The sequence below is a fragment of the Trabulsiella odontotermitis genome, from assembly GCF_001188485.1.
Classification (GTDB): domain Bacteria; phylum Pseudomonadota; class Gammaproteobacteria; order Enterobacterales; family Enterobacteriaceae; genus Trabulsiella; species Trabulsiella odontotermitis_A.
On the sequence record NZ_JNGH01000104.1, the window covers coordinates 1 to 56,812 of the forward strand.

A 56,812-nucleotide genomic window follows, 5' to 3' on the forward strand; every position below is an offset into this window, starting at 1 on the left:
TGCGGGCATACACGCGCGCGCCGGGCAAAATGCCTTCCACTTCTTCCAGCGGCATCAAAAACAGACGATGGCCGTTGAAGCCCACCACTTCGCTTTCCACTTCCTGCGTCTCATTGCCGTCCTGACGTTCAATGATGCAGGTCGCGCCGAGCGGTAATTGCAGACCCGTCGCTTCCAGCACCAGACCGGTGGCACGGGTCAGTCGACCGTAGCGACGCACCGCCGGAAGCTGGGCGATTTTGGCCTCGAAATTATCCAGTGTGTTCAGCCAGCGCGTGAGTCGTGCAGTCATTAGCAAGCTCCAGGGGCAGCAAGACGGCACAGTTCCTGCCAGCGCGTCGCCACACTGGCATCGAGATCGCCTTCGTCTGCCGAGACTTTGCAGCCGCCGTGGTGCAGCGTTGGATCGCCGCGCAGACGCCAGCCATGCAGGCTGAGCGTGGCGCCGAGCATCGCTTCCACGCGCTGTAAATCATCCGGGTGCACGCGCAATTGCGGTTTACCGCTGAACAACGGCTCCTGTTGCAGCAGCAACTGGATCTGTTTAATCAGCGCCGAGTTGTCGACAGTCGGTGTCTGGCCAATCACCTGACGCGCCGCCTCCAGCGCCATCTGCATCAGGCGAGAGGCGATGACGCTGTCGAGGGCGTCCAGCGTGTGCTGGAACTCGCTGACCAGCTGTTGCATGCGCGCGTGAATCGGCGCCTGTTGCTGCTGCGCCTGCTTCAGGCCTTCCTCAAGCCCTTTCGCCAGCCCTTCCTGATAGCCTTCTTCATGACCGGCGCTGCGGCCTTCTGTCAGACCAGCGGAATAGCCCTGCTCATGCGCCTGCATTTGCAGATGCGCCAGCTGTTGCTGGAGCTTCTGCTCTTCGCTTAATTCTTCTTCTTCGAATCCGTCGCTTTCCAGCTCCGGCTCATTCATCTCAGGGATGAACTCATGGAGCGGGGGAGCCAGATCGTCAGGCAGCCAGACCTTCCACGGCGTGGTATCAGACATAGGTATCGTCTCCGCTGCCGATCACCATCTCGCCGGTTTCCGCCAGACGGCGGACAATAAGCAGAATTGCTTTCTGTTCGTTCTCGACCTGAGACATACGGACCGGGCCACGGTTGGCCAGGTCGTCGCGCAGGATGTCGGCAGCACGCTGCGACATGTTGCGCAGGAATTTCTCGCGCAGTGGCTGTTCGGCGCCTTTGAGCGCGATAAGCAGCGATTCGGAATCCACTTCCTGCAGCAGGCGCTGGATGCTGCGGTCGTCGACATCGACCAGGTTTTCGAACAGGAACATCTCGTCGATGATTTTTTGCGCCAGCTCGCCGTCGAATTCGCGCACCGCGGTGATAACCGCTTCTTCCTGCTGCGTTTTCATCAGGTTGATAATTTCCGCCGCGGTTCTCACGCCGCCCATTTTGCTGCGCTTGAGGTTGGTGCCGTCGAGCAGGTTGTTGAGCACTTCGGTCAGCTCCGCCAGCGCCGCCGGCTGGACGCCGCCGAAGGTGGCGATACGCAGCATCACGTCATGACGCATACGCTCGTCGAACAGCGCCAGAATATCCGCCGCCTGCGCGCGTTTGAGGTGCACGAGAATGGTCGCGATAATCTGCGGGTGCTCGTCGCGAATAAGGTCCGCGGCACTCTGCGGCTCCATAAAGTTGAGCGTTTCGATGCCGCTGGTGGTTTCGCGGGTTTCGAGAATATCTTCCAGCAGGCTGGCGGCGCGCTCTTCGCCGAGCGCTTTCACCAGCACCGAACGCAGGTATTCGTTGGCGTTGACGTTCAGCGCCGCGAACTGTTCCGCTTCCTGCTCAAACTCCGCCAGCACTTCGGTGAGCTGTTTATTGGAAATCTGACGCACGTTGGCCATCGCCGAACTGAGCGTTTGTACTTCGCGGGTGGAGAGGTGCTTGAACACCTCCGCCGCGCGGTCTTCGCCAATGGTCATCAGCAGGATGACGCTTTTATCGATTCCTGTAAGGTTATTACTCATGGTCGTTATTCATCCACTGGCGAATGACCAGCGCCACAACGCGCGGATCGTTATCTGACATTTCGCGAATACGCTGGCTCATCACCTCAGCGCCCAGACGCTGGTTAGCGCGACGCTGCTGAACCACTTCGTCTTTGCTGAGGGTGACTTCCACCGCTTCAACCGTTTCCTGACGAATGCGGGCTTCTTCCTGCGCCAGTTTGATCTCTTCCTGACGGCGGAGGATTTGCGGACGGATGGCTTTACGCCACAGCAGCCACGTCACCAGCGCCACCAACAGCCAACGGCCTGCGGTCATCAACTGGTCAATAAACGCCTGCGTTTTCCAGAACGGCAGTTCGCCGCCGGTTTCATCCGTGCTATTGAACGGTGAGTTCACCACGTTCAGGGTATCGCCGCGTGTGTCGGTGAAGCCCATGGCTTCGCGGGTCAGATCTTCAATTTGTTTCAACTGGTCTGCGGTTAACGGCAGCGGTTTGCCGTCCGGCAGATTGCGGTAGTTCACCACCACGGCAACGGAGAGACGCTGGATATCGCCAATGTTCTTCCTGGTATGGCGGATTGTGCGGTCAACTTCGTAGTTGCTGGTTTCGTTACGCTGGGTATTGCGCGGACCGTTGGTGGTTTCCGTCCGCTGCGTGTTGTTTTGCGCGTTCTGCTGGTTAGCCGGTGGCGTAGATATCGGCGCGGTCGGTGCCGGAGCAGGGGAGTTGGAGAGCGCGCCCGGCACGCCGCCCGGATACGGGCTGCCAACTTGCTCGCTTTCATTCACCTGGCGTGAACGCAGAACCGCCTGGCTGGCATCGCCATTCGGGCGATACTGCTCTTCGGTCTGCTCTTTGTTATCGAAATCGATCTGTGCGGTGACCTGCGCATGCACGTTACCGTTACCGACCACCGGCGAGAGAATGGCTTCGATGCGGCGCTGAATACGGCTTTCCACATCGGCGGCGTATTTCAGCTGGGCGTCGTTAAGATCGCGATCCCCGGTGTTGGATTGCGTTAACAGATGACCACCCTGATCGACCAGCGTCACGTTACCCGGCGGTAACCCGGCGACCGCGCTGGAGACAAGGTGTACAACGGCCGCGATCTGGCCTTCATCCAAAGCACGCCCGGTTTCAAGATTCAGGGTGACGGAGGCGGAAGGGGACTTTTGTTCGCGGACAAACAGCGACGGTTTCGGCATGGCGAGGTGTACACGCGCGCCTTTCACCGGGCCGAGGGTTTCGATGGTGCGGGCCAGCTCCCCTTCCAGCGCTCGCTGGTAGTTCACCTGCTCGCTGAACTGGCTGATGCCAAATTTTTCCTGATCCAACAGTTCAAAACCGACCGCGCCGCCTTTCGGCAGTCCTTGTTGTGCGAGACGCAGACGCAGCTCATGCACTTTATCGGCCGGGACTTCAATCGCCCCGCCGCTGTCGGCGAAACGATAAGGGACGTTCATCTGCTGCAACTGGGTGACGATGGCACCGCCGTCCTGGTCAGACAGATTGGAGAACAGGGTGCGGTAGTCCGGGCTCTTTGCCCACAGTACCAGCGCGACGACAATAGCAACCGCAGCGGCACTCGCCACCATCAAAGGGATTCGGGGATTGGAACGCAGGCGATTGACCCACTCTGGAATTTTAGTATGTGGCGTGGTCGTTGCAGTCGCGCTCATTGCGCACCTCGTAAATCCTGGCCAGTGGCGAAAAAGAGATTCAGAAACAAAACAGACTCCCGGGTCGACAATCGCATAAAGAAAGCCATGTCATTATTTGATGCTTCAGGATTTTCTATGCGCCAAATAACCTGTTTTTTTATCGCTAATTAGCGCCTTTATCTTATTGACAAGCTGGTAATCTCATCACCAGAAAAATCTAACCAGGGGATTATCATGGCTGTTCAGGGTATCGAAGGCGTTCTGAATCAGATGCAGATGGCGGTGAGCGCCGCGAAAAATCAGGTGGAAGCGCCGCAGCAGAGCATCAGTTTCGCCGGACAACTGACCGCTGCACTGGATCGCATCAGCGATACGCAAAACGTCGCACGCGTGCAGGCGGAAAAATTTTCTATGGGCGAACCGGGCGTGGCGCTGAACGATGTGATGACCGATTTGCAAAAATCGTCGGTTTCACTGCAGATGGGCATTCAGGTGCGCAACAAACTGGTGTCGGCGTATCAAGAGATGATGTCGATGCAGGTGTAGGTTTTTGCGAACGTCGCGGCGACTCCTCCCTGAGTCGCACGTGGGTGTGAATTATTCCGCCAGCTCTGGCATCTGTTCCAGGGCAAACATCAGCACTTTTTCGCCATCCAGGGAAGCGAAGGGGTAGCTCTCAATAACGTAAATCGGACGTGAGTCCGCGATAATCGTATTCAGCTCTTCGAGTTTATATTGCACGTGGGGTGCAAGCAGAAAAGCATCATAGGCGGGGGCGACGCTGGCAAAATTCTCCAGCCCGACGGCGCTGATCAGAACCGGGTAACCCTGTTCATCCGCAACCTTTTGCATCTTTTTCGCCAGCGAGTTTGCTGTATTGCCGAACAGACAGCATATCAGTAACTTTTTCATGGGTAGGTCCTCCGGGAAATTCCCCCTACACTAGTCCCGCTTTTGCCTGGAAAATGAGCGTTATCTCAATATTTTTGTGAAAATTCTGAAAGATATGACGGCTGAAATCAAACTTGCGTAAGATTTTTCTGCACGGCGAAAGGGTGGCGGAGCGCACCCGTTAATGCCACAATATTTTTTTCTCCGTTTGCAGGATGAGTGATGAAGAAATTAGTGATGGCGAGCACGTTGCTGATGCTGGCGGGTTGTGTGCAGGTCGATAATTACAATGCGGTGGTGAAAGCCCCTGCGCCCGCAGCGCTGGCGGGTTTCTGGCAGTCGAAAGGGCCGCAAAGCGCGATGGTCAGCCCGGAAGCGATTGCCAGTCTGATTATTACCAAAGAGGGCGATACGCTCGATTGCCGTCAGTGGCAACGCGTCACGGCGGTGCGTGGCAAGCTGATGCAGCGCGGTGAGGATTACTACAACGTGGTCGCCAACAAAAAACTGGCGGCTTACAGTCTCGATCTTGATGACGGTGTGCTCGATTATGACCGTCTCGAGCTGCAGCGCGTCGATCGCCCTACGCAGGAGTGCGTGGAGGCGATGGCGAAAAACGGTTTAACCGAATAAGTCAGTGACCCCGGCGTGTAATGCCGCCGGGGAACGCCTCAGAGCACGTCTTCCATAACCCACACGCTGACGCTGCCGCCGTTGCAGGTAAAGTTAGCCGTGCCTTCGTCATCGGTTTCAACCACTTCTTCGCGGTTACCCAGAAAATCCACCCAGCGTTTTCCGCCGTAGTTTTCCCCGAGCGTGATCGTCTTCTCGCCGTCGTCGCCGTTGGAAAGCACCACCACGCAGCCGGGCGCTTCGTCAGTCCCGCTGCGGCTGAACGCGATGCAGTTGGGATGATCGAAATACAACGTCTGCACGCCGTGGGCGAAACGCTGGCGGGCGTCAATCAGCTCGTGGAGCTGTTCAATCACCGGCATCTCGATTTGATAGGTATTGCCATCGCCACCGGTGTCTTCGTAGCTGGCGCCAAACAGATCCGGGTAAAATACCGACGGCACGCCGTTCTCGCGCAGCAGGATCAACGCATAAGCCAGCGGTTTAAACCACGGCTCGACGGGGGCTTCCAGCGCCTGTAGCGGCTGAGTGTCATGGTTGGTCACCAGCGTTACGGCGTGGAACGGATCGGCTTCCACCAGCGTGCCGGTGAAAATCTGGCTCATATCGTAATCGCGACCCTGCAACGACGCTTCGTGAAACTTCATTTGTAGCGGGGCGTCAAACAGCATGGTCTGCCCGGCAACCTGATCGATGTACTGCTGGAGCTTATCCACTTCATGCGACCAGTATTCGGCGACGATAAACAGCGGCTGCGGCGCAACCTCCTGTACATGCTCGATCCACTCTTTATAAAACCAGGCCGGGATATGCTTCACGGCGTCAAGGCGAAACCCGTCGCAATGGGTCTCTTCCATCACCCAGCGCGCCCAGTATTTAATCTCTTCGGTGACGGCATGGTTGCGATAATCGATGTTTTCGCCCATCAAATAGTCAAAGTTACCCATTTCATCATCGACCTGATCGTTCCAGCCTTCACCGGTGTAGTCGTTAACGATTTTGAACAGGCCGTCCTCGTCCGGGTTTTCAATATGGTCGATGCCGCTGAAACATTTGTAATCCCAGATAAACTGCGAATATTTGCCCTGACGGCCAGGGAAGGTGTAGCGGGTCCAGGCCTCGCATTCGATGATCTCGTCGTCGATTTGCGTGCGATCCTGTTCGTTGACGCGCTGCACGCGCACCGGCTCTTTTTCGTCCGCGCCCATTTTGTGGTTCACCACCACATCAATCAGCACGGCAATGTCGTGACGTTGCAGGGCGTTGATGGCAGACAGCAGCTGGGCTTTATCGCCGTACTTGGTCGCCACGCTGCCTTTCTGGTCAAACTCGCCAATATCAAACAGATCGTAGGTGTCGTAGCCCACAGAATAACCGCCGGACGACCCTTTGCTGATGGGCGGTAACCAGATCATGTTAATGCCGATTTCATTCAGATTCGGGGCGAGGGCTTCCACTTCCTGCCACAACTGCCCGCCTGCGGGGTAATACCAGTGAAAACATTGTAATAAGGTAGGATTTATCATGCGCCGTGCTCCAGATGGCCAACAAACTGACCTCTGGAGTATGGCGTAACTTCCGCGAAGGGGAAAATCAGGGGTTATATTCGTTCGGGATAAGAATGTTGCCGGAAAGTTTTCCGTACGCTGTTGTCAACGATTTCTGCTTGCCGGTCTGGTCAATCAGGGTCTGCAGTTCTGACATTCGTACCTGCAATAGTCCTTTAAGCTCAGACTCGTTGCTCAGGATCTTCACCAGCAGGGCGCGTGCTTTTTCCTGTAGCTTTGCATTGCCCGCTGGCAAAGGGTTCAGAGCAATCTCTTCAACCAAAGAGACATACTTGACTTCATGATCAATCAGCTCATCCCACCTCCCGGCCTGGGCGAGGTTGAGCATAGTGTTACTTAAAGCAAATAGCGCGTGCCAGTTATGCAGGGATGAGATGAAGTCTGTCATCAGAACGAGTCCTGGGTTGATGGTGAGTTCGGGCCTATCTGTTTCCAGGCATCGGCAATGTTAGCCAGCAGTTTTTCGACTTCAGCAATTGCTTCGGCATCATTGCGCAGATTGGCATGCAACAGGCGTCGCACCATATAGTCATATAACGCTGACAGGTTATGCGGCAGTTCGCCCCCAACATCCATGTTAAGACCCGCTTTCAGGCCGTTCTCAATGATGTTGATCGCTTTAGAGAGCGCTTCGCCCTTGGCGGTGATATTGCCTTGCTCAAGAAACAGCCGCGCCCGTACCATAGAGCTCAACGCCCCATCGAATAACATCACGACGAGCTGATGGGGGCTGGCGCTGAGCACCGCGCTCTCCAGCCCCACTTTCTGGTATGCCTGCGCACCAGAATGGTTATACATATCCTTTCCTTAACTGCTCGAATTAAACTGCTGAGTCAGATAGTTAGACGTGTTCGTCAGCTTGCTCACCAGCGTACTGAGGTTGGTAAACTGCGTTTTATAACGCGCCATGGTGGCATCGATAGACGCCTGCATATCGTCGTAACGCTTATCCAGCGTTTTCAGGGTGCTGTTGATACCGTCTTTGGCATTCTGAACGATCCCTTCTTTGCCCGTGGTAGTGCTGAGCATGGTGGTCAGGGTGTTGTTCATCTGGGTGGCAAAACCGGTGGTTTTACCGTCGCCGATGAAATACTCCTGAATCGCGTCCGGGTTATCGGTTAATGCTTTGGTCAGCTTCGTATCGTCGATTTTCAGGTTACCGAGCGTGCCATCAGCGGCAATGGTCGGGTCCTGAGTAATGCCCAGCTGCGACATCAGTTTATAGGCGCCGCTGCCCTGAACTTCGGTCAGCAGGCCGCGCAGTTGAGACTGCACAGAACGCACCTGGCTGTCGCCAATCAGCGGACCGTTGCTGCTGGACTGCGTCGTGCCTGCATCAACCGCCACATATTTGGTCAGGCTGTTGATGGTGGACTGCAGCGAGTTATACGCGGTCACCCAGTCGGTAATCGCCTTTTTGTTGGCATCGGTGGCGCGCGACACTTCCAGCGTTTCCTCAGCCGTACTTTCGCTTTTCAGCGACAGCGTGATGCCTGGCAGTACGTCCGTAATGGTGTTCGACTGACGTTCAATATCAATATTGTTAACAGTCAGTTTGGCGTTTTGCGACGCGGACTGGATGTTCAGGGCACCGGTTTTGGTGGTTGAGTCGAAACCAATCGCATTCTGTAACGTATCGTCACCGGTAACGGTAACCGTCATATCGCCATCGGTACCGGTCGATTTCGACGTCAGCATCAGACGATAATCACCGTCGGTGGCTTTAATCACGCTGGCAGTGACGTTGCCGCCTGCTTTGTTGATCGCCTTGGCAATCCCGTTCAGCGAGGTATCAGAATCAGACAGCTCAACTTTGAGCGGGTCTTTGGTCCCTGGCTGAGTGATAGTAATGGTTCGTGTCCCGCCGGTTGTTTCACCCAGCTGAGTGGAGCCGCTGGCCATACTGGCCGTGGTCAACACCTGCGCTTTGGCGATTTTCGACACGTTAACCGTATAGGAACCTATCGGCGCCCCGCTGGTCGTTGTGGCGGTAAACGACGTGTTGGTGCTAGTGACAGAGGCCGAGTTCCAGGTATCCGTTTTCCCTAGCGCCGCCGTAGCGGTCTGAAGACTTTGCAGAGAGCTTTGCAGTTTACCCCACGCGCTCAGCTGGGCATTGTAAGTGCTTTGCTGGTTAGTGATGATAGTCAGCTTGCTCTGTTCCGCGGTTTCCAGTTGGGTGTAGAGCGTGTTCAGGTCCAGACTTGTTCCTGCACCGAGGTTGCTGATTGAAGCCATACAAATTTTCCTTGATGTCTATGGGCGTTTGAGACTCTTATCGGCGCAGTGTCAGGAAAGTTTACACATCAGATGAAAAAATAATCCCCGGAATAGCACGGGCGTTTGTCGGTTTATAACCCGATTGGTAAATCAAGGAAGGGGAGAGGGATTTTGCTTTAGATAATACCGGCTGCGATCGTGAGTAATTAATAAGGAAAAAAAACGGGCTGGTTAAAATTTGACTCAAATAAAAACTAAGACAAACTGAAGTTAAATAAATAACTTTATAATTCATTAAAAATCAAATGGTTAAGATTTTTTTAAATTTGATTCTAAAGTCTTTTTCACCAGCGCCGATACCCCTGTTGACGGTGAGAGACGCCGTGGGTGTTAGGCACCGACCCTAGAATCCAATATGAAGGAAAATGAATTATGTCAGTTATCAATACCAACCTGCTGTCCCTGACCACGCAGAACAACCTGAACAAATCTCAGTCTTCTCTGGGCACTGCTATTGAGCGTCTGTCCTCTGGTCTGCGTATCAACAGCGCGAAAGATGACGCTGCTGGCCAGGCAATTGCTAACCGCATGACTTCCCAGCTGAAAGGGATGACTCAGGCGGCGCGTAACGCGAACGACGGTATCTCTCTGGTTCAGACCGCTGAAGGTAACCTGAACGAAATCAACACCAACTTACAACGTATCCGTGAGCTGGCTGTTCAGGCGGCGAACGACACCAACGGCGACAGCGACCTGACTTCAATCAACACTGAAATCACGCAGCGTCTGGCTGAAATCGACCGTATCGCAGGTTCTGCGAACTTCAACGGCAAATCTCTGCTGGATGGTTCCGTAAGCACCGCGCTGAAAATTCAGGTTGGCGCAGGGACTTCTGCCAACGATACCATTTCTATCGACAGCACTGCGCTGATCAACGCCACTTCCGGTACTCTGGACGCTGCGCTGAGCACTGCAATTTCTGATAACGCCTCTGCACAGGCTGTTGTTTCTGCTGCTGATGCTGCAATCGCGCAGATCGATACCGCACGTTCTAACATGGGTGCGATTCAGAACCGTTTTGAATCTACCATCAACAACCTGAACAACTCTATCAACAACCTGTCTGCTGCTCAGTCCCGTATCCAGGACGCTGACTACGCAACTGAAGTTTCCAACATGTCTCGCGCGCAGATCCTGCAGCAGGCTGGTACTTCTGTGCTGTCTCAGGCTAACCAGGTTCCGCAGACCATGCTGTCCCTGCTGCGTTAATTTTTACGCAGAGTCACAAAAAGGTTGCTGGCAACAGCAGCCTTTTTTTATTGCTTTTTCAGGCCGCTAACCCTGTAAGCAATGTGCAAAATAAGCCGCTAATTGTGTTTTTTATCCCTCCATCACTCTGCCTTTGCGGATGGTAATTTATCAAAAACTAGCCTCACTTTGCCTGAACAAAAGCCTTCAGGTCGCGCAACTATTGAGCTGAACAGAATGACTAAATTTTCTCGCACGCGTGCCATGCACCAATATTACCGTGATGTTTTCACCCGTACGCTCGATCTGCCGGAAGCGGATGTGCTGCCTGCGCACGTGGTCGCCGAGATTTTGCATTACAGAAACAGCGATCTCGACACGATGAAGCCAACATTAATGGCCGCCGTGACCGGGCTTGAGGCGGATAAAGATGAGGCGATTAAAGCCTTAATGTGCGCCATTACGCTGGCGAACAACGCGTTTGACGTAAAAAAACAGGGCCAGCAACAGGCATTTCCCGCTGAGATGGCGGAAGCCGTGACCAACTATGTGGTCGCAGCGCTGCAAAAAGAGAAATCGCTTAATTTCGTTGTCGCAGCAGTACAAATACTGTTCCGTATTAATGAAATCGAATCCGCGCTGTTCCTGATTTCCAATAACCTTTCGCTGCTCAGCAACTCCGCGCCGGTACTGAAAATTCTGCTGCTGATCTGCCTGATGGAAGAGGATGACAACCAGGCGCAGATCGTGATTCAGCATCTGACGGCGGATTCCGCCTTACTCGGTGAAGATCCTTTCGCGTTGCTGATGATTGTCTGCGGCATTTACCGGCTGGGNCACCGTACTGGTGGCCTGCGATAAAAAATATTACCTCGAGCACGCCCGGGCGTTGGTGGCCTCGATTTATGACACCAACGGCACCGATTTAAACGTGCATCTGCATGTGTATAACTGCGACGACGATCTTCACGCGCAGGTTCGCGAACTGGCACAGCGTTTCCCTGGTCTGGCAATTTCACTCAGTGCAGAGGAGGTGCCTGCTGTTCACGGGATCAACGTCCATTACGCCTCCCGCCGCTTTATTTTCATGCGCTATGCCCTGGAACAGTTTGCCGCGCCGGTGCTACTGCTGGATGCCGACTGCCTGGTGCGCCAGCGCTGGCAGGAGACGCTGCGCACTTTCTACCCGAAAGGGCTGATCCTGACGCAGAACGACGCGGCGCCGCTGTGGGAGCGGGTGCAGGGCGGTTTCCTGTATGCCGATGCCGACGCGCTCGGGTTCAGCTATCTCGACACCGTCGCCCGTTTTATCGATCGCAATCTGGCAAGCGGCAATGCCGTCTGGTTCCTCGATCAGGTGGCGCTTTCTTTTGCGGTGGATGTCCTGCCTGCGGTCGATCAGATGCAGATTGGCCGGGAACCGGCATCACGTTTAATCGACATCAATCACCGAAACGAAGCGTTCAGTTGGGTTGTGACCACCCATAAAAACGGTGACGGCGAGTACCAGCAATACAAAAACGCCCTCTGCGAGAAATACCTCGCAGCGCATGAAGCTTACTGACGATAAAACGGATGCCGCCTGTGAATATGCAGTACCAGAACCGCCACATGACCCCTGTCGCTCTCCACGCCAGTGCCCTGCTGCATGGTATTGCGCTGGCTTCACCCGCCAGCGCGCGGATCCTTGAACTGGGGTGCGGCAGCGCTGACNTGGCCGCAGAGCGTCTGCATCGGTGTGGATATCGACGACAGCCTGATTGACCAGGCAAGGCAGCAAATCAGCGCGCTGACGCTCTCCAATATCGAACCGTTTGCCGCCGGGCTGGGTGATCTGCTGGCGGTGGATCCGGGGCAGTTTGATTACATCATCATTCACGGCGTTTATGCCTGCGCAGGCGTGGCAGAGCGTGACGCGCTGCTGCTGTGGTGCCGGGAACATCTCTCCGCCGACGGCATTATTTGCCTGCAACACAAGGTGTTGCCGGGCGCGAACGACGCACAACAGCTGCGCGACGCACTGGCGTTCCATTTGCGCCGTGGCGATGAGAACGCCGATCCGTTAACCAGCGCCCGGGGGATGCTGGGCTGGATGGCGATGACGCTGACGGACAGCGAGCTAAAAAACCGCGTGCTGGAGGCAGAAGCGCTGGATGATACCGCGCTGACCTTCGCTTATCTGATTGATTCCGCGCCTGCCACCTGGTACAGCGATTTTCACCAGCACATGACAACGCTCGGGTTATGCCCGGTGGGCGACGCGATCCCGCAGTCTGAACTGCCGGAGGGTTACAGCGAGGCGCTGCAACAGCTGCATGGCCTGATCACCGGCAATACCCCGCGCCCGATCGCGCAACAGTATCTGGATCTGGCAGTCAACCGCGCGGAGCGCGTGACGCTCCTCTCGGCGCAGGTTGAACAGGCGGCACAACTCAAACCCGATCTGCACTCGCTGGAGCAACTGCACTGGGCCGGGAATTTTACCCGCATACTGGCGGATGATGGCAAAATCACCAACGGTCACCGCAGCGCCAGCGGGCAGCCGGTGAGTACGTCAAACGAAGTGACGCTGCAAATTCTCGACCTGCTCGGCGGCGCGTGGCCGATGAGCCTCAGTTTCGAACAACTGGTTTTTAACACCCGTCTGCCGGAAAAACCTGGTGACACCCGCGATGCGGTGCGCGAATCATTACGCGACCTTTACCTGATCCGCCCGGACGGGCTGCACTGGAGCGCTTTTGCTGGCCCCTATAACGACGTGCAGGGCAGGGAACTGCAGCCGCTGTGTCTGTTGAGGGAAGAGACGACAACAACCACAAACCTGTGGGGTGGGGTTGTCGAGGTGACGGTACAGGAGCAGCGGTATCTCCGGTCAGGATTAACCGCCACCGACGATGACGCCTGGGACAGCTTTCTGTCTTTGCGGGCAAAGGGGATGCTGACGGGCTCGACGGACGCGTGGAAAACCGCGATCCAGCGTTTTTTACGCCAGGGCGATCCGGCGAAGCTGAAGCCACTTATTAGTACGCTGCTGTTACTCAGCGTCAGCGTGAAGCGAGGGGGGCTGCTGGCGGACGAGCGCTATCAGGAGCCTAAGGCCGCAGAAGATGAGCAGGCCGTAGAGGCCATTTATACTGAGGTCAACCGGTTAATTGGTCTGGGCAAAGCCAAAGAGGCGCGCGACTACACGCAGAGTCTGCTGGCGGAATCTCCGGATGATTTACATATTCTGCGCTGCTACTCCCGCGCCTGTATTCTCACCAGCGCCTGGCAGGACGCACTGTCCGCGCTCTGTAAGCTGATGGGGTATTACTTTTCCAGTCTCGATATTTACTTCGATCTGGCGACCGCGCTGCAGAAACTGGAACAGCGGTTTTATGCGCGGAAAATCATCCAGGGCTTGCTGCGTCTTGATGGTAAAAGTGCCGGATTCTGGCACTCGCTGGCGACGCTTTACCACGGGCAGGGCGATAACCCGATGGCGGAAAAATGCAGTCGTGAAGCGTTTCGCTATCAGCCGGAAAGTTCCCGTTATGTGGCAATGCTCGGGGTGATCCTCAGCGATAACCAGAAGCTGGATGAAGCCAGATATTTCCTCGAAAAATCCCTTGAGCTGTCCCCCGATTATTTCGACAGTTTCACCAGCCTGCTGTTTGTAGTGACTCACGACCACCGCCTGAGTGCGGCAGAACAGCTGGAGAAGCACAAAGAATATGGTCGCCGCATTGAGGCGTGGGCGCGACGCTGCGATTTTACCCCGCACCGTCGTATCAACACCGATCCACAGCGAAAACTGCGTCTCGGCTTTGTTTCCGGTGACCTGCGCCAGCATCCGGTGAGTAACTTCCTGCTGCCGTTTTGGGACAGTTTTAATCGCCAGCATTTCGAACTGGTGGGCTACAGCGCCTCGCCAGTGAAAGACAGCCTCACCGAACATCTGCAATCCGGGGCGGTGTTGTGGCGCGACGCGGAACTCATGAGCGACATTGAGCTGGCGAAACAGATCGATGCCGATGAGATTGATATCCTGATCGATCTTTCCGGCCATACCACGTTCACGCGCCTGCCGGTGTTTGCTTTGCGTCCGGCACCTGTGCAAATGACGTGGATTGGCTATCCGGGCACCTCCGGGCTTTCCGCGATGGATTACCGCATTCTCTCTACCGGCTGTATGAACCCGCCAGGGCTTGAGAAGCAGTTCCTCGAAAAAATCATTTATGCGCCGATGCCCAAACTGTTTGAACCGGATAAAAACAGCCCGGAGATTAATCTGCTGCCCGCGCTGACCAATGGTTATATCACCTTTGGCAGCTTTAACCGGCCGAAGAAAATTAACGAAGAGGTGCTGCGTCTGTGGGCTGAAATATTAGTGAAATATCCGCAGTCCCGGCTGTTACTTGGCTTTATGAGCGACGCGAACGTCATCCAGACCATTACGCGACAGCTCGCGGCGTTCGGTGTCAGTGAAGAGTGGCTTATTTTCCAGGGACGCATGCCATTATCGGAATATCTCGCCTGCCACCATCGCGTCGATATTTTGCTCGATACCTTCCCGTATACCGGCGGAACCACCACCAACCATGCTGCATGGATGGGCGTGCCCACACTGACGTTATGCGGCGATACGCTTGCCTGCCGTCAGGGCGTGGAAAATATGAACAGTTATGGGCTGAGTCAGTTTATTGCGATGGATAAAGACGACTACGTCAATAAAGCCCTGTACTGGCGTGACCATTTTGACGAACTTAATGCCATCCGCCTCGGAATGCGTAACCAAATACCTGTTGAAACGAAAGACGGTTTTAATGCCGCGGAGCATCTGGAATATGCGCTGCGTCATGCCTGGACACTCTATTGCCAGGGGCAAACGCCGCGCTCTTTTGTTATCGACGAAGCAGGTAACGCCACGCACTTATCGACAGACGGTGGTGGAACCGTTTAATAAAATTACGCTTCGCAGAGGTTTTGATGAAAGACATCTATGTCACCAGCCCGTTACTTCCACCGCTGGAAGAGTTTATTCCGTACCTGGAAAAAATCTGGGAGAAAAAATTCCTCACCAACGGCGGGGAATGGCACCAGCAACTGGAAAAAGAGCTGGCCGACTATCTGGGCGTGGAGCACCTGTGCCTGTTCGCCAACGGTACGCTGGCACTGCTCACCGCGTTACAGGCGTTGCGCATTACCGGGGAAGTCATTACCACGCCTTATTCGTTTGTCGCCACGTCTCATTCGCTGCTGTGGAACGGCTTAACACCGGTATTTGCCGATATCGACCCGGTCACCTGTAATATTGACCCGGACAAAATTGAAGCATTAATTACCCCCGCGACATCGGCGATTTTACCGGTGCATTGTTACGGTATTCCGTGTAACGTCGATAAAATTCAGACCATCGCCGATGCCTGGGGCTTAAAAGTCATTTATGACGCCGCCCATGCGTTTGGGGTGAAGAAAAATAACCACAGCATTCTGAACTGCGGCGATCTCTCAATTCTCAGTTTTCATGCCACCAAAGTATTTAATACCTTTGAGGGCGGGGCGATTATTTGCCCTGACGCCCGCATGAAGCAGCGTATCGATTATCTGAAAAACTTCGGCTTTGCCGGAGAAACCACGGTGGTGGCGCCGGGGATTAACGCCAAAATGAATGAAGTACAGGCGGCGTTTGGTCTGGTGCAGTTAGGGCATATTGATCATGCGCTGGCACGTCGCGCGGAAATCTATCATCGCTATTGCGAGTGGCTGCGTGATATTCCTGGGATCGGTACATTCTCAGTGACTGATGACGTGGAGTGGAACCACGCGTATTTCCCGATCCGTGTGGAAAGCACGTTCCCGGTCAGCCGCGACTGGTTATATGACGCACTGAAAGCGCAAAACATCTATTCGCGTCGCTATTTTTATCCGCTGATAAGCTCTTTCTCAATGTACCGGCATTTACCGTCGGCGTCGGCGGCAAGTCTGCCGGTGGCCAGTGATGTCGCCGAGAAAATATTGTGTTTACCGATTTATCCCGATTTGACACTTGAAGATCAGGCCCGTGTCGTGAATATTATTCGCGAACAGGTTGGGCTGACGCAGGTGGATAAGGTCGCATGAAATTAGGTATCTACGGAACAGGCGGGCAGGGACGCGAAACGCTGGTGCTTGCTCGCCAGATCAATCAGGTTGAGGCGCGGTGGAGCGACATCTTTTTTATCGATGACGTGACGGACGCGACGTCGGTCTCCGGCGTGCCGGTTTATCGCTACGAAGCGCTGGATTTTCACGACCTGGAAATTTTCATCGCCCTCGGCGAACCCGCGCACCGCCGGACGCTGGCGCAGAAAGTGCTGCAAAAAGCGAAACTGGCGACGCTGATTCACCCCGATGTGTTTGTTCCTGACGATACCCACATTGGCCGCGGCGTGCTGATCGGGCAAGGGGCGTTTATCTCCTGCAACGTGACGATTGACGATAATGCGCTGATCCAGCCCAACACTTACCTCAGCCATGACTGCCATATCGGCGCTCACAGCGTGATTTGCAGCCAGGTGTCGCTGGGCGGCAAAACGTCGATTGGCGAAGGGACGTTCCTCGGTATGAACTGTGTCGTCAAAGAGCTGTCGGTGATCGGCAATGATGTGGTGATCGGCATGGGCTCGGTGGTGACAAAGGATTTGGCGGATAATGCTGTCGCTTTTGGCAATCCAGCCAAAATTCAGCGTTCAAACAGTAATAAGCGCGTTTTTAAGTAACCTCCCCGGATACCGTGCAACCCGCGGTATCCATGCATTCCTCCCTCGCAACAGCCCAAAAGCGTTTCGCTTAGGGTAAAAAATAACACCTGAATTTTCAGGCAATTGCATCATAACCTGCAAATAAACGCTGATTTAGACCACTATTCTGCCGATTAAAACCCCTGCAGAAACGGATAATCATGCCGATAACTCAACTACTGCAGGGCTGTTTATCGTGAATTCACTGTATACCGCTGAAGGTGTAATGGATAAACACTCGCTGTGGCAGCGTTACGTACCTCTGGTGCGCCATGAAGCATTGCGCCTACAGGTGCGGTTGCCGGCGAGCGTGGAACTGGACGATCTGCTTCAGGCGGGCGGCATCGGGTTATTGAATGCTGTGGAACGTTACGATGCTCTGCAAGGAACGGCATTTACCACTTACGCAGTGCAACGCATTCGCGGGGCGATGCTGGATGAATTGCGCAGCCGGGACTGGGTGCCGCGCAGCGTCCGACGCAACGCGCGCGAAGTGGCGCAGGCGATGGGGCAGCTGGAACAAGAGCTGGGGCGTAATGCCACGGAAACCGAAGTCTCACAACGACTCGGTATTCCTGTTGAAGAGTATCGTCAGATGCTGCTGGATACCAATAACAGTCAGCTTTTCTCCTACGATGAGTGGCGTGAAGAGCATGGCGACAGTATTGAATTGGTAACCGAGGAGAATCAACAGGAAAACCCGCTCTTTCAGCTAATGGAAGGCAACTTGCGGCAGCGCGTGATCGAGGCGATCGAAGCGCTGCCAGAACGCGAACAGCTTGTGCTGACGTTGTACTACCAGGAAGAGCTTAATCTCAAAGAGATTGGCGCGGTACTGGAAGTGGGCGAGTCGCGGGTCAGCCAGTTGCACAGCCAGGCCATCAAACGTCTGCGTACTAAGCTGGGTAGGTTATAGGATGGCGATGATTTCATCGCCCCTGAAAAATGCCGCACAACCAATGACAACCAGGAGTTATCATGACGGTGCAGCAAGTAAAAAGACGGCCGTTAAGCCGCTACCTTAAAGACTTTAAACATAGCCAAACGCATTGTGCTCACTGCCATAAGTTGCTCGACCGCATCACGCTGGTCAAGCGCGGTGAGATAGTCAATAAAATCGCGATTTCCCGTCTCGACACCTTAATGAACGAAGAAGAGTGGCAACAGGAGCGCCAGGATTGGGTCGCACTGTGTCGTTTCTGCGGCGATTTGCATTGCAAAGAGCAGAGCGACTTTTTCGATATTATCGGCTTTAAACAATATCTTTTCGAACAGACTGATATGAGCCCCGGCACGGTGCGCGAATATGTCGTTCGTCTGCGTCGCCTCGGCAACCACCTGACGGAGCTGAACGTGCCGCGGGAATTACTGACCAACGGTTATCTGGATGACAACCTGGCGCCGTGGCTGCCAGCCACCAGCACCAACAATTATCGTATTGCCCTGCGCAAGTACGCCCAGTTTCAGGCGCTGACTGCCCCGGCAAAGATGCAGAATCTGGCTTACCCAACCACCTCGGATATATATTAAATTTGAATAAGATGTAGCGTAGTCGTGTTTGCCATTATGAATAAACACCTTACACTACAGTAACTACTTAAAACTATTGGGATGATGGGAAGACGATGAAGCTAGCTCTTATTGGCCGTCAGGCACTGATGGGTGTTATGGCTGTGGCGTTAATGGCGGGGATTACCGCGAAAACGTTCGCCGCTGAAAATCTGTTGAATCAGGTCAAAGAGCGCGGCTCGCTGCGCGTTGGCCTTGAGGGGACCTATCCTCCGTTCAGCTTCCAGGGAGACGATGGCAAGCTGACCGGGTTTGAGGTGGAGTTCGCGAATGAACTGGCAAAACACCTCGGCGTGAAGGCCGATCTCAAGCCGACCAAGTGGGACGGGATGCTGGCAGCACTGGATTCGAAACGTATCGATGTGGTCATCAACCAGGTCACCATCTCTGACGAGCGTAAGAAAAAATATGACTTCTCCACGCCGTATACCGTTTCTGGCATCCAGGCGCTGGTGAAAAAGGGTAATGAAGGCGCCATCAAAACGGCGGGCGCGAACCAATTACGAAGAGTGGTTACGTGGCAACGTTCCGGGTGTGGATATTCGCACCTATGACGACGACCCGACCAAATATCAGGATCTGCGCGTAGGCCGTATCGACGCCATTCTGGTGGATCGTCTGGCCGCGCTGGATCTGGTGAAGAAAACCAACAACACGCTGGCGGTAACCGGCGAAGCGTTCTCCCGTCAGGAAGCGGGTGTGGCGCTGCGTAAAGGTAATGACGATCTGCTGAAAGCCATCGATGGTGCGATTGCGGACATGCAGAAAGACGGGAGCCTGAAGGCGTTGTCTGAGAAATGGTTTGGTGCTGATGTGACTCAATAAGCACCAACGGTTAAAAAAGGCGCTGATTCTGGCGCCTTTTTTTATTTCCCGGGCAAGTGCGTGCATAATAAAAAGATATGAATCAGGAGATGCTATGTCACTTCAAAATTTAACACGCTTCCCGCGGCTGGAATTTCTTGGCGCACCGACACCGCTTGAATTTTTGCCCCGTCTCTCCGATCACCTTGGACGTGAAATCTTTATAAAACGCGATGACGTCACGCCGATGGCGATGGGCGGCAACAAGCTGCGTAAGCTGGAGTTCCTTGCCGCCGATGCGTTGCGCGAAGGCGCTGATACGCTGGTGACCGCTGGCGCGATTCAGTCTAACCATGTTCGCCAGACCGCCGCCGTCGCGGCAAAGCTCGGCCTTCACTGCGTCGCGCTGCTGGAAAACCCGATCAACACACGCGCGGAAAACTACCTGACGAACGGTAACCGTCTGCTGCTCGATCTGTTTAACACTCAGGTTGAAATGTGCGATGCGCTGACCGATCCCACCGCGCAGCTCGACGAACTGGCGACCCGGCTGGAGTTGCAGGGCTTTCGCCCGTATGTGATCCCGGTCGGCGGCTCGAATGCGCTGGGCGCGCTTGGCTATGTCGAAAGCGCGCTGGAAATTGCTCAGCAGTGTGAAGATGTGGTGGATTTGTCGGCGATTGTCGTCGCGTCCGGCAGTGCTGGCACCCACGCCGGGCTGGCGGTGGGGCTTGAACAGCTGTTGCCGGACGTTTCGCTGATTGGTGTGACGGTCTCGCGCACGGTAGCAGAACAGAAACCGAAAGTGGTGGCGCTGCAGCAGGCCATTGCCGGGAGCCTGGAACTTGACGCGAAGGCGGACATTCATCTGTGGGATGACTATTTCGCCCCCGGCTACGGAACACCTAACGAGGCGGGCATGGAGGCGGTGAAACTGCTGGCCTCACTGGAAGGTATCCTGCTCGATCCGGTCTATACCGGCAAGGCGATGGCCGGGCTTATCGACGGTATCAGCCAGAAGCGTTTCAGGGATGACGGCGCCATTTTGTTTGTCCATACGGGCGGGGCGCCAGCGCTGTTTGCTTATCATCCTCACATTTAACGCAGAAAATTAATAATGCAAGAAAGTATTCAACTGGTGTTCGATTCGGCGCCCTATCTGTTAAACGGGGCCATTTTTACGCTTCAGCTCAGTATCGGTGGTATGATTTTTGGTCTGTTGCTGGGCTTTATTCTGGCGCTGATGCGCATGTCGGCCCTCTGGCCGGTGCGGTGGCTGGCGCGGTTTTACATCTCCATTTTCCGCGGGACGCCGCTCATCGCCCAACTGTTTATGATCTACTACGGTCTGCCACAGTTTGGTATTGAGCTGGATCCGATCCCGGCGGCGATGATTGGTTTGTCGCTCAATACCGCGGCCTATGCCTCGGAAACGCTGCGGGCGGCGATCTCATCGATTGATAAAGGACAGTGGGAAGCGGCAGCCANATTCAGGTGCCGGAACTGTTCCGTCAGGCGCAGCTCATCACCTCGCGTACGCTGGAAGTCTTCACTATGTATCTGGCGGCATCGCTGATTTACTGGGTGATGGCGACGGTACTGTCGACCCTGCAGAACTATTTTGAAAATCAGCTGAACCGCCAGGAGCGTGATCCAAAATGAGTGCTATCGAAGTCAAAAACCTGGTGAAAAAATTCCACGGCCAGACGGTGCTGCACGGCATCGATCTGGAGGTGAAAGAAGGTGAGATTGTTGCCATTATCGGCCCCAGCGGCTCCGGCAAAACGACGCTATTGCGCAGCATCAACCTACTGGAACAGCCGGAGAGCGGCACGATAAAAGTGGGCGATATCACCATTGATACCGCGCGTGCGCTCAGCCAGCAGAAGGGGCTGATTCGCCGCCTGCGTCAGCACGTAGGGTTTGTTTTCCAGAACTTTAATCTTTTCCCGCACCGCACGGTGCTGGAAAACATCATTGAAGGGCCGGTGTTCGTCAAAGGCGAAAATAAGGCGAATGCCAGCGAACGCGCGCTGGATCTGCTTGATAAAGTCGGGCTGAAGGGCAAAGAGACCAGCTACCCGCGCCGTCTGTCCGGCGGGCAGCAGCAGCGTGTGGCGATTGCCCGTGCGCTGGCGATGCGCCCGGATGTGATTCTGTTTGATGAGCCGACCTCGGCGCTCGATCCTGAACTGGTGGGCGAAGTGCTGAACACCATCCGCCAGCTGGCGCAGGAAAAGCGCACCATGGTGATCGTGACGCATGAAATGAGTTTTGCCCGCGACGTCGCTGACAGGGCCATTTTTATGGATCAGGGGCGCATCGTGGAGCAGGGCGATGCGAAAACCTTGTTTGCCGATCCGAAGCAGCCGCGTACCCGACAGTTCCTCGCCAAATTCCTCATCCAGTAATTTTTTCTGCCCCCGCGACGCGACTGAACTTTACACCCGCGCGTCGTGGGCGTAGTCCGCTGTTGACAATGACCTCAGGATGAATTTCCCATTTATTTCACGGAATGGGACATTTCATTCATCTAAATAAGAAAATTGTGCTACTTTCGGGTATTCATAATAATGATTATTACTTAGAGGTTTATTCGTTGGTTATGAGGGACAATGATTTTTTCAGATGGCGGCGGGAAATGCTGCAACATTTCCAGTCAATAACAACGAGCGAGCAGATCTATACTCTTTTGCAGCAGCAAACCGAACGGCTGGAATATGATTATTTTTCACTCTGTGTCCGGCACCCGGTTCCTTTTACGCGCCCGAAGCTTTCCATTCATACCACGTATCCCGAACGCTGGTGGTCGCATTATATGGCAGAGAAATTCCATATCATCGATCCGGTATTAAAAGCAGAGAATTTCCGTCGTGGTCATTTACGCTGGGACGATGACTTATTTAGCGATGCTTCATTGTTATGGGATTCTGCCCGCGATCACGGGTTACGCAATGGCGTCACGCACTGTCTGATGTTGCCTAACCGCGCAATGGGTTTTTTATCCGTTTCACGGGAAACCGAACAGGGCAGCGCGACCTACGATGACGATGAAATGGAACTCCGGCTACAGACCCTGACTGAACAGAGCCTGCTGGCGCTGCTGCGGCTGGAAGATGAGATGGTGACTCCGGCAGAAATGCGCTTCAGTAAACGGGAACTGGAGATCCTGAAATGGACGGCGGAAGGAAAAACGTCGGCGGAAATCGCGATGATCCTCTCTATCTCAGAGAATACGGTGAATTTTCATCAAAAGAATATGCAGAAGAAATTCAACGCACCCAATAAAACGCAGATTGCCTGCTATGCGGCGGCGACAGGGATTATCTGAACGACGTAAACCGGCTGAAGCAGCACTGTCAGCCGGTCTGAACGCGACTACTGACGGTACGCTTGTTTAATCTGCTTAACAGTGCTGGAAAAAACAGCTGCCTGAGCTTCATCGTCCATCTGGGTGATTTGCTTTTCCATTTTAATAATCACACGACCCGCGTCGGCCTGCCCCATGGCCTGTAGCATCAGCGTCAGCAGGGCTTTCAGGCAGGTCACTTCCTGGGCAAGTTGTTGATTATTATCGGCAGTGGAAAAATCAGGTGTGCTCATCTATTTCCTCGTTAAAGTCTTGCGCTCATCCACATCCTTCCGCAGGCGGCCTCGTTGTTGTCCGGGCGCTCCGGTGATTGCGTATATATGCGATACGTAAAGTTAAGGCCGCGAAGTATACCACAAACGTAGCCAAAAAAAGGAGTGCTTGTTTTTTGTCCTAATTATCAATGAAAAATGCTATTTCGGAAGGCATTATACTGCCGCTTCGATATATGGCCGCGAATATTGTTTAAATCAGGTTCTTCTCTGGTTAATTCTTGTTACATATTTAAATTTACCATTATTCTCTCAGACTTTTCTTGGGTTTTTAGGAAGTGGTGTGTAGAAGTTGCTAAAAAAACTCAACGCATAGGCTATGTTTTAGGTGGCTTTCCAGTTGATGTACAGTCTGATTTCCAGAAAAACGACTAAAATGCGGAGCAGGACATTTTTTAAGTTTCAAAGTTAAGATAAAACCCGTTAATATGGTGGCGATATAGAATCAGTAGCGTTATCCCTATTCTGGAGATTATTCCTTTGATCAACGTCCTTCTTGTTGATGACCACGAACTGGTGCGCGCAGGGATACGACGCATTCTGGAAGATATAAAGGGTATTAAAGTTGCCGGTGAAGCCTGCTGCGGTGAGGATGCTGTAAAATGGTGCCGCGCAAATGCTGTCGACGTCGTGTTGATGGATATGAACATGCCCGGCATTGGTGGACTCGAAGCCACGCGGAAAATTGCGCGAGCGTGTGTCGATACCAAAGTCATTATGCTGACAGTGCATACTGAAAACCCACTCCCTGCCAGGGTCATGCAGGCGGGAGCGGCAGGTTACCTGAGTAAAGGGGCCGCGCCGCAGGAAGTTGTTAACGCCATTCGTTCGGTCTTCGCCGGTCAGCGTTATATCGCCTCTGACATCGCTCAGCAGATGGCGCTGAGCCAAATCGAGCCGGAAAAAACAGAATCGCCTTTCGCCAGTTTGTCTGAACGCGAATTGCAGATTATGCTGATGATCACCAAAGGTCAGAAGGTCAATGAGATCTCAGAACAACTGAATCTCAGTCCTAAAACGGTGAACAGCTACCGCTATCGGATGTTCAGTAAACTTAACATTCATGGCGATGTCGAGCTGACGCACCTGGCAATTCGCCATGGCCTGTGCAATGCGGAGTCGTTAGCAAATCAGTGAGTGATGTGTTTGATTCGAAAGCCTTCCTGAAAACCGTAACCAGCCAGCCCGGCGTTTATCGTATGTATGACGCCGGCGGCACGGTTATTTATGTCGGTAAAGCGAAAGACCTGAAAAAACGGCTTTCCAGCTATTTCCGCAGCAATCTCGCCTCCCGCAAAACCGAAGCGCTGGTGTCGCAAATCGCTCAGATTGACGTGACCGTGACCCATACTGAAACGGAAGCGCTGTTGCTGGAGCACAACTACATCAAGCTCTATCAGCCGCGCTATAACGTGCTGTTGCGGGATGATAAATCCTATCCGTTTATTTTTCTTAGCGGCGATACCCACCCGCGCCTGGCGATTCATCGCGGGGCGAAGCATGCGAAAGGGGAGTATTTCGGTCCGTTTCCGAACGGCTACGCGGTGCGTGAAACGCTGGCGCTGCTGCAAAAAATCTTCCCGGTTCGCCAGTGCGAAAACAGCGTCTATCGCAACCGCTCTCGCCCCTGTCTGCAATATCAGATTGGCCGCTGTCTTGGGCCGTGTGTTGCCGGGCTGGTGAGTGAGGAAGAGTACGCGCAACAGGTGGATTACGTCCGCCTTTTCCTCTCCGGGAAAGATGACCAGGTGCTGACGCAGCTGATTGCGAGAATGGAAAAAGCCAGCCAGTCACTGGAATTTGAAGAGGCCGCGCGTATTCGCGATCAGATCCAGGCCGTGCGTCGTGTCACTGAGAAACAGTTTGTTTCTAACACCGGCGACGATCTTGACGTTATCGGCGTGGCGTTTGATGCCGGTATGGCCTGCGTCCATGTGCTGTTTATTCGTCAGGGGAAAGTGCTGGGAAGCCGCAGTTATTTCCCGAAAGTGCCGGGCGGCACGGAACTCGGCGAAGTGGTCGAGACCTTTGTCGGGCAGTTTTATCTGCAGGGCAGCCAGATGCGTACGCTGCCGGGGGAGATCCTGCTCGATTTCAATCTTTCCGATAAAACGCTGCTGGCGGAATCGCTCACTGAGCTTGCCGGGCGCAAGATTAATGTGCAAACCAAACCGCGCGGCGACCGGGCGCGTTACCTGAAGCTGGCGCGAACCAACGCGGCTATTGCGCTGACCACCAAACTGTCGCAGCAGTCAACCATTCATCAGCGGCTGCTGGCGCTGGCCGAGGTGTTAAAACTGCCGCAGGTCAACCGCATGGAATGTTTCGACATCAGCCATACGATGGGGGAACAGACCATCGCCTCCTGCGTGGTGTTTGACACGAATGGCCCACTGCGCGCTGAATATCGCCGTTATAATATTACCGGCATCACGCCAGGCGATGACTACGCGGCGATGAATCAGGTGCTGCGCCGTCGTTACGGCAAGGCAATTGATGACAATAAAATCCCCGACGTGATCCTCATCGACGGCGGTAAAGGTCAGCTGGCGCAGGCAAAAGACGTGTTTGCTGAGCTGGACGTGGCGTGGGACAAGCATCACCCTATCTTGCTTGGCGTGGCGAAGGGGTCGGATCGTAAAGCTGGTCTGGAAACGCTGTTCTTCGAACCGGAAGGCGAGGGGTTCAGCCTGCCGCCCGATTCACCGGCTCTGCATGTCATTCAGCATATCCGCGACGAATCGCACGATCACGCGATTACCGGTCACCGGAAAAAACGCGCAAAGGTAAAAAGCACCAGTACGCTTGAAACCATTGAAGGCGTGGGGCCGAAGCGCCGCCAGATGTTGTTGAAGTATATGGGCGGATTGCAAGGTTTGCAGAAGGCGAGCGTGGAAGAAATTGCCAAAGTGCCGGGTATATCGCACGGTCTGGCAGAAAAGATCTACTACTCGTTGAAACATTAGGGGCTCTGTAGCAACATAGGGCTAATATTTTACTGACAACAGATAGTTACCGTCACCATGCAATTTAATATCCCTACGTTGCTCACTCTGTTTCGCGTCATCCTTATCCCATTCTTTGTATTGGCGTTTTATCTGCCATTCACCTGGGCACCGTTTCTGTGTGCGCTGATCTTCCTCGTCGCCGCGGTCACCGACTGGTTCGATGGTTTTCTGGCGCGTCGCTGGAACCAGAGCACTCGTTTCGGTGCCTTTCTTGATCCGGTGGCCGATAAAGTAATGGTGGCGATCGCGATGGTGTTGGTGGCTGAGCATTATCACACCTGGTGGGTAACGTTACCGGCGGCCACGATGATCGCGCGGGAGATCATTATCTCTGCGCTGCGTGAATGGATGGCGGAACTGGGTAAACGCAGCAGTGTGGCGGTATCGTGGATCGGCAAAGTGAAAACCACCGCGCAGATGACCGCGCTGGTATGGATGCTGTGGCGCCCGAACGACTGGGTGGAATGGGCCGGTATTGGCCTGTTTTTCGTCGCCGCTGTGCTGACGCTGTGGTCCATGTTGCAGTATCTCAACGCGGCCCGCGGCGATTTGCTTGAACAGTGATCGTTTCGCCGCAAAATTCAGCAAACGATCCTGAATGCGAAAAATATCGTTGACTCAGTGCGTCAGGTAAGTAGAATGCAACGCATCGAACGGCAGCGTAGATTGCCAGACGGTAATGAAATCAAGTGATTAACCAATCTTGATTATGCGGGAATAGCTCAGTTGGTAGAGCACGACCTTGCCAAGGTCGGGGTCGCGAGTTCGAGTCTCGTTTCCCGCTCCAGTTTTCGACATCGGCAATTTCGTTTTGCGGGTGTATGCAGTACTCAGGCGCGTTAGCAAAGCGGTTATGTAGCGGATTGCAAATCCGTCTAGTCCGGTTCGACTCCGGAACGCGCCTCCACTTTACATCCCGAGCCCGGATGGTGGAATCGGTAGACACAAGGGATTTAAAATCCCTCGGCGTTCGCGCTGTGCGGGTTCAAGTCCCGCTCCGGGTACCATTGGGATAATCGAATAAAATCAATGATAAGCAGTGTCGTGTAACCGCCTCGTAAGGCGGTTTTTTTATAACATTTGCTTCACTTCCTGATATCCCCGACGGCTTTTAGCGTCATCCACAACCCATAAACTTTGTCTGTTCCAGGAATAACAATGCGCGTTTAATTGTTACTATCATGTAAGCTAATTTATATGGTTGTATAAAGAAATGTGTTGTACATTACCGGATATGCTGAAATTTCATGAAACGGAATTCTTATGAATGAACGTAAGTATCTTACGCGGCAAGAAATTCAACACATGGAAACTGCAACTTCAACACGCCGATATGCCATTCGGGATCGCTGTTTAGTCAGGTTATGTTTTATTCATGGGTTCCGTGTCAGTGAATTACGCAGAGTTTTGCTTTCAGATATCGATATTGAAGGGCGCTCGATATATATACGGCGCCTGAAGTGTGGTCTCTCAACTATTCATCCTTTAGCGGAAGCAGAAATTCAAATATTATTAGCCTGGTTAGGGGAAAGGCGACGCTGGCGAAATGCGGACAGCCCGTATCTTTTTATCTCTCAAAAGGGCGATTTACTTTCAAGAGGCTATATTCATGGCCTCTTCCGGGCCCTGGGCGAAGAGGCTGAGCTTGGTATTCCGGTACATCCGCATATGCTGCGCCACGCCTGTGGTTATGCTCTGGCTGACCTTGGCGTCGATACTCGCCTTATTCAGGACTATCTGGGGCACAGAAATATCAATCACACCGTAATATACACAGCAACAAACCATAAGCGTTTCTGTAGTGTCTGGAAAAAGTCAGGGATGTAACGGTAACTTTAAAAGAAGCATTTTTTTTGCTTTAACAGAATTAATTAATTAGATTCTCAATGATTGATAGTGTTTTTTTTTGGATTGCATCTCTCAGGTATTTTATAGGTTCATTATGTGTGCGTCGCTATAAGACATCCTTATCAGAGGTGAGAATGACGTTGATACGATGGTGAGATAAAGCCAGCATTATTAACAGGGAAAGGTACGAAGGGATAAATACCGGGTGCGGAGAGTGAAATGGAAACATACGATCATCCTTTTTTAAAATCTGTCGGGTAAAATGCGTTAGGTTATTCGGTGGACCTGAATGACGTCCCGGCCATTTCCCGGCCGGACACCAACTGATAGCAATCACGAACAGGTAACAGTCGCCACTGGAAATCTTCCAGCAGAGCGGCGAGGGCTTCCTGGTCGCCGGTGACCAGCAGATTTAATGGCTGATGCTGGCTGCCGTTGTCGTCAAAGCCGTTGTCCAGCTCGCGTTTTCGCAGGTAGATACCGTTTACGCCGGCACTTAACTGGCGTTTATGCCGGTTTTTCCATTCTTTATCGCTTAGCAACATGTACACCCAGTGATGCTCTTTTATGGCATTCAGTGCGCGGCTCAGCCGAAGCAGGTCGTTTAGCTTTTCGGTTTCGCTAATACCGGTTTCATAGATGAAAAGCAGCGTCTCTCGCAACCGTGCCTGAGAACTGTGCTGCCGCCCTTGCTGCAACAGCCAGTCGAGGTCGCTGGCGACACTTTTCGGGAAACGGCGCTGGTGCCGGGCATTGGACAGCCAACGGACGAGATACAAATCTTCTGCGGCGATGGTGTCAATCTGCTGATCCTGACGGGCAATACCGAGCGAGACAAGGGCACACCAGGCCAGATGTGCGCTACTGTTATCGAACATAGTCGCATTCTCCTGAAGGGGGTTACGGCCAGGTATGGAGGTGGCGCTGCTGCGGCATAACCCTGGTGCTTTTACTCTCTGATGAGGGCGTAATCCACAGGAGTGAGCTCACCAACACACCGTCGGCATGCAGAGTGGTCGCGAGATCCAGATCATGCTGGTTACGTATTCCCGACAGGATCAATTTCGCAGGCCCGGAGGCTTGCAGGCAGGTCAGGGCGGCTTTATTCCACTGTAACCAGACGAGGGCGGGTGGTGCAGGGGCCCCTGTGACGTCTGCCACGGAAACCCGCTGTCTCAGTGGGGAGGCGTGCCAGCGGGGATAGGCGGATTTACGGGTTAGCAGGCAGCGGCGGGAGACCACGGCACGAATGAGTGTATCGCGGGTCAGTTGCTGCGATTCAAAACGACGGATGGCTATCGGGAGGGCATCAAGAAGTGCTGAATCAGCGGCATACACTCGGGTGCGTTTCAGGCTATCGGTGCGGGCCAGCACCTGCTGCAGGGTTTTAGCGAAACGCTTAAACTCAGCATGTGGTGCGCGGATCTCAAGGTAAAATGTTGTGCGGGGGAACATTTTTAGCATCTCTTCCAGATGGGGTATACCCATCGCTTTGTGACGAAAGGGAAACCCTTCCTTTTCCCCGAAACGCCAGCCAGCATCGGCAGTTTTCAGGTTGTCGGCAGTGACCTCTTCTACGGGGCCATAGTGGTTGGTCAGGACGCTCAGGTCATCGGGACGGTAGAGCACCGGCACCCCATCGGCGGAGACCCTCACGGTGACCCACAACGCGCCAGCACCGTTGGCCAGTGCTTTACGAGCGGCGTACAGGGTGTTTTCCGGAGCATCAAGGCCAGCTGCATTGAAGGCGATGATCTCTGGTCCCGCTGAGGCGCAACTGCCGGAACCGAAGAGTGAAGCGAAGAGTAATAAGCAAAGACACCGGCTGAAATATCGCATCACAGGTCATCCCTCTCCGATAAAATATTGCTGTAGCAGGAAGGATCGCCGACCCGACAGAGTGGTGAGGGGAGACGCCAGAGATTGCCAAACTCGATGTCCCAGTAATCCGGCAGGAAGCCCCGTCTGCCGTTAGCCGGGATGAGAGTAAATTCGCTGAAATAGAGGTTGTCGCCGCTCAGGTAGAAATCGATACGACAGTAGTCAAGTCTGGCGGCGAGCGTGGCGGCGGCTCCGAGCATTATTGCAAGCTTACCCGGTACCGGGGGATTAATGGGAATACCGGGGTAACCCATTTCAACCTGCTGGCGAGACCACTGCGGATCATAAATGCCTGAATGACGCACTCCGGCCGCGTTCAAAAACTCCACTTCCAGAAAGTGGGGCTTTCCGTGAAAGCAGTGCACATGCCAGACGTCAGCGGTGTAGCCCTGATACTGCGTATGGCTGGTGTCGATGTATTCCTCGCACATGATGACGGGGGAGATATTTTTGTACTGCCATTCGCGGGTGGTGTAATACATATTTCGCTTCAGGCAAAAATTGAGCTTGCGGAAGGTCGCCGCAAAATCATGGGTATTTTTACCGCGGCAGACGACGGTGCTACCGGCGTCATGGTTGCATTTGAGGACAAAACGGTCCGGGAGGCTATCCAGCGGGATTTCCTCCGTGGTATCCCAGATGCCAACCAAAGGAACCAGGTATTCGCAGCCCAGTTTCTTGCGAACTATCTGGCGCGCCTGGATTTTATCCGCCATTGCGGTAAATGTCGGATCGTGCGGTTGAAGCGCACGGTACATGAGCTTTTCATTGAAAGTGATTGGATGTTGCATGTCCGGGCAGTAGCCGAAGTTCCTCACGAAGCGATTTTTGCGGTAGTGATAATCGCTGATAAACAGACATGAAAATTTTTTGAGCAGATATTCTATATATTTCAGGGTGTAGTTTGTCACAGCTGTCCCTCCCGCAGTTTTATGTGCGCTGCGATCTTGTGCTTCAGCTTTCCTGCCTTTTTCCTGTCCATGGACAGACCGAGGGCGGCATACAGCGCCACGTCATGCTCTACCCCCAATTTCTTCATGATGACCTGCTTGCGGCGACTCACGGTACGTTCAGGCATGCCAAGCAGGACAGCGGTATGAGAGACGTGGCCAGTAAGCGCGATGACGGAGATCATGGCGTAATCATCCAGCGACAGGGGCGGGCGCCGAACGGGACTGCGTCCATATAACTGCGCGCCGAGCAGATGCAGGTCGCCGTTGTGCTCAAGGCCCGCTTTGGCTATTGCCCGGACTTTCTGCGTGCTGACGGTGCGGATGTCCCGGCACAAAAGCTCACTCACCTGCGTTACGCTAAGGCCTCCCAGCAGCAACAGCAGAACTCTGGCCTCGCATCGGGTGAGATGGTGTGAATGGTCGTGCGCCATGTCGGCGGCAGGCTGCAACCCCAGCGCTGACAGCAGAGGCTGGCAGGCATCGTTTATCCGTGAATCGCTGACCCGGATATTCAGTTTCGGATGCGCCTGCCTGACCAAATACAGATACCAGAGCAGGGTGGTGATCAGGTCTGGCGCGTCATCCGGGCTGAGCTCGCCCGTCACGTAGTGGGTTTCACGTAGCGGTACATCCGGGAGCGGTGGGCAGTGTGTACGGGCAATAGGATTGCCTGGAACGGCAAAATATTCCTTGTGACCATTGATTATCAGATACATAGCATCTATCACTCCTGTGATTAAGTCATCTTCAGAGGTAATTCCACCCGCACAACGGGCAGTCGCTCAGCAGTAACAGCAGCAGGAGAATAATCGGGACGGCGATGCCCACGATAATCATCAGGGCGGCAATCAGAATCATCTTTTCGCTGCTGAGGGTCGGGTTAAAGGAGGGCAATCTGAATTTCATGTCATACTCCTTCGAGTAAACTGCCGGGTACCGGTTCGCCTGTACGGCGGGAGACCATCCACCGGCGCAACTGGTGTAATGGAGTGGTCTGGCTGGCGAGGCGTTGCAGATGTTTGCCCTTATCCGGAGCGGCCCGGGGGCGTTCGCGAATGGCGTCAAGGGCTGAGATATTCACACCCAGAACGCGCAATCCTTTGCAAGTGATCGTACGTCGCAGACCCGGTACGGTCATAACAATGCACTCCGTGGTGATGCGGTCACGTGCCTCGTGGCGGATGTAGTGCAGTGCATCCCGGGCACGTTGCTGGGTGATGCGAAATTCGCGGCTGACTACTTCTGTCGTCAGGATCTTGTTGCACCGTAATCCCCAACAGGCCACAGCCATATAAAGCGGGCTGTGGTCCAGATCCTGGATATTGTCAGGAAGCAGATGGCCGTCCGGATAAAAGGAAACGATATAGGTCATATCTGGCTCCATCAGATCAAAAGGGTCGCCGCAGGCGGCATGAGATAAGCTATGTTGAAAGCGCAATACCCTGTGCAGAAATTGTTCACCGTCTGTGGGTTGAACGTTAAAGAACCTCCACGGACGAATGCACCACCGGTCAACCAAAATCCCCGTTCGCTGTCGCAGACGCCAATGCGGTTATCTGCGTATGTATCGCTGGTCGGATGGTTTATATTCGGTTCGGGTTCGGGCTTATTGCTTAATATCGCCACGTACCTGCCATCAAGGGTCAAACTATTAATGATGGTGGTTTCATTTTCCTCGATATAATCGGTGTCGATAGCGGATGCCTCTTTCGATATCAGAGGGGTGTTCTTGATATTAACGGCACCGCTATACATTGTGAGCAGGAGGCCAACTGCCAGGGTTATTTTGTTTACTTTATTAAATATTGTCATTTCCTTGCCATTCCTTGTAGTCACAGTGGTGACTACTCCAGAGACATTTAAGGGTGTACTTTGTCTAAACTTGTCTTTTTTCATTCGGTTACGTACTAATGACGATACGAAAAATGCGACAATTTGGACCATTTTGTCGCATTAATTGTTTTGTGCTGTTAATAATTTATTGGCAGCATATTAATCTGTTATTTTTATTGTTATATGGCTTCTTTTAGATGTATTCGCTAATAAACTGTGTGCTGTTAATGATTTGTAAGCTGAGGGAAACTCATGACATGACAGAAGTATCAGGCAGGGCGCCAGGTTAGCGTTATTGTATGTAATTGATTATTTTGAATATGAAGGGAATTGTGCAGCAAAAATAATATTTATATTGACTTAAATAAGGCCTAAATTAATATATATGACACTTTGGTCCAAAGTGTACTATTTTCGATTAACCCCTTTCTGCCATAATCCCGTAAATCGCTGCGGATTACTGGCTGTATATATCACTGTATGCCGAATATTTCGGTGTCCCAGATAATCCTGAATAAGTCGAGTGTCTGCCCCTGAATCTGCCAGTGCATAACCACAGGCGTGGCGCAACATATGCGGATGCGATGTCACACTGATATTCGCCGCCTCGCCGTAGCGTTTTATCAGTGTGTAAACATGTTTGCGGCTCAACTGTCCGCCTTTCTGTGACAAGAATAGCCACTCGCTGTCTGCGCCACGCATCTGATTGCGCTGTTTAATCCAGCGTTTCAGATGAGGTAACTCGTCTTGTGTTAGCGGATGTACCGTAGAAAATCCGCCCTTCAGACGGCGAATGTATATCACCTTGTCGCGGAGGTCGATGTCTGATGTTCTGAGTTGGCAGGCTTCGCTGGCGCGCAGTCCGTGAAGGAAGCACATCTGTATCAGACACCAGTCCCGCTCCGGGTATTTCCCGGCGAGAGAGGCGGAAAGCATTTCGTTGATCTCACTCGTCGTGAGATGTTTGCGATTTGGCATTACTGACTCCATAAGTATTTAACGCCCCTGCACCGGCGCTGTAATTGTTAATAAATAGTTAAAAGTTAAATAGTAAGCAGGCGGAAGAGAATAGAGTTTTTTCGCCTCAGGGGAAGACCGTTGGCCAAAAAAGAGCATTAATCGCTTAAAAATCAATAACAGGAGTACCGGGGGAAGAGGGGGGCAGAGGATGAAAAAGATCCTGACGGGGTATCTTCGTTTTGCAGGCGTGATCGTTTTTTCACTGCTAATGCTGGTCTTAATGCATTACGTGATTATTCACTGGCAGGCTAAAAAGGAACAGGCATGTGCCCGGAATATTATGACTCGGGTCGACGTTGTATCTCATCAAATCCGACAGACCATCGGCCGCAATCAGCTACTGAAATCTACGCACTGCAATGATGAGCTACTGGAAAAAATGCGGTCAGAGACCTGGCGGGCATCGTTTATAGAGGATATCGGTATCCTTCATCTCCCAGGTTTGCTGTCTCTTTCTGCGGGTGCGCTTACCGTCGTGGTGTTGCTTTCATTTCTGACCGGCAGCATGATTGTCTGCATATTAAGCCGCCTGCGGCAAACGTTCCGATCACTGGAATACCGGCTGAATAAAGCCATTCAGACGAAAGCCTTGTACCTTGAATATCAGCCTCTGGTACGCCTTCGGGACTGCCGCATTGTCGGGGCTGAAGCGCTGGTGCGCTGGCGCGACAGCCATTATGGCCAGGTTTCGCCGGATCAATTTATAGAACTGGCAGACAGGCTGGGGCCGTCCGCACCGCNAGCACCGCTGACCCGGCTGGTCATTACGCGTGCTCTGGTCGAGATGTCTTCCGTGCTGCGCTCAGACAACATGTTTTCGCTGTCGATTAATCTCAGTGGTCAGGAGACGTTGAATGAGAATACAACGAGGTTTCTTGATGAGCAGCTCAGAAATTTCAGGGTACCGCGTCCGAGAATAAAAATTGAAATCACCGAGAAAAACGTGCTGGATTTCACAGCTCTTGTCCGCTTTACCGCTGCACTTAAACGTCGTGGCTATCAAATCGCGCTGGATGATTTCGGAACGGGATCGTCAAACCTGGTCTGGTTGCGTGACGTCCCCTGTGACGACGTTAAAATTGATAAAGTTTTCATCGGCAATATCGAGGATGAAAATAATCGCATGATTTTTACTGCCATCCTCAAGATGGTGTCCGCCTTACATAAAGGGGTGGTGATCGAGGGAGTGGAAACAGAAGCCGAACTGGCGTTTATCCGGGATAACGCGCCGGATGCCCTGGTTCAGGGGTGGTATTTTTATAAGTCGTTGTCGGCCACATCGTTGCGTGTATTACTGGCGGCGCAAAGCTAACACCGCCTGAAAGCGGGAAACCGGTCAATGCCTAATCCACATTGTTAAAATAATCGCGCGCGGCGACATCAATCTCTTTCGCGTCAATGCCTGTCTTTTGCGTTATCTGTTCAATAAACTGCCTGAAGTTCTCGCTGCTGACATTGCCGCCGTCCCAATGGGCGACATAGGTCGTGCTCTGATAGCGATAGAAATGGATGGTTGTGCTGCCGAACGTGTAATACATGAGCGTCTCCTGTTCAGGGTGTGATAACAATATCCCCCGGACAAAGAGAAATTTCTACCGGTTTTGATTAAAATAGCCGCCCCCTATTTCCTGAAGAGTACCCGTAATGAAAACCGGACCCCTGAACGAAAGCGAACTCGAGTGGCTGGACGACACGCTGGCAACCTACGGCAACGAGAAATCCGTCATCGATGTTTCTGAACTGGACGGCATGCTGACCGCGATTCTTTCGGCGCCTTATGATATTGAGCCTGCCGACTGGTTGCTGGCGGTGTGGGGCGGGGCTGACGCGGTGCCGCGCTGGAAGGATGAGCGCGAACGCGATCGTTTTATCAACCTGACGCTGCAGCATATGAGCGATATCGCCGAGCGTCTTGGTGAGTACCCGGATCAGTTCGAGCCGTTGTTTGGCACCCGCGAAGAAGAAGGGCAGATCCTGACGATTGTTGAAGAGTGGTGCTTTGGCTACATGCGCGGCGTGGCGCTGGCGGACTGGTCTGGTTTGCCGGACGACCAGCAGCGTGCGCTCGACGCCATCGCCTTACACGGTAAAGAAGACCACTTCGAACGCCTCGACACCTTTACTGCAGACGAGTTTATCGACAGTATTGAGCAAATCGCCCCGGCGGCCCTGTCGCTTTTCGATTACTGGACGGCGCACCCGAAAGCGCCGGTGGTGCAGCAACCGGTACGTAACGACGTGAAAATCGGTCGCAACGATCCATGCCCGTGTGGTAGCGGGAAAAAATATAAAAACTGTTGTCAGAAATGAAAAAACGGCCGAAAGGCCGTTTTTTTATCCCACCGACGGAAGCAGCCCGGTGGCAATGCAAAACTGTACGGCAATTACCGCAATACCGCAGGCGAAGACCAGCCATAAGGCGAGACGGCCCCCCGCCACGCGCCAGGCCGCCTCCGGGTGACGCTGACGGCTGCGTAACACCAGCAGCGAAGGGATGATCAACGCCAGCACCGCCAGCGCCACGCCCGCATAGCCCAGCGCCATCACAAACCCGCGCGGGTAGAACAGCGCAAAGGCCAGCGGCGGCAGGAAGGTGATAGCCCCGGTCTGCAGACGACCACGAACGGTGTTCTGCCGCTGGAACAGATCGGCAAGATAATCGAACAGACCGAGCGCCACGCCGAGGAAAGAGGTCGCCAGCGCCAGATCGGCAAACAGGTGTACCGCGAGTTCTACATGTGGCGATGCCACCACTTCACGGATCGCCTGCAGCAGGCCGTTCAGGCCATTGTGGTTCGCCAGCAAAGTGTTAAACACCGGGGAGTCGATGCTGCCGAGCGTGGCAAGCTGCCAGAAGATATAGGCTGCCAGCGGAATAAAACTCCCCACGATAAACACGCGACGCAGTTTACGCACATCGCCGTTCAGATAGCTGACGATACTCGGTACGCTGCCGTGAAAGCCAAATGAGGTAAAAATGACCGGGATCGCCGACAGCGCCAGCCCTTTCTCTACCGGCAGCGTCAGCAGGTTTACCTGATGAATATGCGGTAACAGCAGTGCAAGCATGATGATCAGGAAGATGATTTTGGCGCTGAACAGAAAGCGGTTGAAGAAATCCACCAGCGAAGTGCCAACGCAGATAATGCAGCCGCCAACGAGGGTGAACAGCAGCACGCCGGTCGCTGGTGACAGGGACACCGACAACCACTGGTTCAGGCTGGAGGCCAGCAGTTCACCGGCACCGCTGATGTACGCCGCGGTTAACGCATACATTAAAAACAACATGCTGAAACCGGTGATCCACTGGCCGTAGCGCCCGAGATAACGCAGCGCCAGCGAACCCAGCCCGGTATCGGCAGGCACGTGTTGATAGACTTCCAGCAGCAGCAGGGCGGTGTAACACATCAGCCCCCACAAACACACCAGCAACCCCAGAGTGACACCAAATCCGACACCCGCAGAAGCCAGCGGCATTGCCAGCATCCCTGCGCCAATCGTGGTGCCCGCAACGATTAAAATACTACCAAGAATGCGGTTCTTCACGCTTTCCTCTGCCACAGAACGTCATAACAACAAAATATGCCGCGCAGCGTAGGGGAAATCCACCGTTTCGTCAAATATGAATTACAGTGACTGTACTGAATACTTTACGGTTCAGAAGTGTGCGCACATCCTGCGCTAGCGCAAAACATGCACATTAAATACCGTTTATCGTCTGTGTTTTCAGGAGGAATTATGCAATCAGTACATGGTCATGATGTGCTCAACATGATGCTTGAATCGGGCGAGGGCTACACCACAGAAAGTCTGGAAGCGGCAATTATTCACCGTTTTGGCGAACAGGCGCGGTTTTATACCTGCTCAGCAGAAGGAATGACCGCCGCTGAACTGGTGTCATTTCTGCAAATGAAAGGAAAGTTTATTCCGCAGGCGGCGGGATTTACGACGCACAAAAGTAAAATTTGCCGTCACTGAATCAATAAAGGCGGCAGTAAAACCTGCCGCCTTCAGGCTTAGTTTTGTGTATCGAGAGTCGACAGTTCTTTGTCGATGAAATAAAGCCCTTCACCGCTCTGGCCGACCAGCGACAGTTTGTCGATAACCGATTTAAACAGTTTTTCTTCTTCGTGCTGTTCAGCCACATACCACTGCAGGAAATTAAAAGTCGGGTAATCCTGGTGGGTCATGGCCGCGTGTGCCAGTTCATTAATTTTCTGCGTGATGAGCTGCTCATGCTCATAGGTTTTACGGAACAACTCAGCCAGTGAGGAATATTCTTCGAACGGGCTCTGAATGGCCGTAATACGCGGCAGGCTGCCGGTGTCTGTCAGGTAATCAAACAGGCGCTGCATATGCGTCATTTCTTCCTGCGCGTGGCGGCGCAGAAACGCAGCGGCACCTTCGAAGCTATGGTAGCTGCACCAGGCGCTCATCTGCTGGTAGAGCAGGGAAGAAAAGAGCTCAAGGTTCATCTGCTCATTGAGTTTTTCAATCATTTCAGATTTCAGCATCGCATTTCTCCGGAAATAACAAACGGTTCAGATTATTGTGCGGCTCACTATAAGTTGTTATCTATTTATTTGCAAAAGGTAAAATAATAAAAAAACAATGAGTAAAAATACGAATGGGAATAACACGCATTGCCGATAAATAATCAATAAAAAGCCGACCATCGTGTGTCGGCGTTTATTATTACCAGTAGCCGTTATATTTAGGCTGAGTTATCGCGATACCGCGACACTGATATTGGATCGTCACGCTATTATTNGCCGAGCTGTTGACACTGCTTAGTCGCTGTCCCGTTAGCCACATAATTATCGGTCCGCGCGGACTGCAGCATGGCTTGCCCGTAGGAGAGACGCACGACCCCGCTGTTCGCATCAACGTTACTGACCTCCGCCTGGCGCGTGATAGTGCAGGCGGATAACGAAACAACAGCGGCGGCAAGAAGAAATTTATTCATGGTATCGCTCTGAAAGCACGGAAATCTTCCTATCGTAACCGCCGGCGGCGATGGCAATCCGCAGAATAACCGCTGGATCGGTGCTCAGTTATCGCAACGGCAAGCGCTAATCGGCGCGGGCGTCATAGATATCGCGGAATTTCGGATGCAGCTGTCGGAAGAGCGCAATCAGCTGCGGATCGAAATGTTTCCCGGCGCCTTCGAGGATCACCCCACAGGCATGTTCGTGGCTGAAGCCCGGTTTATAGACGCGCTTTTGTCGCAGTGCATCGTACACGTCCGCCAGCGCCAGAATGCGCGCTTCGATAGGGATCTGCTCGCCCTTCAACCCTTCCGGGTAGCCGCTACCGTCCCATTTTTCATGGTGGTAATGAATGATATTTTCCGCGATGGTCCCGAGACCAAGCCCCTGAATAATCCGCCAGCCTTTCAGCGTATGAAGCTTCATTTCGCTGAACTCTTCCGCCGTGAGCGGCCCCTCTTTACGCAGAATGCGCTCGGGTACCGCAATTTTGCCCACGTCATGCAGCGAGGCAAACCGCTCAATGTCTCGCACAATGCGATGCGGCAGNCGTCGTGCGCCCGGTTCACTTTTTCCATCGCTTCAACAATGCTGCGGTTAACCAGATGATTTTTCTTGATTTGCCGACGCATCAGCAGCACCAGGAACAGGCTGAACACCACAGTGATGAGCAGGATCACGCTGATCACTTTAAGCGTGTTTTTACTGATATCCAGCGTCATCGGAGTTTCGCGATGTCGTTCCAGCTGGGCTCGCAGGCTGGAGATGCGGTGCACTTCGGTTAACAGCGAATGCAGCGGATGACCCGGCGCCACCCAGGCGCCGATGTGATCGTCGGAGCGCGTCAGCCCGGCCACTTTGAGGATCCCGCGAAACAGCTCGTTGCCGCGCAAGGCCAGTTCCAGTGAACTGAGATCGCCAAGAATGTAATCAACGCGGTGGTTATCAATGGCGTCAAACAGCTGATCGACGGTATCAACCGGCACCAGCGTAATGTCGTTGCCAAAGTGCTCCCGCAGATACAGGCTGGCATAAGAATCGCGCAGCACCCCGACGCGCTGAAAACGGATCTGCTCTTCATCGCGAATAAAAGGCTCATCGATGCGGGTATACCAGGCGTTATGCCAGGATTGCAGCGGGCCGATAATGCCGCTGGTGTGGAGCGGATTCTGGTCGCTGAGAATATCTACCAGTCGCACCGGCCAGTTCTCTTTGCGCATGCGCGCCACGTAGTTATCCACATAATGTACGTTGACCTTAATATGCAGCAGTTCCTGCATATCCTTGATCATTTCTATCGCCGTACCGTGATAGCCGCTGCGGTCCTGCCAGATCAGCGGCGCGAAGTTTTCGTTTTTCGGCAGCCAGATGTCCAGTGTGTTCTGTTCAATCCACGCGCGCTCCTGCGGTGTCAACTGGATACGGCTGACCAGGTAATTGCGACGGCTGTTTTCTTCCAGTTGATGTAGTTTGCCACTTTGCTGCCAGTCGCTGATGAGCTGGTTAATATCGTTGCGGGTGTGTTCTAATTCGGGGCTGAAACCAATAGTGACGGGAATGCGGAGATCCGGGAACGGGCGGGAGATAGCGTAATAGTGCTGGGTGTCATCCATCTCCGAATCGTCATTAATATAGTAATCGGCCTTTCCGTCGCGCAGCAGGTCAAAACCTACCTGGCTGGCATCAACCAACAGCACGTTGCGGAATGTCAGTTCGGGATAGCGTTTTCTGACCTGGTCGAAGGTGGCGTCATTGCGGCGGAAAACAACCCGCGCATGGTTTAAGTCATCCGGCGTGTCGGCATTACGGATCAAGCTGGCGGCCACCACTTCATTATCAAATAAGCGCATTGAGAGGATTTTTGTGGTCGCGCGTTCTTCGGTGCGCAATACACCCGCGTACAGACCAAAACTGTTTTCGCTAAAGCGGCGGTTTATCTCTTCGCCATTGACCGGGTGAAGCTGGAAGTTATAACCATATTTCTCATTAATGGCCTGAAACAGATCCTGGTAGTAACCCTGATAATGGCCGTTAGCATCGCGCCAGAATTCGAAATTTTCATCGTCATACAGCCAGACAGGCACCGGCTGCGGCGCGGCAAACAGCGGTGCAGAGCAAAACAGGAAGAGAAGGACCTGTAATGCGTAAAGCGACTTTTTCAGTAACAGACGCCAGCAATGATTCACGGAAGGATCCTGTTAACGTGTGCAGTATTAATCAGTCTAACTAACGGTCACCACGGCGGATAGATCTTTTTATTAACTTTTCGTGGTTATCGAGGTTGAATTATAAAACCATTTTTCATTAAATTTGAAAGTGAGTTTATTGAATAGTAAGGTGAGAGCCAGTGTGCTTATTCATTGCGGGTTTCCCGCCGTAATCAGGAGTGAAGACATGAAAATTGCACTGATGATGGAAAACAGCCAGGCGAGCAAGAACGCCATCATCCTGAAAGAACTGAACGCCGTTGCTGGTGAAAAAGGGTTCCCGGTTTATAACGTGGGTATGAGCGATGAACAGGATCATCATCTGACCTACATTCACCTCGGCATCATGGCCAGCATTCTGCTGAATTCGAAAGCGGTGGATTTTGTCGTCACCGGCTGCGGCACCGGTCAGGGCGCGCTGATGTCGCTGAACATCCACCCGGGCGTGGTGTGCGGCTACTGTATCGATCCGGCGGACGCGTTCCTGTTTGCGCAGATCAACAACGGTAACGCGCTGTCACTGCCGTTCGCCAAAGGTTTTGGCTGGGGCGCGGAGCTGAATGTGCGCTTCATTTTTGAGAAAGCGTTTACCGGACGCAATGGTGAAGGCTATCCGCCAGAGCGCAAAGAGCCGCAGGTCCGCAATGCCGGTATTCTGAATCAGGTGAAAGCAGCGGTGGTGAAAGAGAACTATCTCGATACCCTGCGTGCTATCGATCCTGAACTGGTGAAAACGGCGATTTCCGGCCCGCGTTTCCAGCAGTGTTTCTTTGAAAACGGTCAGGATAAAACCATCGAGGCGTTCGTCCGCGAAATGCTGGCGTAACACGTCGCATTAAAAACCCGGAGAGCGCCACGCTGCCGGGTTTTTTACCGGCTTTTCCGCGACACCGCGCTACCGGCATCGCGGGTCAGCTGCAGCGTATCGACCATACCCGCCAGGCAAATCAAGGCGATAAACACAAAGGCGAGGCGGAAGCTGATGCCGGGTAACGTTGTCAGATCCAGCCAGTCGCTCACCTTTTCCCCCAGACGAATCCCGATCGCCCCCAGCGTGATGCCAAGCCCGATGGCGAGCTGCGTTGCAGTGCTGAACAGCGTGTTGGCATAGCTCATCTGCGGCGGGGCGACATCAGCGAATGCCAGCGTGCTGATACCGGTAAACTGAATGGAACGGAACACGCCGCCAAGGTAAAGAATAAGCAGCGTCAGCCAGACGGGTGTTTGCGGCGTCAGAAACGCACAGGCCAGCAGCGCCAGCACGTTCAGCGACCCGTTAATCAACAACAGTTTGCGAAACCCGAGCCAGCGGATGAGCGGCGTCGTGGCGGGGTTAATGGNNCGGCAGCAGAAACGGCACGGCGCTGATTGACGCGCGGAACAGCGAGCCGCCATACATCGTGATGCGAAAGGTAGCGATTTTCAGCGAATCGAGGCGAATCATCGGCCAGGCCGCGCGGCGGAAATGGCGCAACGCAAAGGCAAATGCCAGCGCGCCGACAAGCAATAAACCCGATGTCTGCACCCCTGGCGACGACGGTGACCCGAGCATCTCCATCGCACAGACCAGACAGACCATTGCCAGCGCTGTCGCCAGAAAACCAGGCAGGTCGAAGGGGCGACGCTCGGCTTCGCGGATAACAGGAATGATGCGCAACGCGAGCGCAATCGCCAGAATGCCCAGGGGAACGTTGATAAAGAAAATCCAGCGCCAGCTGGCGTAGCGGGTAATAAATCCGCCGAGTGCCGGGCCGATAATCGGCGCGACCAGCGCGGGCCAGGTGAGGGTGGCGATGGCGGTAATGAGCTGGTGTTTTGGCGTGGTACGCAGTACCGCGAGGCGCCCTACAGGCACCATCAGCGCGCCGCCGACGCCCTGCAAAATGCGCATGGCGACGAAGCTGTCCATGCTGGTGGCGAGGCCGCAAAAGACCGAGGCGAGAGTGAAAATCGCCAGCGCGAGGCTAAACACACTGCGTGCGCCGAAACGGTCGGCAATCCAGCCGCTGGCGGGGATCAGCACCGCGAGGGTGATCAGATAGGCGCTGATACCGATATTCAGGTCAACCGCCTGTACGGCGAAGGTTTTTGCCATATCGGGCAGGGCGGTTGCGATGACGGTCCCGTCGAGAAACTCCATAAAAAACGCACCGGCTACCAGTAAGGCGGCGGGTGAAATCCCTCGTGATCCCTGCGTGGAGAAATTGTCATTCACTGTCGGTTTGCCATCGCTGCTCAAGGTTGGTGTCCCGTTGCAATTTTTATTGATACTTTTACCGTTTATCGCAAGTCATGTCTAAAGTTGCCTCGCGTCGGCCGCAATTTAGGGTACTATGGCGCTCCGCAAAGAAGGAGCAAAAAATGACGCAACAACTTACCGCCAATGATGAACTGGTTTCTGACGTTGTGGCCTGCCAGCTGGTGATTAAACAAATTCTGGATGTGATCGACGTAATTGCGCCTGTCGAAGTGCGCGAGAAGATGGCAACTCAGCTGAGATCAATTGATTTCACGGGCAATTCCGCCGCCGTCGACCCGGTCACCCGTCGTGCCGTGCAGAAAGCGATTGCGCTGATTGAACTGAAGTTTACCCCGCAGGGCGAAGCCCACTAGCAGGCTGGAAAGGTCGGACAATAAAAAGTTCCGCTTCCGGCATAACCAGAAGCGGAAAGAAAAGTGGGGCGCAATTAATGCTTCTGGAATTTCACCACGTTCAGCAAATGCTGATCGGCTTGTTCCACGCTCAGACCCGCCTGTTTAGCACTGCGTACTTCTTCAAGGATCGTTTGCAGTAACAGGCCATCCTGCTGCTGTTCTTTTTCCAGCAGGTGGAGGAAGCTCAGAATCGTACCGTCCTGAATGGCCTGCGCTTCTGCCGCCAGGGCGGAGAGCGTATTGCTGCGCTGCTGGTGTTCCTCGAATGATTTCACGAACAGATCTTCCAGCGTGGAGCAGGTCGCGCCTGACGTATCCACGCCTTTAATAACCGGCCATGCGCCGGACGTTTTCATAAAATCAAACATGCGCATCATTTTGGTGACGTTCGCCTGAGCCTGATTACGCAGGAATATGGCGGTGCCGTTCAGACGATGCTCGCTGCACCAGTCGCTAAAACGCAAACACAGGTTGGAGGCATAGAACTCCAGGTTCATTTGAGCATTCAGTTTTTGCGCCATTCCATTGACAGTCATATTAATATCCTACTAATTACAGGTTGAAACATAATAACGATAAGAGGCGTCGATGCGAAGCGTATTTATATCGACGGGAATAAGCATAGCGCGAATTGGAAAATAAGAAAATACTTAACTTTTGCTATTTACCTTTCGTTACAGGAAGTCGAAATAATTCATTTTTAGGAGTTTGTCTCGATCAAATATTTCATATATGGCTGATATGTAATACAAAGATATTATTGATATGAAATGGCTCAGGGTATATATCAGAATATCTCTCGTTACCGGTAAAATTAAAGAAAATCTTAACGAGAGAATTCGTTAATTCAATGTTGATCGTTCGATCTTTTTACGCCATTGACTCCGTTCTTTCAGACTAATTCTCACCATTTTGTCGTAGCAGAACAGCGGGCATCCCAGAGCTGACGGGCTTACAAGGATAAGTTAGCTGACCACATGGATTATTCTGTCATGGCACAATGCTATTGTATGATGAATGCGTTAAAAATTATGTCATTTCTCGCTGAATCTATGCACTCAATTACTGTAATTCTGCGGTGTGATGGGGCTCTCTCATGGATAATTAATTTCCCGCTATTAATAAAGTCACATGGGCATTGTTGCTGTGATCGATGCTAATGCGTTGTTTTATGTCCGAATAAATTCAGAAAGCAGATTTTTCCCTACATAAAAGAGCACTAAAGCTGGAGTTTACCATGCACAAATTTACTAAAGCACTGGCGGCGATCGGTCTCGCTGCGGTTATGTCACAATCGGCTATCGCAGAGAATATGAAACTGGGTTTTTTGGTTAAGCAGCCCGAAGAACCCTGGTTCCAGACCGAATGGCGTTTTGCCGATAAAGCCGGTAAAGATTTAGGATTTGACGTGATTAAAATCGCCGTGCCAGACGGTGAGAAAACGCTGAATGCGATCGACAGCCTTGCCGCCAGCGGTGCGAAAGGATTTGTCATCTGTACGCCGGACCCGAAACTGGGGCCAGCCATTGTGGCGAAGGCGCGCAGCTATGATATGAAAGTCATTACCGTCGATGACCAGTTCGTGAACGCGAAAGGGAAACCGATGGAAAACGTTCCCCTGGTGATGATGGCCGCCAGCGAAATCGGCGCGCGTCAGGGTCAGGAACTGTATAAAGAAATGCAAAAACGCGGCTGGGATGTCAAACAAACCGGCGTGATGGCGATCACCGCCGATGAGCTGGACACCGCACGCCGTCGCACCACCGGTTCGATGGACGCGCTGAAAGCGGCTGGCTTCCCGCAAGCACAAATCTACAAAGTACCGACCAAATCAAACGATATCCCCGGCGCATTTGATGCCGGTAACTCCCTGCTGGTTCAGCACCCTGAAGTCAAACACTGGCTGGTGGTCGGTATGAACGACAACACCGTGCTGGGCGGCGTACGCGCCACCGAAGGGCAGGGCTTTAAAGCGAACGACGTGATCGGCATCGGCATCAACGGCGTGGATGCGGTGAACGAACTCTCGAAAGCGCAGGCCACCGGCTTCTACGGTTCGCTGCTGCCCAGCCCGGACGTTCACGGTTATAAAACCAGTGAGCTGCTTTATAACTGGGTCACCAAAGGCGCAGAACCGCCGAAATTCACCGCTGTGACCGACGTTGTGCTGATCACGCGTGACAATTTCAAAGAAGAGCTGGCGAAGAAAGGGCTGTAAACGCACACCGGCTGCCCTGGCATGAGTGCGGGGCAGCCGAACGCGTGCTGAACTTACTGGCGGAGTCGTTATGCAACAGTCAACACCGTATCTCTCATTCCACGGCATCACCAAAACGTTCCCCGGTGTGAAAGCGCTGTCGGATATCAGTTTCGACTGCTATCCCGGACAGGTTCACGCCCTGATGGGGGAAAATGGCGCCGGAAAATCCACCCTGCTTAAAATCCTCAGCGGCAACTATTCGCCGACATCCGGTACTCTGCGGATCCGCGGTCAGGAAATGGCTTTTGCTGATACGACCGCTGCGCTGAACGCCGGGGTGGCGATCATTTATCAGGAACTGCATCTGGTGCCTGAAATGACCGTGGCGGAAAACATCTACCTCGGGCAGTTGCCGCACAAAGGCGGGATTGTCAATCGCTCCCTGCTGAATTACGAAGCGCGACTGCAACTGGAGCATCTGGGGCTCGATATCGACCCGGAAACGCCGCTGAAATATCTCTCCATCGGCCAGTGGCAGATGGTGGAAATTGCCAAAGCGCTGGCGCGAAACGCCAAAATTATCGCCTTTGACGAACCCACCAGTTCGCTATCGGCAAGGGAAATCGACAATCTGTTCCGCGTCATTCGCGAACTGCGCAATGAAGGGCGCGTCATCCTGTATGTCTCCCACCGTATGGAGGAGATTTTTGCCCTCAGCGACGCCGTGACCGTTTTTAAAGATGGCCGCTACGTGCGCACCTTTACTGACATGCAACAGGTCAACCATGAGGTGCTGGTGCAGGCGATGGTAGGGCGCGACATTGGTGACATCTATGGCTGGCAGCCGCGCGAGTATGGCGAAGAGCGTCTGCGGCTGGAGCAGGTGCAGGCACCAGGCGTGCGTGCGCCAATTTCGCTCTCCGTACGCAGCGGTGAAATCGTCGGGCTGTTTGGCCTGGTCGGGGCAGGCCGCAGCGAGTTAATGAAGGGGCTGTTTGGCGGCACGCGCATTAGCGGCGGACAGGTGTGGATAGACGGCCAACCCGTCAACATCACCAAACCAGCGCAGGCCATCAGCGCAGGCATGATGCTGTGCCCTGAAGATCGCAAAGCGGAAGGGATCATCCCCGTTCACTCGGTGCGCGACAACATAAATATCAGCGCCAGACGCAAACACATTCTTGGCGGCTGCGTGATCAATAACCGCTGGGAAGTGCAGAACGCCGAGCATCATATTCAGTCACTGAATATTAAAACGCCCGGGGCGGAACAGCTGATCATGAACCTTTCGGGCGGGAATCAGCAGAAAGCGATTCTCGGCCGTTGGCTCTCCGAAGAGATGAAAGTCATTTTGCTGGATGAGCCGACCCGCGGCATTGATGTCGGGGCGAAACACGAAATCTATAACGTTATCTACGCGCTGGCGGCGTCCGGCGTGGCGGTGCTCTTTGCCTCAAGCGATCTGCCGGAAGTGCTTGGCGTCGCCGACCGTATCGTTGTGATGCGCGAAGGTGAAATCGCTGGTGAGTTGCTGCATGAAAACGCCAATGAACAGCAGGCGCTAAGCCTTGCGATGCCTAAAGTCAGCCAGGCGGTCGCCTGAGAGGAGTCTATGATGTCATCTGTTACTACATCCGGCGCAACCCAGAAATCGTTCAGCTTTGGCCGCATCTGGGATCAGTACGGCATGCTGGTGGTGTTCGCCGCTCTGTTTATTGCCTGTTCGATTTTTGTCCCTAACTTCGCCACCTTCATCAATATGAAAGGGCTTGGGCTGGCGATTTCCATGTCCGGCATGGTGGCGTGCGGCATGCTGTTTTGCCTCGCCTCCGGCGATTTTGACCTCTCCGTCGCGTCGGTGATTGCCTGTGCCGGGGTCACCACGGCGGTGGTGATTAACATGACGGAAAGCCTGTGGATCGGCGTGTTTGCCGGGCTGCTGCTTGGCGTGCTGAGCGGCCTGGTGAACGGTTTTGTCATCGCCCGACTGAAAATCAACGCCCTGATCACCACGCTCGCCACGATGCAGATCGTGCGCGGTCTGGCCTATATTATTTCTGACGGTAAAGCGGTGGGGATCGAAGACGAGCGCTTCTTTACGCTGGGTTATGCCAACTGGTTTGGTCTGCCCGCGCCCATCTGGCTGACGGTGGTCTGCCTGGTGATTTTTGGTCTGCTGCTCAACAAAACCACCTTTGGCCGCAACACGCTGGCGATTGGTGGTAATGAAGAAGCGGCGCGTCTCGCCGGGGTGCCGGTGGTGCGCACTAAAATCATCATCTTTGTGCTCTCTGGATTGGTGTCCGCCGCAGCGGGGATCATCCTCGCCTCGCGAATGACCAGCGGTCAGCCGATGACCTCTATCGGCTATGAGCTGATTGTGATTTCGGCCTGCGTGCTGGGTGGCGTTTCTCTGAAAGGAGGGATTGGTAAAATCTCGTATGTCGTCGCCGGGATCCTGATTCTGGGGACCGTGGAGAACGCCATGAACCTGCTGAACATCTCGCCGTTCTCGCAGTATGTGGTGCGCGGTCTGATCCTGCTGGCGGCGGTGATCTTCGACCGTTATAAACAAAAAGCGAAGCGTACGGCGTAATTCCAGTCCCCAACCTTTAAGTTTACTTCTTCCGTCTCGCCAGTGGTTAATTCCACTGGCGTTTTCATTTGAAAATGGCGAGGGCGGTCACACTGTCTATACTTATACTGCTAACTTATTATTAACAAGAAGCCGTTGGCTGTAAAAAAGGAGGACAAAGGGTGGATAAACTGCTCACAGTACCGCCTGATCTGACTGGAAATCTGGCATTTTTCTTTGACCTTGATGGAACGCTTGCAGAGATTAAACCCCATCCTGACCAGGTCGTTATTCCCACCGATGTTCGCCTTTCGCTGCATCAGCTCGCTGAACAGCAAAACGGTGCCGTGGCATTGATTTCAGGGCGTTCGATGGACGAGCTGGACGCGCTTGTCGAACCTTACCGTTTCCCGCTTGCCGGGGTTCACGGGGCAGAGCGTCGTGATATCAATGACCAGTTGCATGTTCTGACCCTTCCCGCCTCGCTGATGGGCACGCTTGAGGAGACCCTCAGGCAGGCGTTAGCGCCGTTGACTGGCAGCGAACTGGAAAGCAAGGGGATGGCATTTGCGCTGCACTACCGACGCGCCCCGCAGCATGAGGCGGCGATTATTGATCTTGCAGAAGATATCGTGGCGCGTTACCCGCAGCTGGCGCTACAGCCGGGGAAGTGCGTGGTGGAGATCAAACCCAAAGGCGTTAATAAAGGTGCGGCCATTGCGGCCTTTTTACAGGAAGTGCCCTTCGTGGGACGTCAGCCGGTATTTGTCGGTGACGATCTGACCGATGAGAGCGGCTTCGAAATCGTAAATCAACTGGGGGGAGTTTCAGTGAAAGTGGGCGAAGGAGAGACGCTGGCGACCTGCCGTTTAGCCAGCGTACCGCACGTACATCAGTGGCTGAAAACCGTGGTGGATACCCAGCAACATACGCTAACTGACAGGAGGGATGGCTATGAGTCGCTTAGTCGTAGTATCTAATCGTGTCGCGTCGCCAGACGATAAGAAAGCCAGCGCCGGTGGCCTTGCGGTCGGTGTACTTGGTGCCCTGAAATCTACCGGGGGATTATGGTTTGGCTGGAGTGGTGAAATTGGTGATGAAGACGTACCGCTAAAAAAGGTCACTCGCGGTGACATTACCTGGGCGTCATTCAATCTTAGCGAGGAGAGTCACGATCTTTATTACAACCAGTTCTCCAACGCCGTGCTGTGGCCAGCCTTTCACTATCGTCTTGACCTGGTCGATTTTCAGCGCGAAGCCTGGGAAGGCTATCAGCGGGTCAATTCGCTGATTGCCGACAAATTGTTGCCGCTGATTGAGCCGGACGACATTCTGTGGATCCATGATTACCATCTGCTGCCATTCGCCAGCGAATTGCGACAGCGCGGTGTGAACAACCGCATCGGTTTCTTTTTACATATCCCGTTCCCGACCCCTGAAATCTTTAACGCGCTGCCGCCGCATGCCGAACTGCTGGAGCAGCTGTGTGATTACGATCTGCTCGGTTTTCAGACGGAAAACGACCGCGTGGCTTTCCTTGAATGCATCAAGGTGCAGACTCGTCTGACGACGCGTGAAGACAACTCGCACCGGGCGTGGGGGAAAGCGTTCAGTACTGAGGTCTATCCGATTGGTATCGAGCCGAAAGAGATTGCACGTCAGGCGAGCGGTCCGCTGCCGCCGAAACTGGCGCAGCTCAAGTCCGAACTGAAGGGGCTGAAAAATATTTTCTCCGTGGAGCGTCTGGATTACTCGAAAGGGTTGCCGGAGCGTTTTCTGGCCTATGAGACGCTGCTGGAGAAATATCCGCAGCATCACGGCAAGATTCGCTACACGCAAATTGCACCTACCTCGCGCGGCGACGTGCAGGCCTATCAGGATATTCGTCATCAGCTGGAAACGGCGGCGGGGCGCATTAACGGTCAGTACGGGCAGCTCGGCTGGACGCCGCTGTACTATCTGAACCAGCACTTTGACCGCAAGATCCTCATGAAGGTGTTCCGCTACTCTGACGTCGGTCTGGTGACGCCGTTGCGTGATGGGATGAATCTGGTGGCGAAGGAGTTTGTCGCGGCGCAGGACCCGGCCAACCCAGGCGTGCTGGTGCTGTCACAGTTTGCCGGTGCCGCTAACGAGTTGACCTCAGCGTTGATCGTCAATCCGTACGATCGCGATGATGTGGCCGCCGCGCTCGACAGGGCGCTCTCCATGCCGCTTGCCGAGCGTATTGCCCGTCATGCGGAGATGGAAAAGGTGATCAAAGAAAACGACATTGACCGCTGGCAGGAACGCTTTATCAGCGACCTAAAGCAGATAACGCCGCGCAGTGAAGAGAGCCGCCTGCGCGACAAAGTGGCGACCTTCCCGAAACTGGCCTGACAGTAATCCGTCATCACTCCCTGCGCGCCCCGGTGGCGCGCAGCATTACGCTTTCTCTTTTTCCAGTGACACTAACAGCACGTCGACGCCGCTGCTGCCAACCACCGTTTTGGCCGAGCAGGTCGCACGTGAGAAAAAGCTTTTGTTGTGATTCCCGCAGAGCACTAAATCCACCTTTTTCTTCTGGCAGAAATGCTTCACTTGTTCGCCTAATTCCCCGGAGGCGATGACCGCTTCTTCGACCGGATAATCCATATGCTGAATCAGTTCAGCCAGAAATTCCTTGGTTTCCTCCTGCATCAGCTCACGCAGATTTTCCAGCATCGGCGCCGCCAGCTGATTGTACATTTCCGGGTCCGCGGCGAAGGTGATCAGGCTGATTTTTGCCTGCACAGGACGGGCTATCGACACCGCTTTGTTGACTAAAATATGGCTTTCCGGCGTCGGGGCGACGGCGACTAAAAGGTGCGAGTACGGCATCGGGCCTCCTTGTGATACGCAAAACTACCCCTTTTTCCTCTTTACTCCGTTTCATCAGTCCATGCAAGCCTGCGGCTCATACAGAAGTGTGAGCGCCATCTGAATATTCATTAATTATTCTTATGTCAGGAATAAGTTGTTATTCCACGGTGTTAAGAAAATGGATCAACTTAACAAAAACTGGTGCTCTTAATAATCCATTTTTAACGGGTGACACAGGTTAACTAACAAAATAAATATAATTACGCATCGCAACAATTTCATAATTCTAAAATGATAACATTATGTTTTTATGATGATTATTATGCATTTATTGGCTATCAATATGACGAATCTGACGCTATCGCGCGGCACGGCAGTTTTTCAAACCAATTTATGGCTTAAGTATGTGTCAGAAAATGCTTATTCACAGTTTAGTAATAGAAAAGTGTAATGAACGCCTAAAATTTCAACAATTGACAACGCATTCTGATGGATTTACTGCTAATATTGAGCCAAATTATGTGACGCAGATCACAAAAATTTCAAATTTTCAGCAAGGCCACATTGTATGTGTAAGAACTCACGAGTACAGTTGCGTCGAATTAGGAAAAATCTTAGTTATTTGTAAGAAATGTTTAAAATTGACGCGTTATCTTTCCACGAAGAAAGAGACATAACAGTCAGGCAAGCCATCGCCTAAGACAACTATGCATTTTGGCCGTTTCTATTTTTTTACCGGGTTTTTACCGGCGACATCACGGGGTGCGGTCACACCGCATAAAATAAATGGTTGGTTATTCGGGATGGGAAAAATGCATACATCCGAGTTGCTAAAACATGTTTATGACATCAACTTGTCATATTTGCTACTTGCACAGCGTTTGATTAGTCAGGATAAAGCCTCTGCGATGTTCCGTCTCGGCATTAACGAAGAGATGGCAACCACGCTCGGGGAGCTTACCCTTCCGCAAATGGTAAAACTGGCGGAAACGAACCAACTGGTGTGTCAGTTCCGCTTCGATAGTCACCAGACCATCACACGCCTGACACAGGAGTCTCGTGTCGACGATCTTCAACAGATCCATACCGGAATCCTCCTCTCTACCCGCTTACTGAAAGAAACCGGTCAGGCAGAAGATTCTGCTAAGAAAAAAAGGGCCTGATGATGAGCGAAAAAAGCATTGTTCAGGAAGCCCGCGATATTCAGTTAGCCATGGAGCTGATTACGCTGGGTGCTCGCTTACAGATGCTGGAAAGTGAGACACAGCTGAGCCGTGGTCGTCTCATCAAACTGTACAAAGAATTGCGCGGTAGCCCTCCACCAAAAGGGATGCTTCCCTTTTCCACTGACTGGTTTATGACCTGGGAACAAAACATCCATTCGTCGATGTTTTGTAATGCCTGGCAGTACTTACTGAAAACAGGTCTGTGCAGCGGTGTGGATGCTGTCATCAAAGCGTATCGCCTCTATCTGGAACAATGTCCACAGCAGGAAACGGGGCCGTTACTGGCGTTAACTCGCGCCTGGACGCTGGTTCGTTTTGTGGAGAGCGGAATGCTCGAACTGTCGCATTGTAACTGCTGCGGTGGAAATTTTATTACTCACGCGCACCAGCCGGTGGGAAGCTTTGTATGCAGTCTCTGCCAGCCCCCGTCACGCGCCGTAAAAAGACGTAAACTTTCCAGCGATGCTGCCGATATTACCTCACAACTGCTGGATGAACAGATAGGTCAGGCTGTTTAACCGAATCGGTGTGGACAAACACTCCAGCAGCGGTAAGCGATTACCGCTGCTTTTTTTTGCCCTAACGAAGACGGAAACGCTTATCTGCTCCTCCTCGCCTTAGTCAACAGTGGAAGGATGATGTCGTGCTTATCTTATTAGGATACCTGGTGGTTATCGGTACAGTTTTCGGCGGTTTTGTCATGACCGGCGGACACCTTGGGGCACTCTATCAACCTGCCGAGCTGGTTATTATCGCCGGCGCGGGTATTGGTGCGTTTATCGTCGGCAACAATGGCAAAGCAATCAAGGGCACGATGAAAGCGCTGCCGTTGCTGTTTCGCCGTTCAAAGTACACCAAGAGCATGTACATGGATCTGCTGGCGTTGCTGTACCGACTGATGGCCAAATCGCGCCAGCAGGGGATGTTCTCGCTGGAACGTGATATCGAAAATCCGCGCGAGAGCGAGATCTTCACCAGCTACCCGCGCATCCTTGCCGACAACATCATGCTCGATTTTATTGTCGACTATCTGCGCCTCATCATCAGCGGCAACATGAACACCTTTGAAATCGAAGCGCTGATGGACGAAGAGATCGAAACGCACGAGAGCGAAGCGGAAGTGCCGGCGAACAGCCTGGCGCTGGTGGGTGACTCGCTGCCGGCGTTTGGTATCGTCGCAGCGGTGATGGGGGTGGTTCACGCGCTGGCCTCGGCTGACCGCCCGGCCGCAGAACTGGGCTCGCTGATTGCCCACGCGATGGTCGGGACATTCCTCGGTATTCTTTTGGCCTATGGATTTATCTCTCCGCTTGCCAGTGTGCTGCGCCAGAAGAGCGCTGAAACCACCAAGATGATGCAGTGCGTTAAGATCACGCTGCTGTCGAACCTGAACGGCTACGCACCGCCAATTGCCGTCGAATTTGGACGTAAAACGCTGTATTCCAGCGAGCGTCCGTCGTTTATTGAACTGGAAGAACATGTCCGTGCCGTGCGTAATCCAAACGCCGCTCAAACGCAAACCACGACCGAGGACGCATGAAAAATCAGACGCATCCTATCGTCGTCGTCAGGCGGCGTAAGCACAAAGGACATCATCATGTCCATGGCTCCTGGAAAATCGCCTATGCCGATTTTATGACGGCGATGATGGCGTTCTTCCTCGTGATGTGGCTGATCTCCATCTCCAGCCCAAAAGAGTTAATTCAGATTGCCGAGTATTTCCGCACGCCGCTGGCAACCGCTATTACCGGCGGGCAGCGGGTGTCCAACAGCGAAAGCCCGATCCCCGGTGGCGGCGATGACTTTACTCAGCAGAAAGGGGAAGTGACCAAACAGCCGAACATTGACGATCTGAAAAAGCGCATGGAGCAGAGCCGTCTGCAGAAAATTCGCGGCGAACTCGATCAGCTGATTGAGTCCGACCCGAAACTCAAGGCACTGCGTCCGCACCTGAAAATCGATCTGGTGCAGGAGGGGCTACGGATCCAGATTATCGACAGCCAGAACCGGCCGATGTTTGAAACCGGACGTGCCGAAGTGGAACCGTACATGCGCGATATCCTGCGGAAAATCGCACCGGTACTGAACGAAATCCCTAATAAAATCAGTCTGTCGGGCCATACCGATGATTTCCAGTATGCCACGGGCGAACGCGGCTACAGCAACTGGGAACTTTCTGCCGATCGCGCTAACGCGTCACGTCGTGAGCTGGTGGCGGGCGGTCTGGACGACGGCAAAGTGTTACGTGTGGTGGGTATGGCTAACACCATGCGCCTTAACGATCGAGGCGGCGATGACGCCATTAACCGTCGTATCAGCCTGCTGGTGTTAAACCACCAGGCCGAAGAGGCGATCCTGCATGAAAATGCGGAGAGCCAGAATGAACCATTAAGTGTTTTACAGCAGCCTGCGGCAGTGCCGTCGGCGGCCAGTCCCACATCGCCACAACCCGATCAGAGGTGATACCGTGAGTATGGATATCAGCGATTTTTATCAGACGTTTTTTGATGAGGCCGACGAATTGTTGGCTGATATGGAGCAGCACCTGCTGGATTTAGTTCCTGAAGCACCTGATGCCGAGCAGATGAACGCCATTTTCCGCGCCGCCCACTCTATCAAGGGGGGCGCAGGGACGTTCGGGTTCACGATCCTGCAGGAGACCACGCACCTGATGGAAAACCTGCTTGATGACGCGCGGCGTGGTGAGATGCAGCTCAACACCGACATTATCAACCTGTTTTTGGAAACCAAAGATATTATGCAGGAACAACTCGACGCCTATAAAAGCTCATCAGAACCTGATGCTGCCAGCTTCGAATACATTTGTACTGCGTTACGCCAGCTGGCGCTGGAAGCGAAAGGTGAGGGTGCCTCCGTGGCTGCGGCAAACGGGGCAAAACTGACCGTCGTGGAGACCGAAGGGGTTGAGCCTGTGGCAGGCGGTCCGGCAGGCAAAACCCGTATCGTACTGTCACGACTGAAGCCCGGCGAACCTGACATGCTTCAGGAAGAACTGAGCAACCTGGCCCAACTGAGCCAGGTAGAAAAAACGGACGACACCCTGTCGGCAACCCTTGACGGCAGCGTCGATCAGGACGATGTCGTGGCCGTGCTGTGCTTTGTTATCGAAGCCGATCAGATTGCCTTTGAAACGGTGACGACTGACGTTGCCGTGGTAGAGGCGAATGAAAGTGCCGCCACCGAGGTCGCCGCCGTTGAACCGGCAGGCCCCGCGGTNNTTGAAAAAGTGGATCAGTTGATCAACCTGGTGGGCGAACTGGTGATCACCCAGTCAATGCTGGCCCAGCGTTCCGGCGAACTGGATCCGGTGCAGCATGGCGATCTGATCACCAGCATGGGGCAACTGCAGCGCAACGCCCGCGACCTGCAGGAATCGGTGATGTCGATTCGTATGATGCCGATGGAGTACGTTTTCAGCCGCTTCCCGCGTCTGGTGCGCGATCTCGCGAGCAAACTCGGCAAACAGGTGGAACTGACCCAGATGGGCAGCTCGACCGAACTCGACAAGAGCCTGATCGAACGTATTATCGACCCGTTAACGCACCTGGTGCGTAACAGTCTCGACCACGGTATCGAACTGCCGGAAGCGCGTATCGCCGCCGGGAAATCTGCCGTCGGCAACCTGGTGCTCTCCGCAGAACATCAGGGCGGCAACATCTGCATCGAAGTGACTGACGATGGCGCAGGCCTGAACCGCGAACGTATCCTGGCGAAAGCGGTTTCTCAGGGCATGGCGGTGCACGACAACATGACCGATGAAGAAGTGGGCATGCTGATTTTCGCTCCCGGCTTCTCCACCGCCGAACAGGTGACCGACGTGTCGGGACGCGGCGTGGGAATGGACGTGGTGAAGCGTAACATCCAGGAGATGGGTGGCCACGTCGAAATTCAGTCCAAAGAGGGTGCCGGTACCACCATCCGTATTTTACTGCCGTTGACGCTCGCCATCCTCGACGGGATGTCGGTCAAAGTCAGTGGCGAAGTCTTCATTCTGCCGCTGAATGCGGTAATGGAATCCCTGCAGCCGCGTGAAGAAGATCTGCATCCGCTGGCGGGCGGCGAGCGTGTACTGGAAGTGCGTGGCGAGTATCTGCCGCTGGTCGAACTGTGGAAAGTCTTTGATGTCGAGGGCGCCAACACCGAACCGACGCAGGGGATTGTGGTTATCCTGCAAAGCGCCGGTCGCCGCTATGCGCTGCTGGTGGATCAGCTGATCGGCCAGCACCAGGTGGTGGTGAAAAACCTCGAAAGCAACTATCGCAAAGTGCCGGGTATCTCCGCGGCCACTATCCTCGGCGATGGCAGCGTAGCGCTGATTGTTGATGTCTCCGCGCTGCAAGGAATAAATCGTGAACAACGCGTGGCGAACACCGCCGCCTGATTGAGATAAAAGGTAATAACATGACCGGTATGAGCACTGTAGCAAAACTGGCGGGTGAGCCAACGGGCCAGGAGTTTCTGGTCTTCACGCTTGGCGATGAAGAGTACGGCATTGATATCCTGAAAGTACAGGAGATCCGTGGTTATGATCAGGTCACGCGCATCGCGAACACGCCTTCCTTTATCAAAGGCGTGACCAACCTGC

55 protein-coding genes, 3 tRNA genes and 6 pseudogenes (1 of these 64 cut by a window edge) are annotated in these 56,812 nt (G+C 53.5%); 37 read left to right on the forward strand and 27 right to left on the reverse strand.

Going from position 1 to position 56,812, the window contains the following annotated elements; translation table 11 throughout:
• From fliI to fliF, 4 genes and pseudogenes are all read right to left on the reverse strand, one after another.
• Positions 1-292 (reverse strand): annotated as a pseudogene (fliI, locus tag GM30_RS17030) (flagellum-specific ATP synthase FliI); the annotation flags it as partial.
• Positions 292-999 (reverse strand): flagellar assembly protein FliH, encoded by a 708-nt coding sequence (fliH, locus tag GM30_RS17035; RefSeq protein ID WP_049849593.1) that lies wholly within the window; start codon positions 997-999, stop codon positions 292-294. The pseudogene fliI and the gene fliH, both read right to left, overlap by 1 nt.
• A complete protein-coding gene (gene fliG / locus GM30_RS17040) occupies positions 992-1,990 on the reverse strand; it encodes a flagellar motor switch protein FliG (protein WP_049849594.1) in 999 nt (332 codons plus the stop codon). The genes fliH and fliG overlap by 8 nt, the downstream gene beginning before the upstream one ends.
• Positions 1,983-3,653: a flagellar basal-body MS-ring/collar protein FliF gene (gene fliF, locus GM30_RS17045; protein ID WP_049849595.1), complete on the reverse strand. Its 1,671-nt coding sequence runs from the start codon at positions 3,651-3,653 to the stop codon at positions 1,983-1,985. The genes fliG and fliF overlap by 8 nt, the downstream gene beginning before the upstream one ends.
• 216 nt (positions 3,654-3,869) lie before the next feature.
• On the opposite strand from fliF, the gene fliE reads away from it, so the two are divergent.
• A complete protein-coding gene (gene fliE, locus GM30_RS17050; protein ID WP_049849596.1) occupies positions 3,870-4,181 on the forward strand; it encodes a flagellar hook-basal body complex protein FliE in 312 nt (103 codons plus the stop codon).
• 51 nt (positions 4,182-4,232) lie between these two features.
• On the opposite strand, the gene GM30_RS17055 is transcribed toward fliE, so the two are convergent.
• Positions 4,233-4,547, reverse strand: coding sequence for a PTS sugar transporter subunit IIB (locus GM30_RS17055; protein ID WP_049849597.1), 315 nt, complete (start codon positions 4,545-4,547; stop codon positions 4,233-4,235).
• A gap of 201 nt (positions 4,548-4,748) precedes the next feature.
• On the opposite strand from GM30_RS17055, the gene yedD reads away from it, so the two are divergent.
• Entirely contained in the window at positions 4,749-5,159 is a 411-nt protein-coding gene (gene yedD, locus GM30_RS17060; protein ID WP_049849598.1) for a lipoprotein YedD, read from the forward strand.
• Positions 5,160-5,197: 38 nt separating this feature from the next.
• Here the strand turns inward: yedD and amyA are convergent, their stop codons facing one another.
• The 4 genes from amyA to fliD all read right to left on the reverse strand — a co-directional run bounded on the left by amyA (position 5,198) and on the right by fliD (position 8,965).
• Entirely contained in the window at positions 5,198-6,685 is a 1,488-nt protein-coding gene (gene amyA / locus GM30_RS17065; protein WP_049849599.1) for an alpha-amylase, read from the reverse strand.
• Positions 6,686-6,752: 67 nt separating this feature from the next.
• Entirely contained in the window at positions 6,753-7,115 is a 363-nt protein-coding gene (fliT, locus tag GM30_RS17070) for a flagella biosynthesis regulatory protein FliT (RefSeq protein ID WP_049849600.1), read from the reverse strand.
• Positions 7,115-7,525, reverse strand: a complete 411-nt coding sequence (fliS, locus tag GM30_RS17075) for a flagellar export chaperone FliS (RefSeq protein ID WP_049849601.1) — start codon at positions 7,523-7,525, stop codon at positions 7,115-7,117. The genes fliT and fliS overlap by 1 nt, the downstream gene beginning before the upstream one ends.
• Positions 7,526-7,534: 9 nt before the next feature.
• Complete coding sequence (fliD, locus tag GM30_RS17080; RefSeq protein WP_049849602.1) at positions 7,535-8,965, reverse strand: flagellar filament capping protein FliD; 1,431 nt, start codon at positions 8,963-8,965, stop codon at positions 7,535-7,537.
• A 414-nt stretch (positions 8,966-9,379) separates the two neighbouring features.
• On the opposite strand from fliD, the gene GM30_RS17085 reads away from it, so the two are divergent.
• The 12 genes and pseudogenes from GM30_RS17085 to sdiA all read left to right on the forward strand — a co-directional run bounded on the left by GM30_RS17085 (position 9,380) and on the right by sdiA (position 22,660).
• Positions 9,380-10,216, forward strand: coding sequence for a flagellin N-terminal helical domain-containing protein (locus GM30_RS17085; RefSeq protein WP_049849603.1), 837 nt, complete (start codon positions 9,380-9,382; stop codon positions 10,214-10,216).
• A 216-nt stretch (positions 10,217-10,432) separates the two neighbouring features.
• Positions 10,433-11,759, forward strand: a pseudogene (locus GM30_RS17090) (hypothetical protein).
• An 84-nt stretch (positions 11,760-11,843) separates the two neighbouring features.
• Positions 11,844-15,137, forward strand: a complete 3,294-nt coding sequence (locus tag GM30_RS17095; RefSeq protein WP_476691222.1) for an O-linked N-acetylglucosamine transferase family protein — start codon at positions 11,844-11,846, stop codon at positions 15,135-15,137.
• A gap of 26 nt (positions 15,138-15,163) precedes the next feature.
• Positions 15,164-16,297, forward strand: a complete 1,134-nt coding sequence (locus GM30_RS17100) for a DegT/DnrJ/EryC1/StrS family aminotransferase (RefSeq protein WP_049849604.1) — start codon at positions 15,164-15,166, stop codon at positions 16,295-16,297.
• Positions 16,294-16,935, forward strand: a complete 642-nt coding sequence (locus GM30_RS17105) for a NeuD/PglB/VioB family sugar acetyltransferase (RefSeq protein ID WP_049849605.1) — start codon at positions 16,294-16,296, stop codon at positions 16,933-16,935. Before GM30_RS17100 ends, GM30_RS17105 begins: the two co-directional genes overlap by 4 nt.
• A 217-nt stretch (positions 16,936-17,152) precedes the next feature.
• Complete coding sequence (locus GM30_RS17110) at positions 17,153-17,872, forward strand: RNA polymerase sigma factor FliA (protein ID WP_049849606.1); 720 nt, start codon at positions 17,153-17,155, stop codon at positions 17,870-17,872.
• A 62-nt stretch (positions 17,873-17,934) separates the two neighbouring features.
• Complete coding sequence (gene fliZ, locus GM30_RS17115) at positions 17,935-18,486, forward strand: flagella biosynthesis regulatory protein FliZ (RefSeq protein ID WP_049849607.1); 552 nt, start codon at positions 17,935-17,937, stop codon at positions 18,484-18,486.
• A gap of 95 nt (positions 18,487-18,581) precedes the next feature.
• Positions 18,582-19,350: pseudogene (tcyJ, locus tag GM30_RS17120) on the forward strand (cystine ABC transporter substrate-binding protein).
• A 94-nt stretch (positions 19,351-19,444) separates the two neighbouring features.
• Complete coding sequence (dcyD, locus tag GM30_RS17125) at positions 19,445-20,431, forward strand: D-cysteine desulfhydrase (RefSeq protein ID WP_049849608.1); 987 nt, start codon at positions 19,445-19,447, stop codon at positions 20,429-20,431.
• Between the two features lie 15 nt (positions 20,432-20,446).
• Positions 20,447-20,991: pseudogene (locus GM30_RS17130) on the forward strand (ABC transporter permease subunit).
• Entirely contained in the window at positions 20,988-21,740 is a 753-nt protein-coding gene (gene tcyN / locus GM30_RS17135; RefSeq protein ID WP_049849609.1) for an L-cystine ABC transporter ATP-binding protein TcyN, read from the forward strand. Before GM30_RS17130 ends, tcyN begins: the two are co-directional and overlap by 4 nt.
• Positions 21,741-21,934: 194 nt before the next feature.
• Positions 21,935-22,660 (forward strand): quorum-sensing transcriptional regulator SdiA, encoded by a 726-nt coding sequence (gene sdiA, locus GM30_RS17140; protein WP_049849687.1) that lies wholly within the window; start codon positions 21,935-21,937, stop codon positions 22,658-22,660.
• Positions 22,661-22,707: 47 nt separating this feature from the next.
• Here sdiA and GM30_RS17145 read toward each other — a convergent pair whose 3' ends face one another.
• On the reverse strand, positions 22,708-22,932 hold the full coding sequence (locus GM30_RS17145; RefSeq protein WP_049849610.1) for a DUF2594 family protein: 225 nt from the start codon (positions 22,930-22,932) through the stop codon (positions 22,708-22,710).
• 519 nt (positions 22,933-23,451) lie between these two features.
• Between GM30_RS17145 and uvrY the strand changes: the two genes are divergently transcribed.
• The 7 genes from uvrY (at position 23,452) to GM30_RS24775 (ending at position 27,806) form a co-directional block, all read left to right on the forward strand.
• Positions 23,452-24,108: a UvrY/SirA/GacA family response regulator transcription factor gene (gene uvrY / locus GM30_RS17150; protein ID WP_049849611.1), complete on the forward strand. Its 657-nt coding sequence runs from the start codon at positions 23,452-23,454 to the stop codon at positions 24,106-24,108.
• Entirely contained in the window at positions 24,105-25,937 is a 1,833-nt protein-coding gene (gene uvrC, locus GM30_RS17155) for an excinuclease ABC subunit UvrC (protein WP_049849612.1), read from the forward strand. Before uvrY ends, uvrC begins: the two co-directional genes overlap by 4 nt.
• 57 nt (positions 25,938-25,994) lie before the next feature.
• Positions 25,995-26,543: a CDP-diacylglycerol--glycerol-3-phosphate 3-phosphatidyltransferase gene (pgsA, locus tag GM30_RS17160; protein WP_038153316.1), complete on the forward strand. Its 549-nt coding sequence runs from the start codon at positions 25,995-25,997 to the stop codon at positions 26,541-26,543.
• A gap of 147 nt (positions 26,544-26,690) precedes the next feature.
• Positions 26,691-26,766 (forward strand) — tRNA-Gly (locus GM30_RS17165).
• Between the two features lie 46 nt (positions 26,767-26,812).
• Positions 26,813-26,886, forward strand: a tRNA-Cys gene (locus GM30_RS17170).
• A gap of 13 nt (positions 26,887-26,899) precedes the next feature.
• Positions 26,900-26,986: transfer RNA gene (locus tag GM30_RS17175), tRNA-Leu, on the forward strand.
• 256 nt (positions 26,987-27,242) lie between these two features.
• On the forward strand, positions 27,243-27,806 hold the full coding sequence (locus GM30_RS24775) for a tyrosine-type DNA invertase (protein ID WP_072094158.1): 564 nt from the start codon (positions 27,243-27,245) through the stop codon (positions 27,804-27,806).
• 293 nt (positions 27,807-28,099) lie between these two features.
• On the opposite strand, the gene GM30_RS17185 is transcribed toward GM30_RS24775, so the two are convergent.
• From GM30_RS17185 to GM30_RS17215, 8 genes are all read right to left on the reverse strand, one after another.
• Positions 28,100-28,705, reverse strand: a complete 606-nt coding sequence (locus tag GM30_RS17185) for a DUF2913 family protein (RefSeq protein WP_049849614.1) — start codon at positions 28,703-28,705, stop codon at positions 28,100-28,102.
• 22 nt (positions 28,706-28,727) lie between these two features.
• Positions 28,728-29,666, reverse strand: coding sequence for a glycerophosphodiester phosphodiesterase family protein (locus GM30_RS17190; protein WP_049849615.1), 939 nt, complete (start codon positions 29,664-29,666; stop codon positions 28,728-28,730).
• Complete coding sequence (locus GM30_RS17195) at positions 29,666-30,619, reverse strand: ATP-grasp fold amidoligase family protein (RefSeq protein ID WP_049849616.1); 954 nt, start codon at positions 30,617-30,619, stop codon at positions 29,666-29,668. The genes GM30_RS17190 and GM30_RS17195 overlap by 1 nt, the downstream gene beginning before the upstream one ends.
• Positions 30,616-31,377, reverse strand: coding sequence for a hypothetical protein (locus tag GM30_RS17200; protein WP_049849617.1), 762 nt, complete (start codon positions 31,375-31,377; stop codon positions 30,616-30,618). The genes GM30_RS17195 and GM30_RS17200 overlap by 4 nt, the downstream gene beginning before the upstream one ends.
• A 31-nt stretch (positions 31,378-31,408) precedes the next feature.
• Entirely contained in the window at positions 31,409-31,567 is a 159-nt protein-coding gene (locus GM30_RS26320) for a hypothetical protein (protein ID WP_155484004.1), read from the reverse strand.
• Position 31,568: 1 nt separating this feature from the next.
• On the reverse strand, positions 31,569-32,033 hold the full coding sequence (locus GM30_RS17205) for a CaiF/GrlA family transcriptional regulator (protein WP_049849618.1): 465 nt from the start codon (positions 32,031-32,033) through the stop codon (positions 31,569-31,571).
• A gap of 11 nt (positions 32,034-32,044) precedes the next feature.
• Entirely contained in the window at positions 32,045-32,473 is a 429-nt protein-coding gene (locus tag GM30_RS17210) for a hypothetical protein (RefSeq protein WP_049849619.1), read from the reverse strand.
• Positions 32,474-32,902: 429 nt separating this feature from the next.
• On the reverse strand, positions 32,903-33,472 hold the full coding sequence (locus tag GM30_RS17215; RefSeq protein WP_049849620.1) for a tyrosine-type DNA invertase: 570 nt from the start codon (positions 33,470-33,472) through the stop codon (positions 32,903-32,905).
• Between the two features lie 547 nt (positions 33,473-34,019).
• Between GM30_RS17215 and GM30_RS17220 the strand changes: the two genes are divergently transcribed.
• A complete protein-coding gene (locus GM30_RS17220) occupies positions 34,020-34,826 on the forward strand; it encodes an EAL domain-containing protein (RefSeq protein WP_476691226.1) in 807 nt (268 codons plus the stop codon).
• A gap of 31 nt (positions 34,827-34,857) precedes the next feature.
• Here the strand turns inward: GM30_RS17220 and GM30_RS17225 are convergent, their stop codons facing one another.
• A complete protein-coding gene (locus GM30_RS17225) occupies positions 34,858-35,052 on the reverse strand; it encodes a hypothetical protein (protein ID WP_049849622.1) in 195 nt (64 codons plus the stop codon).
• Between the two features lie 106 nt (positions 35,053-35,158).
• Between GM30_RS17225 and GM30_RS17230 the strand changes: the two genes are divergently transcribed.
• Positions 35,159-35,824, forward strand: a complete 666-nt coding sequence (locus tag GM30_RS17230) for a YecA/YgfB family protein (RefSeq protein WP_049849623.1) — start codon at positions 35,159-35,161, stop codon at positions 35,822-35,824.
• A 24-nt stretch (positions 35,825-35,848) separates the two neighbouring features.
• Here GM30_RS17230 and tyrP read toward each other — a convergent pair whose 3' ends face one another.
• Positions 35,849-37,060: a tyrosine transporter TyrP gene (gene tyrP / locus GM30_RS17235; RefSeq protein ID WP_049849624.1), complete on the reverse strand. Its 1,212-nt coding sequence runs from the start codon at positions 37,058-37,060 to the stop codon at positions 35,849-35,851.
• Positions 37,061-37,252: 192 nt separating this feature from the next.
• On the opposite strand from tyrP, the gene GM30_RS17240 reads away from it, so the two are divergent.
• Entirely contained in the window at positions 37,253-37,492 is a 240-nt protein-coding gene (locus GM30_RS17240; protein WP_049849625.1) for a YecH family metal-binding protein, read from the forward strand.
• Between the two features lie 38 nt (positions 37,493-37,530).
• Here the strand turns inward: GM30_RS17240 and ftnA are convergent, their stop codons facing one another.
• The 4 genes and pseudogenes from ftnA to GM30_RS17255 form a co-directional block, all read right to left on the reverse strand.
• Positions 37,531-38,028, reverse strand: coding sequence for a non-heme ferritin (gene ftnA / locus GM30_RS17245; RefSeq protein ID WP_049849626.1), 498 nt, complete (start codon positions 38,026-38,028; stop codon positions 37,531-37,533).
• Between the two features lie 181 nt (positions 38,029-38,209).
• Positions 38,210-38,480: pseudogene (gene yecR / locus GM30_RS17250) on the reverse strand (YecR family lipoprotein).
• A 106-nt stretch (positions 38,481-38,586) separates the two neighbouring features.
• Positions 38,587-39,036, reverse strand: a complete 450-nt coding sequence (locus tag GM30_RS27400) for an HD-GYP domain-containing protein (protein WP_338011800.1) — start codon at positions 39,034-39,036, stop codon at positions 38,587-38,589.
• Entirely contained in the window at positions 38,925-40,688 is a 1,764-nt protein-coding gene (locus GM30_RS17255; RefSeq protein WP_238582676.1) for a transporter substrate-binding domain-containing protein, read from the reverse strand. The genes GM30_RS27400 and GM30_RS17255 overlap by 112 nt, the downstream gene beginning before the upstream one ends.
• A gap of 208 nt (positions 40,689-40,896) precedes the next feature.
• Here GM30_RS17255 and GM30_RS17260 point away from each other — a divergent pair, with 208 nt between their 5' ends.
• The gene (locus GM30_RS17260; protein ID WP_049849627.1) at positions 40,897-41,535 is read left to right on the forward strand and encodes an RpiB/LacA/LacB family sugar-phosphate isomerase; all 639 of its coding nucleotides are present in this window, start codon (positions 40,897-40,899) and stop codon (positions 41,533-41,535) included.
• 44 nt (positions 41,536-41,579) lie between these two features.
• Here GM30_RS17260 and GM30_RS17265 read toward each other — a convergent pair.
• A pseudogene (locus GM30_RS17265) lies at positions 41,580-42,924 on the reverse strand (MFS transporter).
• A gap of 146 nt (positions 42,925-43,070) precedes the next feature.
• On the opposite strand from GM30_RS17265, the gene GM30_RS17270 reads away from it, so the two are divergent.
• The gene (locus GM30_RS17270; RefSeq protein WP_049849628.1) at positions 43,071-43,322 is read left to right on the forward strand and encodes a DUF2766 family protein; all 252 of its coding nucleotides are present in this window, start codon (positions 43,071-43,073) and stop codon (positions 43,320-43,322) included.
• Positions 43,323-43,396: 74 nt separating this feature from the next.
• Here GM30_RS17270 and GM30_RS17275 read toward each other — a convergent pair whose 3' ends face one another.
• On the reverse strand, positions 43,397-43,900 hold the full coding sequence (locus tag GM30_RS17275) for a non-heme ferritin-like protein (RefSeq protein ID WP_049849629.1): 504 nt from the start codon (positions 43,898-43,900) through the stop codon (positions 43,397-43,399).
• Between the two features lie 701 nt (positions 43,901-44,601).
• Here GM30_RS17275 and GM30_RS17280 point away from each other — a divergent pair.
• The 5 genes from GM30_RS17280 to otsA all read left to right on the forward strand — a co-directional run bounded on the left by GM30_RS17280 (position 44,602) and on the right by otsA (position 50,518).
• Entirely contained in the window at positions 44,602-45,582 is a 981-nt protein-coding gene (locus GM30_RS17280; protein ID WP_049849630.1) for an arabinose ABC transporter substrate-binding protein, read from the forward strand.
• Positions 45,583-45,652: 70 nt separating this feature from the next.
• Entirely contained in the window at positions 45,653-47,167 is a 1,515-nt protein-coding gene (gene araG / locus GM30_RS17285) for an L-arabinose ABC transporter ATP-binding protein AraG (protein ID WP_049849631.1), read from the forward strand.
• Positions 47,168-47,179: 12 nt separating this feature from the next.
• The gene (araH, locus tag GM30_RS17290; RefSeq protein WP_049849632.1) at positions 47,180-48,160 is read left to right on the forward strand and encodes an arabinose ABC transporter permease AraH; all 981 of its coding nucleotides are present in this window, start codon (positions 47,180-47,182) and stop codon (positions 48,158-48,160) included.
• 161 nt (positions 48,161-48,321) lie between these two features.
• Entirely contained in the window at positions 48,322-49,119 is a 798-nt protein-coding gene (gene otsB, locus GM30_RS17295) for a trehalose-phosphatase (RefSeq protein ID WP_049849633.1), read from the forward strand.
• The gene (gene otsA / locus GM30_RS17300; RefSeq protein WP_049849634.1) at positions 49,094-50,518 is read left to right on the forward strand and encodes an alpha,alpha-trehalose-phosphate synthase; all 1,425 of its coding nucleotides are present in this window, start codon (positions 49,094-49,096) and stop codon (positions 50,516-50,518) included. Before otsB ends, otsA begins: the two co-directional genes overlap by 26 nt.
• Before the next feature lie 45 nt (positions 50,519-50,563).
• Here otsA and uspC read toward each other — a convergent pair whose 3' ends face one another.
• Positions 50,564-50,998, reverse strand: a complete 435-nt coding sequence (gene uspC, locus GM30_RS17305) for a universal stress protein UspC (RefSeq protein WP_049849635.1) — start codon at positions 50,996-50,998, stop codon at positions 50,564-50,566.
• A 794-nt stretch (positions 50,999-51,792) separates the two neighbouring features.
• On the opposite strand from uspC, the gene flhD reads away from it, so the two are divergent.
• The 6 genes from flhD to cheW form a co-directional block, all read left to right on the forward strand.
• On the forward strand, positions 51,793-52,143 hold the full coding sequence (gene flhD, locus GM30_RS17310) for a flagellar transcriptional regulator FlhD (RefSeq protein WP_038153372.1): 351 nt from the start codon (positions 51,793-51,795) through the stop codon (positions 52,141-52,143).
• Positions 52,140-52,724: a flagellar transcriptional regulator FlhC gene (gene flhC / locus GM30_RS17315; protein WP_192901444.1), complete on the forward strand. Its 585-nt coding sequence runs from the start codon at positions 52,140-52,142 to the stop codon at positions 52,722-52,724. Before flhD ends, flhC begins: the two co-directional genes overlap by 4 nt.
• A gap of 125 nt (positions 52,725-52,849) precedes the next feature.
• A complete protein-coding gene (gene motA, locus GM30_RS17320) occupies positions 52,850-53,746 on the forward strand; it encodes a flagellar motor stator protein MotA (RefSeq protein ID WP_049849636.1) in 897 nt (298 codons plus the stop codon).
• A complete protein-coding gene (motB, locus tag GM30_RS17325; RefSeq protein ID WP_049849637.1) occupies positions 53,743-54,669 on the forward strand; it encodes a flagellar motor protein MotB in 927 nt (308 codons plus the stop codon). The genes motA and motB overlap by 4 nt, the downstream gene beginning before the upstream one ends.
• Before the next feature lie 4 nt (positions 54,670-54,673).
• Positions 54,674-56,608: a chemotaxis protein CheA gene (gene cheA / locus GM30_RS17330; protein ID WP_049849638.1), complete on the forward strand. Its 1,935-nt coding sequence runs from the start codon at positions 54,674-54,676 to the stop codon at positions 56,606-56,608.
• A gap of 20 nt (positions 56,609-56,628) precedes the next feature.
• A protein-coding gene (cheW, locus tag GM30_RS17335; protein ID WP_049849639.1) for a chemotaxis protein CheW crosses the window boundary here: on the forward strand, positions 56,629-56,812 show its beginning. Its footprint extends 320 nt past the window's final position; 184 of the gene's 504 nt are visible here — the first part of the coding sequence; the start codon lies at positions 56,629-56,631; the stop codon falls past the right edge of the window.

What these genes read in the sequence shown, in the direction of transcription:
- GM30_RS17210 (WP_049849619.1), bottom strand. Translation starts at nt 32,473, where the DNA reads ATGACAATATTTAATAAAGTAAACAAAATAACCCTGGCAGTTGGCCTC.
- yedD (WP_049849598.1), top strand. Translation starts at nt 4,749, where the DNA reads ATGAAGAAATTAGTGATGGCGAGCACGTTGCTGATGCTGGCGGGTTGT.
- dcyD (WP_049849608.1), top strand. Translation starts at nt 19,445, where the DNA reads ATGTCACTTCAAAATTTAACACGCTTCCCGCGGCTGGAATTTCTTGGC.
- GM30_RS17055 (WP_049849597.1), bottom strand. Translation starts at nt 4,547, where the DNA reads ATGAAAAAGTTACTGATATGCTGTCTGTTCGGCAATACAGCAAACTCG.
- amyA (WP_049849599.1), bottom strand. Translation starts at nt 6,685, where the DNA reads ATGATAAATCCTACCTTATTACAATGTTTTCACTGGTATTACCCCGCA.
- GM30_RS17185 (WP_049849614.1), bottom strand. Translation starts at nt 28,705, where the DNA reads ATGTTCGATAACAGTAGCGCACATCTGGCCTGGTGTGCCCTTGTCTCG.
- fliZ (WP_049849607.1), top strand. Translation starts at nt 17,935, where the DNA reads ATGACGGTGCAGCAAGTAAAAAGACGGCCGTTAAGCCGCTACCTTAAA.
- GM30_RS17085 (WP_049849603.1), top strand. Translation starts at nt 9,380, where the DNA reads ATGTCAGTTATCAATACCAACCTGCTGTCCCTGACCACGCAGAACAAC.
- GM30_RS17280 (WP_049849630.1), top strand. Translation starts at nt 44,602, where the DNA reads ATGCACAAATTTACTAAAGCACTGGCGGCGATCGGTCTCGCTGCGGTT.
- GM30_RS26320 (WP_155484004.1), bottom strand. Translation starts at nt 31,567, where the DNA reads ATGAAATTCAGATTGCCCTCCTTTAACCCGACCCTCAGCAGCGAAAAG.
- GM30_RS17100 (WP_049849604.1), top strand. Translation starts at nt 15,164, where the DNA reads ATGAAAGACATCTATGTCACCAGCCCGTTACTTCCACCGCTGGAAGAG.
- fliG (WP_049849594.1), bottom strand. Translation starts at nt 1,990, where the DNA reads ATGAGTAATAACCTTACAGGAATCGATAAAAGCGTCATCCTGCTGATG.
- fliF (WP_049849595.1), bottom strand. Translation starts at nt 3,653, where the DNA reads ATGAGCGCGACTGCAACGACCACGCCACATACTAAAATTCCAGAGTGG.
- GM30_RS17260 (WP_049849627.1), top strand. Translation starts at nt 40,897, where the DNA reads ATGAAAATTGCACTGATGATGGAAAACAGCCAGGCGAGCAAGAACGCC.
- araH (WP_049849632.1), top strand. Translation starts at nt 47,180, where the DNA reads ATGTCATCTGTTACTACATCCGGCGCAACCCAGAAATCGTTCAGCTTT.
- GM30_RS17145 (WP_049849610.1), bottom strand. Translation starts at nt 22,932, where the DNA reads ATGAGCACACCTGATTTTTCCACTGCCGATAATAATCAACAACTTGCC.
- fliE (WP_049849596.1), top strand. Translation starts at nt 3,870, where the DNA reads ATGGCTGTTCAGGGTATCGAAGGCGTTCTGAATCAGATGCAGATGGCG.
- GM30_RS17270 (WP_049849628.1), top strand. Translation starts at nt 43,071, where the DNA reads ATGACGCAACAACTTACCGCCAATGATGAACTGGTTTCTGACGTTGTG.
- GM30_RS17240 (WP_049849625.1), top strand. Translation starts at nt 37,253, where the DNA reads ATGCAATCAGTACATGGTCATGATGTGCTCAACATGATGCTTGAATCG.
- GM30_RS24775 (WP_072094158.1), top strand. Translation starts at nt 27,243, where the DNA reads ATGAATGAACGTAAGTATCTTACGCGGCAAGAAATTCAACACATGGAA.
- araG (WP_049849631.1), top strand. Translation starts at nt 45,653, where the DNA reads ATGCAACAGTCAACACCGTATCTCTCATTCCACGGCATCACCAAAACG.
- GM30_RS17275 (WP_049849629.1), bottom strand. Translation starts at nt 43,900, where the DNA reads ATGACTGTCAATGGAATGGCGCAAAAACTGAATGCTCAAATGAACCTG.
- GM30_RS17225 (WP_049849622.1), bottom strand. Translation starts at nt 35,052, where the DNA reads ATGTATTACACGTTCGGCAGCACAACCATCCATTTCTATCGCTATCAG.
- uspC (WP_049849635.1), bottom strand. Translation starts at nt 50,998, where the DNA reads ATGCCGTACTCGCACCTTTTAGTCGCCGTCGCCCCGACGCCGGAAAGC.
- fliD (WP_049849602.1), bottom strand. Translation starts at nt 8,965, where the DNA reads ATGGCTTCAATCAGCAACCTCGGTGCAGGAACAAGTCTGGACCTGAAC.
- GM30_RS17200 (WP_049849617.1), bottom strand. Translation starts at nt 31,377, where the DNA reads ATGTATCTGATAATCAATGGTCACAAGGAATATTTTGCCGTTCCAGGC.
- GM30_RS17205 (WP_049849618.1), bottom strand. Translation starts at nt 32,033, where the DNA reads ATGACCTATATCGTTTCCTTTTATCCGGACGGCCATCTGCTTCCTGAC.
- fliT (WP_049849600.1), bottom strand. Translation starts at nt 7,115, where the DNA reads ATGACAGACTTCATCTCATCCCTGCATAACTGGCACGCGCTATTTGCT.
- ftnA (WP_049849626.1), bottom strand. Translation starts at nt 38,028, where the DNA reads ATGCTGAAATCTGAAATGATTGAAAAACTCAATGAGCAGATGAACCTT.
- GM30_RS17230 (WP_049849623.1), top strand. Translation starts at nt 35,159, where the DNA reads ATGAAAACCGGACCCCTGAACGAAAGCGAACTCGAGTGGCTGGACGAC.
- fliS (WP_049849601.1), bottom strand. Translation starts at nt 7,525, where the DNA reads ATGTATAACCATTCTGGTGCGCAGGCATACCAGAAAGTGGGGCTGGAG.
- motB (WP_049849637.1), top strand. Translation starts at nt 53,743, where the DNA reads ATGAAAAATCAGACGCATCCTATCGTCGTCGTCAGGCGGCGTAAGCAC.
- GM30_RS17215 (WP_049849620.1), bottom strand. Translation starts at nt 33,472, where the DNA reads ATGCCAAATCGCAAACATCTCACGACGAGTGAGATCAACGAAATGCTT.
- flhD (WP_038153372.1), top strand. Translation starts at nt 51,793, where the DNA reads ATGCATACATCCGAGTTGCTAAAACATGTTTATGACATCAACTTGTCA.
- tcyN (WP_049849609.1), top strand. Translation starts at nt 20,988, where the DNA reads ATGAGTGCTATCGAAGTCAAAAACCTGGTGAAAAAATTCCACGGCCAG.
- fliH (WP_049849593.1), bottom strand. Translation starts at nt 999, where the DNA reads ATGTCTGATACCACGCCGTGGAAGGTCTGGCTGCCTGACGATCTGGCT.
- GM30_RS17190 (WP_049849615.1), bottom strand. Translation starts at nt 29,666, where the DNA reads ATGCGATATTTCAGCCGGTGTCTTTGCTTATTACTCTTCGCTTCACTC.
- otsA (WP_049849634.1), top strand. Translation starts at nt 49,094, where the DNA reads ATGAGTCGCTTAGTCGTAGTATCTAATCGTGTCGCGTCGCCAGACGAT.
- GM30_RS17105 (WP_049849605.1), top strand. Translation starts at nt 16,294, where the DNA reads ATGAAATTAGGTATCTACGGAACAGGCGGGCAGGGACGCGAAACGCTG.
- pgsA (WP_038153316.1), top strand. Translation starts at nt 25,995, where the DNA reads ATGCAATTTAATATCCCTACGTTGCTCACTCTGTTTCGCGTCATCCTT.
- sdiA (WP_049849687.1), top strand. Translation starts at nt 21,935, where the DNA reads ATGAGGGACAATGATTTTTTCAGATGGCGGCGGGAAATGCTGCAACAT.